Source organism: Corynebacterium durum, from assembly GCF_030408675.1.
In the GTDB taxonomy this organism is placed as follows: domain Bacteria; phylum Actinomycetota; class Actinomycetes; order Mycobacteriales; family Mycobacteriaceae; genus Corynebacterium; species Corynebacterium durum.
The window spans coordinates 2,248,165-2,305,835 of the sequence record NZ_CP047200.1; the positions used below are offsets into that span (position 1 = coordinate 2,248,165).

The following is a 57,671-nucleotide window of genomic DNA, read 5'->3' on the forward strand; positions in this document are numbered from 1 at the left end:
TGAACTTTGTCGGATTCAGCCCAGCCTTCTTTCGAAAACGTCTTTGGCGCAGTGTAATCGGCCCCGATAATTCCATCCTGGTCATCGGGACCAGGCAAACGAACAAGCCGTGACACGCCATCGATCTTGAAAGGGATTTCTTTGGATTTCTGGGCTTTGGCAACCTGCACCTGCACCTCGAACATCCCATGGACATTATCTTTGTGCGAGAACTTATCATTAAAAGTACAGGTGACAATTCTAGTGTCGCTATCGGCATTACACGTTCCACCAACAACGCCGTCCGCGTCTCTTAGCTCAATACCTTGATCCGAGCCCAGTTGCAATACGTCCGGAAATTCCACAGAAAACTGCTGCCCGTTGCTCACGTTACCCGCATACCAGTCCCACCGAACGTGAACATAGCTCAAATTCTTAATGGGAGTGTTTTCGGACTCCACACTAACATTCTCTATCCTCACACCCCCAGTGGCCTGTGCCACTGGCTGATAAGTCAGCAGACTGGTGAGCACCAGAAGCAGTGAACTTACGATCGCGTAGATTTTTCGGCTCACCGAATAGCCCACAGCCTTCTCCTTTCTCTTGATACATGCAAAAACCAGATGAGACCTACGGGCAGCTGACCTGACGAATTTCACAATCCCGACCAACACCATAAGTCACATAGTTCTTTAAGGATTTTATCAGTTTATTGTGTCATGTCAACTAGGACACCGTCCAGAATTTAGACGTATTCGCAGGCCAAATAGCTTTACATGCAAACATTTTAGCTCATCAAAAGCTTAATATATACTCAGATATGCCACGTGACGCACTGCGGCACCTTTCCTTTAGTTCCGCCTCGCCTAATCGAGGTCTGCCCCCTCCCCCAAAAAGTGACCGCCTCACGAGCGGCAATTTCAGAAACAGCAATGCAAAAGCCCGGCCCCTCCCCACCGAAATGTGAGGACAGGCCGGGCTAAAGCGCCACAGAACGTTAAAGAAGCGCCACTAGAACTCCCCGGTTACACGAAGGACTCCATCAACCAGGCGCGCCCCGGAATCAAGCAGCGCGGCAGCTTCTCGCTCCTTGGCAGCATCACCGGTGCCACCAAGGTTGCGGTCCACGGGCCGTTCGTACAGTGCGGCACCGCCGTGCATGGCGTCGAGAATGCGCCGCAGACCAGCATTTTCGCGGGTGGTGGCAGCATCTTCCCATTCGGCGACACCGGTGGCACCGCGTTCTTCGCGCACGGCCTCCACAAAAGCGGCCGGGTGGACAATAGCCACTAGCGCCGAGACGTGCCCGAAACCAAGGGAGGTGACAATGCCTGCCTTCGGCGCGAAGCCTTCACCCGCAGCCCCCAGGTCCAGGGGTTTGCGCAGCCACACCAGGCGCTGATGCTTGTTCAGCACCGGGTCCACGCAGTCCAGGGAGCGGTTGGCGGGCAGCAGCCCGGACCGCAGCACCTGGGTGAGCCCGATGATCTGGAATGCGGCGGCACCGCCCTTGGCATGCCCGGTCAGGGACTTCTGGGACACCACAAACAACGGGTTGCCCTCGCCGCGCCCCATAGCGGTGGCGAGGCGTTCGTGCAGGTCGGACTCGTTGGGGTCGTTGGCGGTAGTGGAGGTGTCGTGCTTGGAGATCACGCTCACCTCATCCGCATTCACACCCAGAGCGTACAGCGCCTTGGCCAGGCGGGAAACTTCCCCACCCTGTGCGGCACCCAGGGCACCCAAGCCCGGCGCGGGGATGGAAGTGTGCGCGCCGTCGGCAAAGGATTCTGCGAATCCCACCACACCGAGGACGGGAAGTCCGAGGTCGGCGGCGATGGAGCCGCGGGTGAGCAGGATGGTGCCGCCACCTGCGGATTCGATGAATCCGGCGCGGCGTCGATCGTTGGCGCGTGAGAAGTAGCGCTCGTCGATGCCTTTGCCTTCGAGTTCGGCGGACGGCGCGGTGGCCGCCATGTCACCGAAGCCGGTGATGCCTTCGATGGACAGGTCGTCGAAGCCACCTGCGACCACGAAGTCGGCTTTGCCGAGCCTGATTTTGTCCATGCCTTCTTCCACGGAGACGGCGGCGGTGGCGCAGGCCGCAACGGGGTGCACCATTTGGCCGTAGCCGCCAATGTAGGACTGCATGACGTGCGCGGCGGTGACGTTGGGCAGGGCTTCCTGCAGGATGTCGTTGGCGCGGGGTTCGGCAAGCAGGCCGTCAACGTAGAGGGAGCGCAGGGATTCCATGCCACCCATGCCGGTTCCTTGTGAGGAGGAGACGCGGGTGGGGTGGATGGAGCGCATGAGCTCGGCGGGGCTGAATCCGCTGGACAGGAACGCCTCGACGGTGCAGACGATGTTCCACAGGGCAACGCGGTCGAGGTTGTCCACCATGTCTGCGGGGATGCCGTAGACGCTGGGGTCAAATCCTTCGGGGATTTGTCCACCGACGAAGCGGCTCATGGCCATGCGCCGGGGCACACGGATGGCGGAGCCCGCATGGCGGGTGACTATCCATTCGCCGGTTTCTTCGCTGTAGGCGGCGCTGGTGTTGTCGGGTTCGGAGTCGACGAAGGTGCGGGCCGCTTCCTTGTCGCTGACGGTGAAGCTCAGGTCACGGTCCAGGTAGACGGTGGTGAGTTCGGGGGCTAGGTTGCTGACCATGCCGAAATCGTCATGGTAGCGGCGTACACCGACGCGGCCTAGCACTTCGTCGTGGTAACGGTCGTAGATGTCTTCTTCGGCAATCTCGGAACCGTCGGCATCGACCCAGCTGCCGTCTTCCCAGCTGATGAGTCCCATAGTCCAGGCGAGTTCGGTGACGCCGGCGGCGGAGAGGTCGCCGGTGAGTTCGGCGTCGAAACGCGTGCGGGCGGAGCCGTAGGGCCCGAGTTCGCCGGCACCGACGATGACGATCATGTCGTCGAGTTTCTGGCTAACCTGCCCGGTGAAGTCTGGGGTGGTGGCCTGGAAGCGTCGGTATGGGGTGGGCAGGGCGCGCACGGTGCGGGGTTCTTCGTCCTCGCTTGTCGATGCCGCGTTTGCCGCAGCATTCCGGGCCAGTTCCGCGAGGTTCACATCGGCATCGCCGAGGCCGCCGGTGTAGTCCACCGTCACGGGTTCGGTGGCGGCCTTATCGCGCACGTCCTGGGAAATGTTAGAGACCAGCAGCTTGGCGATGTCTTCGGTGGAGAATGTGGTCACGCCTGCGGCTTCGACGGCCTCGACAAGCGGATCGTTGCCGCCCATCAGGCCGGTGCCGCGCACCCATCCGATCAGGGCGTGCACCAGGGAGGTGTTCTCGCCCCACACGGGTTCCGCATGCCAGCGGTTGACCAGTGCATCCAGGGCTGCCTTGGATTCGCCGTAGGCACCGTCGCCGCCGAAACGGCCGCGGTTCGGGGAGCCCGGAATCACCACATGCAGGCGGCGTCCAACCTCCGTGTTCACGCCGATAGCGGACAGCCCGGCAATGAGGCGTTCCACGCTCCATAGCAGCAGGCGCATTTCCGTTTCGGCGCGCGGGCCAGCATCCGCCAGGGAGCCGGACACGCGGGGCGCGGCGAAGGGGAACAGCAGAGTGGGTACCAGGGCTGGCTTGAGCACTTTCTTCGCACCGTTGACGGTGGCGGTCTGCTCCGAGCCGACCCACTCGATCACGGAATCCAGGTCAGCGAAGGAACTCAAGTTCGCGGGTACGATCCACAGGGCAGCCTGGCCGCGGGCGTGGGTGCGGTACAGTTCCTTGTAGAAGGTCAGGCGCTCGTGGTTCAGGTTGGAGGTGGTGGCCACCACCGTGGCACCGCCGCCCAGCAGCTCGCCTGTGACGGCAGCGGCAATGGAGTTCGGGGAGGCACCCGTGACCACGGCAACATCCTTGGCGTACGGCAGTGCGCTGGTATCCAGCGCCTGGGCCGCCAACTCATCCAGGCCCCAGTGCTTGGCCTGGCGGGCAACGGCCTCGCCGGCGCCGGTGACGTCCACGTCCTTGGCGTCCAGAACGCCGACGGCCACGCGGGCGATATCCTCGCGGGCGGACGCCCAGCGGTCATCTAGCAGCACGGCCTTGTTGGCGTCGAATGCGGTGGCAACGAGGCGCGGCCAATCCGAGCCGAGTTCCTGAGCCACCACGTCGAAGATGGCGGCGTCGGCATCCTTATCGTCCAGGTTGACGGTGCGGTGCGGCTCCAGGCCCAGCTGCTGCAGGATCGTGCGGGCGGTTTCCGCCAGCACACCGGCCTTGCCGGTCACCTGCTCGGCGTACTCGCCCAGCGCGGCGGAATCCACCACGCCACCAGAGCCGCCAGCACCGCCGGACGGCAACGCGACGGACACGCCGTGGTTCGCGGCGACCTGAGCCACCGCGGCGTCGATAAGTGCATCAAGCTCGCTGGCGCTGGAGGGTGCGATGGGGCTGAGTGTGGCCAGGTCGCCACCGCGCAGCGACGCGCCCTCGCGGGCACCAATGACCACGGCGGCGGTAACGTGATCCGCCCAGCCTTGGCCCAGTTGCCAGGTGCCGGTGACGCGCTCGGCAATGTAGGCGGGGCGCTTGCCGGTGGGACCGGTGATGCGGCGCAGGGCGTCGGCGGAAGCATCGGACAGGACCGGGCCGAAGGCCGTGTAGCCCTTGGCCATGCGGCTGACCGTAGCTTTCAGGTCGTTCAGTTCCGCGTCGGCGGCACCGTCAATGGCACCCAGGCCGAATTCCACGCCCAAATCCAGGAGCAACTGGTTGCGGCGCGAGGACACGCCCTCCACCAGGGTTTCGATGGAATCCGTGGCGGCCATCTGGTCGGGGCGGACCTTCGTCCACACTGCGACCAGCATCTCTGTGGCATCTGCGGGGGTGAACGGAATGTCCTCCGGACGGGGGCCACCGGTGGCCGGGGCTGCGGTGAAGGCACCATCTTCCGTCGGAGCGGATGCTGCGGAGGTCACCGAGGCCGGTTCAGGCGCGGCGGGGGCGCTTTCGGCGGGAGCTGCGTCATCGGCTTCATCAGCGTCGGTGGCCACCTCGCGTACCACCTCATCGGTGGCAAATACCACGCCGCGCTCACGCTCGACGTTCAACACTTCAATGTCCACATCCGCGTACTGCGGGAGGGTGAGGGTCTGGCCCATCATGTTCGCAATAGTCGGTGCGGAACCCACGCCGACCTCCACGAAACGGTCCACACCCAGGGTTGTCAGCGCCAAGTCCTGGGTTTCAATCCAGCGGACCGGGGAGGCAAATTGCCAGGCCAAAAGCTCAATCAGGATCGTGCGTGCAAGCTTCTGCTCGTTCTTGGCGGCCGCGTCGAAATCAGCCAGAATCTCATCCAGCAGCGGCGAGGACACGACCTCCTCCATGGACTCCACGAATTCCCGGGTCAGCTCGAAGGGGCGGGCGACCAGGTTCGGAATGTAGCGGCCCACCAGCACATCCAGATCCACGGTGTCCGGCAGCAGCGAATCCAGGTGGGCGCGGAAATCGGCCACACCATCGCGCAACACCGACGAGTGGAACGGCACATCAATGCCCGGGATCATGATGAAGGAACGCTGGCCGGGGGCCATCTCCTCCGCAGCCTCACGCAGCGCCTTCAGCCCGGCGCGTGTACCGGCCACCGCGTACTGAAGTCCGGCGAGGTTGTAGTTCACAATCTCCAGGAATTCGCCCGATTCCTTGGAAATATTCGCCACGAAGTCAAACACGTTGTCCGCGGTCAGCCCCATCTTGTTGGGGCGCAGGGCAGCCAGACCGTAGTTGGAGTTGCCTTCGGCATCGCGATCCACCAGGCGGTGCATGGTCAGCCCGCGGCGGTACACGATCTCCACCACGGATTCCAGGGACAGCACACCGGCGTAGGCGGCCAGTGCGTTGTATTCACCCACGGAATGCCCGGCGAAGAAGGCGCGCTGGTTCAGGGCACCCGCTTCCCGCATTTCCGCGACCTGCGCCACACCCAGGGTGGCCATGGCCACCTGCGTGAACTGCGTGAGGAACAGCACACCCTTCGGGTGGTGGAACTTCTCCCCCTTAACCACTACCTCGGTGGGGTTGTTCTTCACGATCTCCAACACGGAGAATCCCAGCTTGGCGCGGGTGTGTCGATCCGCCCGGTCCCACACTTCCTTGGCGGCCTTGGAGTTCTTGCGGGCTTCCATGCCCATGCCTTGGGACTGGATGCCCTGGCCGGGGAAGGCGTAGAACGTCACGGGTGCCGCCATCACTGCGGTGGCCTTAAGCACCAGGTTTCCGTCAACGGTGGCGGTGATTTCCCGCACCTCGCCGCATCCGGGGCGATTATCGACGCCCGCGCGCTCAACCAGGAAGTCGATGCTTGCGCCCGGCATGATCGGGGCCAGCATGGTGGCTGTGTATTCCACGACGCGGTTCGGTGCGGTCGTGGTGGTGTCGTCGCTGTACCCGGCGGCGGCGATGAGTTCCGCGAGTGCGGAGGTCCACATGCCGTGCACAATCACGTTGGGAAGGCCAGCAAGGTGCGCGGCCGTCTCGGAGACGTGGATGGGGTTGCGGTCGCCGGAAACCAGCGCGAAAGACAGCATGCTTTCCGGTGCGGTGACCGTGGCGAAAGCGCGGAACGACCGTGGGGTGTCAATCACGCTCGGCAACGCCGAGGAATTGGTGCGGGCGGTGCTGGTGCCCCGGCGGCCACGAATGGCAAAACGCTCCGACAGGGTGGCCAGGCGCGTGCCGTCCGCATCAATTTCGGCGCGAACCAGGATGAGGCGACCAATGTTGGTGTCCTTCACCTCGTCGGTGTGCGCCGTGATGGTCAGCTCTGCGGTGCCTTCGGGGAGGGTGTCCGCGAGTTTGATGTGATGCTCCACATGCACCAGGCTCAGCATGCCCTCCACCACGGAATCCCCGTCGGTGCCGGGAATCACGGCATTCCGCACAGCCGCGAAAATGGCGGGCCAGGCGTGTCCAACCAGCACGTCCGGGGCGGTGCCGCTTGCAGTCAAGCTGGTCGGCAGGAACGCGGCGGTGACGTTGTTGTAGTCGGCGGTCTGGGCGGCGTCGATACGCGTGGTCCAGGTGGCCGTGCCGTCCTTCACCTCGGCGAGCGTGCCACCGGCGGCGATGCGGGTAAGTTCCGCCATCGCGGCCTCCGCATCAGCCTGGGTGACCTGCGGGACAGCGCCATCAGTGTCAGTGAGGTTGAAACGAATAGTCAGGTCGGCGGTGGTGCCAAAAGCCGTGGAACCCGCCAGCGGCACGGTCAGCACGGCGTGGTTCTCGTCCTCGGTAACAAGCTGCGCGCCCGTCGGAGCGTGCGACGCTTCAGAGGCATCCTCGGTGAGCGTCCACGCATGTGTATCGCCCAAGCGCTCGATCACGGAGGCAGTGTTGCGGCCAGCCCAGTAGGTGCCCGCAGCGTTAATCACGCGCTCCACCGGAGTGTTGGTCACGTCTTCCGCAGAAACGCCCAGCTCTTCGAGGCGCTTGACCGACGCGGTATTGAAACGACCCAGCAGCTCAGCCACCGGCTCGTCCACCTTCGTGATGCCCGCAACAGCGGCGGGGCCAGGAATGATGCACACGGCATCGGCGTCATAGCGGGCGTCCTGCGCCTGCCACAGGGAATCCGAACGCCACCAGCGGCGCACGTCCTTATCGATCACCGGCACGAAATTCACCGGCTTACCCGGGGTGCGGGCCAGCTTCAGGAACCACGCCACATCCGCCGGGTGCAGCACATCCGTGGCGGCCTGCGGGTACTCCTCCACGAGGCGAGCCACGGCCTTCTCAGCGGGCTCATCCTGGGCGAGCGTAATCAGCGGGGTGAACTCCCCATGGTCCTGATCCGTCAGGCGGGCTTCCACGCGCTCCAGCATCTGAGTAAAGCGGTTAAACCAGGAAACGTCGGTCCAACCCTTGTCGGTGGTCTCAGTGCTGGCGGTCTCAGTGTTGGCGGTCGGCCCGGACAGCTCCAGGTAACGCTTCAGCCACTGCTCATAGGTCATGGCCTCCACATCGCCGAAATACGGCTTGCAGGTCTTAGCCATCGCCGCAATGATCTCCTCGCGGCGGGCCTGCACGGCCTCTTCATCGCCCGCAACCTCATCCAACAAACGGCCAGCCTGAGCAGCGGAATTATCAATCTCATGAATATCCGCACCCAACTGCGAACGGCCCGACGCCATGCCGTTAACGGCGGAACCGGCCCCCACCCAGGAATCCACGCCCTTGGTGTCCGCCAGAAGCTTCTTGACCTGCGGAGACGTCTTCGCCTCCTTGGTGGCCATCGCTGCGGTACCCACCAAAACGCCGTCCACCGGCATCTTCGGCAGATCGTAGGACAATGCCCACTCACCGCTGATGTAATCTGCGGCGCGCTCCGGGGTGCCAATGCCGCCGCCCACCACCAACACCGCGTTCGGTTGCTGACGAATCTCGTCATACGTGGCAATCAGCAGGTCATCCAGATCCTCCCACGAATGGTGACCACCCGCCTTACCACCCTCAACCTGGATGATCACCGGAATATCCGGCACCTGACGCGCCACGTCGAGCACTTTCTTGATGTGCTTGACCGCGCCGGGCTTGAAACACACCCACGGGAAGCCATTATCGCGCAGCTCCTTGATCAGAGCGACGGCGTCGTCGCGATCCGGCATGCCGGCGGTAACCACCACGCCATCAATCGGCGCGCCGTTCTCGCGGGCGCGCTGGACTAGGCGCTTGCCGCCGATCTGCATCTTCCACAAGTACGGGTCCAGGAACATGGAGTTGAACTGCGCGTTCACGCCCGGGTTGAGCAACCCCGTCAGCTTCTCAATATTCGACTCCAGGATCTCCGGGGTGACCTGTCCCCCACCGGCCATCTCTGCCCAGTGGCCCGCGTTCGCCGCCGCGGCCACGATCTCCGGGTCCACCGTCGTCGGTGTCATGCCCGCCAGCATCATCGGCGAACGGCCCGTCAGGCGGGTGAACTTGGTTTCTACTTTGGTGCCTGTCTTGCTTGTGACTAGTTTCGGCGCGAATTCCGTCCACTTCTTCGGCAGAGTCGGCCCCATGCCCGGATCGAACAACAGCGCCTGACCGTCGTTGTCACACACCGCGAACGACAACGCTCCCCGCCCCTGGGCCACAGCATTCGTCAGCTTAACGACGCCCCCGTCAGGCCCCACGTCCAGCAGCCACCGCACTCCCGCATCAATGGCCTTGTTTACCTGCTCAACCCAGTCCTCGGGGTTAACCAGCACGTCCTTGGCGCATTGCTCGGCCAGTTCCTCGTTCAGGTCACAGGCTTTCGCCCACTCCACCACCTGATCCACCGCAGGCTGCATTGCCGGGTGGTGGAATGCAATCTGTACGTCCAGTGGGTTAAACACCGGGGCGAACGGTTTACCGCCGCGCTCCTTATTCGCAATAGCCTTCGCATCCTTAGCGGCACGCGCCTGCAGGAAGGACTGTACCCGCTGCACATCATCCGGGCGACCGACCACCACAAACGAATCCCGGGTGTTGCGCAGACCGATGATGGGGCGGGTTGCATCGTCAGCGGAGTCGGCTGTTGTGGCGGCGATGGCCTCCTCCAGCTGCTCCTGAGTAACCCCCTGCACCGAGACCATCGGACTCAGCTCGCCATTACGGATCAACCCGTTTACCCGAGCAGTATGCACACCAGCGGCACCGATCAACTCAGCGATGGCTAGGATCTCCGCAGCCTGCGTCAAGTCCTTCAGCAGATGCACGCCCAGCGCACCCTGGGAATGACCGATGGTGACGGTGCTTTTCTCCAGGCTCAGACGCTGCGCCTCCAGGGTATCCAGCGTGGCCAACTGCGAGACGAAAATACCCGGCACGCTCAGCACAGCCTGCGAGATATCAAACGCCGGGTCGTCGTCGTTTGACGCCCAATCCACCGGGTCAAAACCGAAGGGGCGGGCGGCAATCAGCTCGTCCGCCACCGGCTCGGTTAACGACGCCGCGCGCTCCACAATGCTGTTCACATTGAAGCCAGCACCAGCAGCGACCGCCTCCCGCAACGTCTTCAACCAGTTAAACCCCTGGCCCGAAAATACCAAGGAAAAAGGTTGCTCACCAAATTTCTGCACCAGACGATCCCGGCTAAAAGTGTGCTGATGATCAGACACGTAACACTCGCTCCCTGTAGTCGTTGGTAGTCGTGCGCGGCACAGACGTCCGCTAGTTTTGCATAACAAATGTGCCACAAAATCATGAGGAAAGCGTCATCTTTACGTAACAAGGCGGCTGTGGATGATATGCATTATCCCAGGTGGTGGTTCGTTTCGTTAGGAAAAACGTGCTGCTCAGAGCGTTTTATGAAAACCCTAAGAAATATCTCGATCGTGTCTCGAAGACCACCCATATGGGGGTGAATTTGAACGTGCGTGAATGAGGCGGCATGTCGCGGGCTGACGGCGCGGAAGGCGGGGCGTCGACAAGCGGCGTTGAGCTACAGTGTGCCGGCCAGCTACAGCGTGGCAGCGAGGGCGGCGCGGGCACGTTCCAGACGCGACAACGGATCCGTCGTGGACACATCGACGCCCGGCGACGGCAGGAACTGGTGACACGACGACAGGCCCTCCACATCCACCTCCGCCGACGGCGTAATCCCCTCCACAGCGCAATACTCATCCAGATGACGCGAAATACTCATATATATAGGGTGCCATGCGACGGTGGGTTCAGCGGCGTTGGGGTGAGGTGGAGTGGGTTGCATGGTTGCTGTGGGTGCTGTGGGTGGCCGGTTCCCAAGGTTCGTTGGATCCGAAGTCCAATCTTGAGCTCATCGGCCGATATTAGTAAAACTCTGCACCCGATGCGACCTTCAAAAAGTGCCTCGGCTGGGCCATGTTGGTTTGTTGCAAAGATAGGCTTACTGAACTATTCTTGGAACCTGTTAGTCGGCAAATATTTGACTGACGTAAATAGTTGCGATATCGAGGCGTTATGCCAGCAGCATTGTGGCCACGTTTCAGCGTGTTTTGAAAACCAACAATTCTCATATCAATGGCGATACGGTGGTTAACGGTTTTGCACCCGCAACTGTGGCATCAGAATTTGGCATTTACGGAAATGTCAACCTGGATTGACCATAGTATTACGTGATAGCACACCGGAGGAAGCGGTCAATCACTATACCGATAGTCGTGTCGTGGCACGGGAATCTGAATATCCGCGCGTGCAGATGGCGTCACATATTACTGCGGTGCGCAATGAGGAGATTGTAGATTTTGAGTCGGTTGTTGTGTTTGATTTATATATAAAACCTGAGGGATTAGATGTGTTGGTTCAACGTACTGTGGTAGCCCCACGCAATAGCGATACACCATCGCCGAGGTTTAACTAAGCCCGACCACAATAGCACTAAGGAGCTATAGTGAAAAGAAAAAATCCAGGCTTTGCCGTCATCAGTTTTATATTTATAGTTACGGGTACTTTTATTTCTGCAGTAACTTTTTTATTTAATATATTTGTAACTTCTTTCTATTATCCAATATTTGCAGAAATTAGTCTTGTTTGGATGGGGGTAGTAATTTTAGATTTGAGAACCCACTACAACATTATTAGATGGAGAAAAGCTCATGCTCAGATCTTGTTTGCGGGAGATGTAGCTATAATTCACTCGTCCCGTTGGGCTAACGTAGTGCGAGGTTCCGGTCCTTTTTCCTTCTTCTTATCGCTTGGTTTAGCGCCGTGGCTATCTCCGCACATCTTTCTTCATGAAGATGCATTTCCTCCTTTCTGGCATCTAATTTCTATTTGCGTCATCTTTCCACTCGCTGGCTATTTTCTCCATTTTTTTACGGTTTCCCAAACCCTTACTGTAGGGAGAAAATATTTCAAGCGTGAACTTCACGGCTTTGGGTGGCACTCTGAACTGGAATCAAAAGACCCCAGACTTGAATTTGATTTGAACAACTATAATAATTTTATTGTATTTTTAGTGGCTAATGTGAATTATTATCGGACATCTATTTTTGGATCTAAAGCTGACCATTTCGACGAAAAGCAAGTTCCGATACCAGACGCAAGAAATATTCCTCTCGATAAATTTTTGATGTGGCTATTTCCAGAGCAGGAAGACATATGGCGTTTGATGATTGATCTAATTTGTGAGCCGCAGTATGAGGCATGGGTTCCAACAAGGCGAATGCAAAATATATATGGCGAAATTGTAAAAAAGAAGGAAGAATTTCGGAACAATACAGAACATAAATAGGTTGATGGTGTGACCGCCTGCAAGTTCAAGTTGCGGACAGTTGGTTAAGGGGCGTCGAGAGCAATAATTTTCTTGGCCGATAAGGATTGCTGATGATATTTTGGAAATCAACCGAACGTCTCACATCCAATGCCGAGTGAAAACGCCGCCGATTGTAGATGCCTTCAAAACGAACGGTCGGCTGAATTAAATAACGATTCTGACCACTTCTTCCCAGTACTGTGGGGTGTAATTCCTACGTTGCTGATTGACTATGAACATCCTCTACCACGAACACAAAATCTGTACAAATAAGGTATCAATTATTAAAGATTAACCTCAGAAAAGTAACGCCCCAACTGCTAGGTTAGCCATTCAACCAAAACCCAAACAGAACAAGGGTCTTTTCCCGACGCGGGTCTACCACGGTTATTTCGATATCTCAATCCACGTCACTGAAACGATCTACTGCTGGCTTAGTATCTACCGTCTATGGCTACCTGCATAAGGCACTTGATGTGTTCGCACAACATGCCCCTAGTCTCCAGCAAGTGCTGGCTGATCAGGAAAGCAGGTGAGCTGATCTTGGGCCTGAATGGTACGCTCGTTGACACCAACAGTGTCACCACAGGCAGCAAAGACACAGACGACGATGGTCCTGTATATAAGACCATTGACTGATTCGCCGGCAAACACTGCTGTTTCGGCGGACCAACCTACAAGTCGTATCCGATCGAGATGATAGGCCGTTGTATGTCACCCCGGTCGAACCTGGAGCAAGGCACGGTAACCGCTACAAAGAAGTATATTGTCGATGCTCTGCGGGTAACCAGATTGTGGTTTTTCGATGACAAAGGCCACCAGCGGGCAAACATCAGGGCGAAACCCCACCTAAAGGAAGCCGGTTGAACCCTGATAATAGAAACCATCAGGGAGGTTACCACCGACGTCAGGACATCCATCAAGGGTGGAAAGATATCATCAAAGCACTATAAGGCTCTCAAACACATAATCCTATGCCCGACGACGATGACAAGGACCGCCTGAATTGCAGTGGCGTTGATATCACTGCACTACAGCCTTAGTTGGCAATCCTTATTAGAAAGTCCCTAAATCCTTAGCTGAAATCATCTCGCATCATGACCTTGATATTTTCTCCAAGAACAAATAGATCAGAAGATACTAGTTCTTTTAGAGTTTTGGGAGGTTCAGCGAAGTAACCAAGATCTATTCCAGATTTACCCTCAATATCAACGACGTGAAATCCACTGGAAATAACTTCGGCCGTTGTATCTATCGGCTCATGTACTCTATACGAATAAACGTTTGATATTAAAATATCAACCGTACCCCAAGATTCTTTACTTCCGTCCAAATATGCCGTATATACTGAAATTTTACAATCTTTCTTTCCATCTCCTACATATTCAATAGTTATAGACTTTAGCAAGGAATCTTGGAAATTAATGAATTTACGTTGGATGTCATCGTTGCTGAGATGAAACATGCGCCATCCTTAGTGCCCTATTGGAGTCTGTGGCTTAACCCCAGGTGGCAAAGCATCCCATCCAGAGGGTAGAGATTTATTTGGGATATGAGGACTATTCGGACCGTGACCAGAAGCTGGCTGCCCTGGCTGTGGAAATACATATCCATGCCCCGACGTACTGCGAGGATTTAAAGGATCTGCTCCCCTATTGTGTTTTCTGAAATCGACGCAACCCACTACATCGCCATCCTTATTATAGATTGTATTTTGCAACGCGTTTCCCATAGTCTCATCAATATGTGCAGACCGAATTTGGTTTCGCGCCACGCACTCTAGGCTTTTCATTTGACCAATTATGAGAACTTGGTCTTTCATATGTACGGTCTGTGGTAGGTTTCCCAGTCCTATTATCAACCCACTGACCACTTTCCTCATCGTATGAAAGCGCTTTATCATCCTTGGGATATGATTCTAATCCCAGTGTGTCAATCCATGTCAAGGGATTATGCACATACCCCTGTGGGTACCCACATTCGGCCCCACACCCAATGGGTCCTGCGAACCATACACACCACCAGCAGGATCATAAAACCTAAACCGGTTATACACCCACCCAGACTCAGCATCCTCATACTGCCCAGCAAACAACACCGGAGAAACCACACCCAACCATTGACGCCTACCAAACAACGACTGGGTCACACGACCCGCCACACTCCCCCGCTCAGTGTCAATCAACTCCTGCGACGCACCCGCAAGATCGACCACCAAGGCATAGAACACCGCATCCACCTGCGCCTGCGACCACCCAGCCAAGTCGCCCGTACCCACATCCGTCCCACAGCACCAGATCTGGCATCACCCATGGTGTCGTACTCAGGTACCAGATCAATTGTCAGCATAGGCAAACACCTGAGGCGACACTACTTTATTCGTGTTGGTATTCAGGAACAATCTCCTCTAACTGCCCATAATTAGCACTTGCTACCGCACTGAGCTTCCCACTTGCTGATGAAAGAAACACTCGTGAAAGTGACAGCCTCTCTACTGTAGATGCGGGCTGATAACCTTTGCACTAGTCTGCTGAATCTACTCCTTGCCGGGGACGCGCAGTCTTTTGCAATGAAAGCTTTTGAGCAGGATATCTCTATAGTTTTGTGAGGCAGAATAGTGCGAAAATTTAACTAGTTTTCTACACTACAACATCCAGCATGGCGTGAGGCTAAAAATTTTACTTTTTGAACTAAAAAGTAGCCTGAGCAGCATTCCAGAGCCCAACCAACCCCTCACGATCCTCACCACTAACAGCTACATGATCACAAACTTTTTTAATCCAGTCAAGATGTTCCTGATACAACGACCAGCATAATTCAAATAGAGGAAGTCCAGGATTGCATTCCACTACACCATCAAGTATATGCCACACAACTCTTTCCGACGGAAAAGTCCAATCATATTTTTCATATACCTTCAGTATCGCATCTAAAGCACTCTGAATGTGAGGCACCTTTTCTTGATCCGCGACCTCATTAAGGAGTTTTGGAATGACGGATTCCTGTATTACAACCCACAGCGCCGGGTCACTCAATTTGAGTCTATCACCCTCAAATTTTAGATATTCAATTGCTATATCTTGCTTCTTCATAAGCTTCAACAGACTTGAATGACGAGTCCAAGGTTTAATATTTTCGAGAGAAAATGCGACCAATGGTGAATCACATTTTAGCAGGATATACCAAAGTTTCTGAAATACATCAAACTGCCATTCTTCCAAATTGCGATTTCCACCATTGAGACCAGAGATCAAAGATGGAAGATTCACACTAAAAATATAAGCTTGAACTAAATCCATAGCATCAAAGGCTTCAGCAAAATCTGCCTGTATTTTCTCCTCTTCCTCAGATGACATCTTTGATATAGCATCAACATCAAAAATTACAGCCATTCTTGAGATAATTACATCGCGCAACTCATCTCGACAAGCAGACGCAAGTACGGCTGGATCCCAGGTTCCAACTTCTTCAATAAGAGATGTTAAAGTAATCAACCCAAAAGCTCCCCTCAAACATAGATTCACATATAAAATCTCTTTAGCGTTGGACAAACATAAAGCGCATAAAGCCAAAAGCCCAAGTGTTAAAAATTACACCGCTTTAAGATTCTTAGCACTTGACAGGGATTGGGATAAAAGCTGAAAAATCAAAATTCTTAGACAAAAAATCAATGAACTCTTCAGAAAAACATTCCGAAACCTTTGGCTCAGCAGGATTTCCATCTTTCCTCAACCTACACATAGAAGCCCCCTCTATTTCGTCGCAAAAGTTGAATGATCGGAAAGCAATATACTCACCGAGTTGAGTCTCTACTGTAGATACAGCATAGTCGGTACCAGTCCTGCTCAGCTCGTCTTCAATAATTTTTTCCTTGCCAGCTTCCACATACAAAGCATCATAGTACAATCCTATACCATATTGCTTCAAAGCGCTGCCATCATCGTCAACCCTATCCTCAAAAGCTTCACGCGTAAGACCTTCAAAGTTAGCCTTTTTGACCGCTCTCTCATAGGTCAAATTACTTTCATCCTGAAAATACATACCGCAAGCATCACGCGGTACTACTATGGTGTAAAATTTCATGTTGCATCCTGTCCGAAGTTGACGTTGACTCATCGAGCTTGATTCAGGCTAGTAACTTTCAAATGCACCAGCCTTTGCACTTGTATTGTTCAATCCAATCCTTGCTGAGGTGAGCATAGGTTTTTGCGATGAAAAATCTTGAGCGAGATATATCGTCGAGCTTTGCGAAATTATTAATATTCTTGATCATTGGTCTTAAATTTCATAGCAAAATTTCAAAAGCAACGTGTTGAGTGTTAGGTTTTGTGAACACCAGGTGATAGAAAAGTTGTTACGCTGCTTCCACCAGATCGTGCTATTTTTTACTCCGTCTCCACCTCAAGTTTTTTTTGGGGGGGGGATGATAGCTCGGCCGGGAGCACAGACGATGCATATTAAACCATTTCACATGCTACGTTATAGTCGCCACCTCCACACCAAACCCATCCCAGGGTAAAGATGAACTTCTGCTTTGTACAGCGAGTTGAATCCCCCCCCCCCGGCAAAATGTTGCCGGGGGGGGCATTCCCACCTTCCATCGACGCGACGCGTGTCCTGTAAACCCAACATATCCCAAACTGTATGGCTATGTAATCAGCGCAGGTTATTGCCAAAATTACAAGCACAATGCTAGCAGCCACCTCGTTACAATTACTCCCTTGGTTGAGGATCCTCACGGGAAAACGCATCTGCATTAGAGATATCAAAAATAGAGGTGGAAGGGAGGGGCTGGTTTGCAAACAATCCAAGAAGTCCCTCGCCTGGCACAATATCTCCCAGCCACGCACTTACTGGAGAGATCTCTGAGTCAATAGCTTTCACCTCATTACCGTCATCATAAATATAGTAACGAAGAGAAGGGGAGGCGTTAGACTCCTCATTTTCCTGCAGTTCATCAGCAACCATGCACAATGTAAAGTGCACGATCATACGAGCAAAAGCGCTGTCGTCTCTCCCTTCAAAATCTTCCATATCAGGAAATCTGTGCTTAACTTTTTCAAGCCAAACTATGCTGTCATCATAAACTTTGGCATAGAATTTACCAACAGTATCAATTATCAAACCTTCACTCATAAATTCTTCATACTGTCGAAAGTTCCACTCCAAGGAATTTTCGTTGGCGATGCCACGCCTTGCCCTTTATAGAAACCAATTCCATGGTCAGCCATACGTTGCGCTTGCTTTTCGGCGGGGCGCGGCGCTTGCTTCTCGGCAGGCTGCGCCGCAGACTTATGAACATCATGTGGCTCAGATTGCGGCCTTTGAACCTGCAGCCACGGCGGCAGATTATGGGATTGCTCAGGCCCTGAAACCATGAATTCCTCCAATAAACCAAACAGTTTGGCACACGGTACAATTTTCTAACATAGCAGCCACCAAGTGTCGCACGCTTGCTACCATTTCTAAACGGTAAAGAATTTATATAAGGACTGAGACCTAGTGCCTTTACGCAAACCCTCTATCCTTCGCACATTGCAATGGAATAACCGCTTTGCGCACGCCCAGCGAACCCCACCGCATGCGACAGATAACGCGACAATAGTCGCCGTGGCATCCATGGATGACCGACTACTCACCAGCCCAGCAGCTGCCCTTATTTCATTGGTTATTAATGCTGAGGCCGAAGTACCCGTCGTGGCCATAGATGCCGACGGCCTCAACCAGCCCCTCCGAGGGCCACTGCGCGCCGGGAACGGCGGCGACCTCGTCGGACTTTCCGACCACCCCAAGGAATCCCTTGACCGCAGCGAAATAGAACTTTTTGTCGACCAAGAGGGAGCGATGCCGCTTCTCGCCTGCTGGAAAGAAGGCCCAGGGCTCATCCCTCCAGAAGTTCTCGAATCGGCGGTACGGCGCGTGCAACACCGATGGCCGACCGTGGTCATGAACCTCCCCTACACCTGCCCACCGGAAACAATCTCCTCTGGCGTGGCCATGGCCAACCATGTGTTCCTCATTGCCGACAGGCACCACGCCGGGCATGAGTGGCTCTACCAGCCTGGACACCAGCTCAGCACCCTCGCCCGCGACAATCGAGTGACAGTTCTGACACTCGGCGGTCAAAGCAAAATCACCACACCAGACACCATCCACCTCCCCCACACCGGGCAGGGTTCCGACGGCCGCGATCCCATTGACATCCCCACCGACCCGGAATCACTCACCATCTTCCACCGCATACTCAGCAGGGTGTACAAAAGCTGAGGGCTTGCGGAGTTGAGCGATGTTCAGACAAGATAAGCCCACCGCTGAACTCGAAAAAAAGGGGTGTTTTTGTACCTGCGGATAGACCTATCCGACAAGTGGCTTGAAGGGGGCTTGCGGTGCGGTTTATCACAACGTCAGTTTTCCCTGGTTGCGATGACGCGGTGTACTTATGATCCAGCTGTAAAATCTGCTTACGCCCAAGCTCGAAAACACCTCATTTTCCGGCTTGGAGATAAGCAAACTTCTATGCAAACGTTTGCACTAACACCGTTCAAGACTCTACCCAGCGCCATAATCTACCAAACTGCCATCTTTCCCGGTCTTTTACAGCATCATGAACAGCCCCCTGCAAGATGGGTCCATCGCCAGGCTCAAAAACACCCCTTTTTCGAGCTCAGCGGTGGACTTATCTTACCTAAACATCGTTCAACCCCCCTCGCAGAAGAAAGATCGGCAGGAATGCCACGACGAACGTGAGCCCTCCGCATCGCGGGCTGCGTCCAAGCCAGGCAACCCGCCCCAGCTTCCCCACCACCTACTGCAAATCGCTTCCCCCACGATACTGTTTCAGGGCGAAGCGCTCGATGTCTTTGCAGAGCTGTTCTTCGGTGTAGAGCACGCTGATGAGCATGCTGATGGCGGCGGCGACGCGGCGGTCGATGATCGGGTCGTCGAAAAGCACATGTGCGGCCTGCGCAACGTTGTGGATTGCCTGGATTGCCACGAGGTCAGGCCCGAGTCGGGCGCTGGATTTTTCCAGCAGATATGCGTATTTGATGGCGAGTTCTTCGCTGCGCGGGTAGGTGTCGCCATTTTGTACGTCTTTGTAGCTAATGAGTGAAATGAATTCTCGTAGGTCTGATGCTGTGTAGGGGGTGTCGTCGATGATGTGGACGCAGGTGTCTTTGAAAAAAGGCAGCGCTTCTCCATCGGCGATGAGCCTGTTTATGAGCTCGTTCGCTTTATCGCCAAGCTTATCGATGCGCACAGCCACGTTGTTTCCTTAGGGCTAGGGTTTGTGTCTGTTTTTGTCTGGAAAGTGCCTGCTTATCTACCGCCAGCTTACAGGTTTTTGCACGTTCGGGTATGGCCAGCTGTTGCTTTGTGTGGGTTCATGTGACCTTGAGGTGTTCCTGTACTGCGACATGTGTTTTTTCGTGTGGTTTCTCACACCAGACTGCCCGTCCCCACACGTTCCAACAGTCGTTTTTCTACGTCGCTTATGCTGCCGCCCCTCCCATACCCGGCCGCATCCAACCCCTCGCGATCATCGCTGGTTCTCATCCCCTGGGCGTAGGCGCGAAGATGAATTCTAGGTCACAATGTTCCGCCCGTCGGGTGATTCTTTTAGGCCTCCGAGCAGCGATGATGGTTATCAGACAGTTGTTGTTCTCTACGCAAGGAGGAGTTATGAGTCGCGTTGTTAAGGCCAAGGATGCCGTGGTCGCGCGGGACCTACGGAAGACATACGGTGCTGGGGAATCACAGGTGACAGCGCTCAACAATGCAAGCATTCGTGTGGGTGTGAGCAAGTTTTTGGCGATCATGGGACCGTCAGGTTCGGGCAAATCCACACTGATGCAATGTTTGGCCGGACTTGACAGCATTGATTCGGGCAATATCAAAATTGGTGGGATTGACATCACAAGTCTGAATGATCGTGATTTAACACGCCTTCGGCGTGAACATGTTGGTTTTATTTTTCAGCATTTCAATTTGGTGTCCACCCTGACCGCAGAGCAGAACATTATGCTGCCCATGAAATTAGCCAAGCGTCAGGTGGATCAAGAATTGTTCAACAATGTGGTCGAGCGACTGGGCATTAAGTCACGCTTGTCGCATAAGCCGCATGAAATGTCGGGCGGACAGCAACAGCGTGTCGCTATTGCCCGCGCGCTTGTTGCTCAGCCGACGGTGATTTTCGCTGACGAGCCGACGGGGAATTTGGATTCCGTATCCAGTTCGGAGGTGCTGCGCTTTTTGCGCGACAGCGTTGATGTGTTTGGCCAGACCGTGATTATGGTGACGCACGATCCCATTGCCGCGACCTACGCGGATGAGACGATTCTGCTTGCCGATGGCCGCATCACCGCCACCCTCGTCTCCCCCACCGTGGAACAGGTTGTGGCTGCATTGCAGGAGGTTGAGTAATGAACTTCCTCGTAGCATCTAGTTTGAGAAACAATCTGCGTAGGCTCATCGCCACCGCCACCGCAGTGGCGCTATCGGTGGCGTTTATGGTGGCCACGCTGCTGATTATGGGCACCTACAACACTGCCCTGTCGAACAGTGTGACGGAGCAGATGAAGAACTCCGATGTCTGGGTGGGCTATGACAGCTCATTACCAGACAATGCAGATGAAGTGCTGGCCGAAACCGCTGACCGCATCCGCGAGCGTCCCGACGTGCAGGCCGCCGATGTGCAGCGCAGCGCATCCGGTGAGGTACGGCACGATTCCCGCAGGGCAAACGCACAGATCCAGGCGATGCCGAGTGAGACTCTTCGCTGGGCCACGCTGGCGGAGGGTGCGTGGCCGCAGTCACCGGACGAAGCCGTGCTGAACAAGTCCGCAGCGGATTCTTTGCAGGTATCTGTGGGTGATTCGGTGCGCTTAGATGATAAGAACTCCGTTCGCGTCGCGGGCATTACCTCTCAAGAAGATCAGATGATGTCCATGGGTTTCGCCGAGATTAGTGTGATGCCGGAGCTGCTGGATCGTCTTGAAGCCCAGAAATACGCTACGAGTATTCTGGTTCGCAGCACTGCCCATGACGGCACAAGCAACACCACTCCGGATCAGCTGGCACAACAGATAAAAGACCAGACTCAGGGCACTCCCGACATCACGGTGCGCACTCGCGACGAGCAGGCGCAGCATCAGATCGCGGACCTTTCCGGCAATACCGCGACGCTGACCGCCATGCTGGGTGTGTTTGTGGCTATTTCGATGATTGTGGCGGGCTACGTCATCGCAAATACCTTCCAGGTTCTCGTCGCGCAGCGGACAAAAGAACTGGCGTTGCTGCGCTGCATTGGTGCGGATAAGCGGCAGGTGCATGGCCTGATTCTGGGCGAAGCCGGTATCACGGCATCGGTGGCCGCGCTAGTGGGCTGCCTACTGGGTGTCGTTGCCACGGTGATCTTTGCCCAGTTCATGTCAATGATGAGTGCGTTGACCATCAGTCCGCTGGCGTTGATCGCTGGTTTTGTGGTGGGCGTTGTGGTGACGGTTGCGTGTGCTCTCGGGGCGTCGAAACGCGCGACCCGCGTGCATCCGGTGGAGGCACTTCGCCCGCTTGAGGCAGTGGCTTCGGACAAGCTGCCACTGGGGCGCACGATCGTGGGTTCCGCTCTGACCCTGCTGGGCGCGGCGGGCCTGATTTACGGCGCGACGAGCGGTATGGCTGTGGCTATTGCTGGCGGGTTTATCTGCGGCATGGGCGTGCTACTGGCCGCCACGACGTTGCTACCAAGGCTGGTGTCGCTGGTGGGTCGGGCACTGTCGCGAGTGTCGCTGCCGGTGGAGTTGGCCGCCGCCAATTCAATGAAGAACCCGCTGCGCACAGCAGCGACAGGTATTTCCATGCTGATCGGCGTGGCTGTGCTGGTGTTGATGGCCACGGGCATTCACTCGGTGCAGGAGTCCATTGTTTCTCAGATCAATCGGGAACGCCCCTTTGACCTCATGGTCACCACGAGCAACCCGGCTGGTTTCTCGCCGCAGGAGCTTGAGCAGATTAAGAACAATCCCAAGGTCACGTCCAGCGCTGAATCCCAATCCGCACAGGTGACAGTGACCACCTCTGATGGTCAGGAACATTCAGTGAAGGCCGAAAGTGCGGATAGCTCGCAGCTCAGCGAAGTGTTCTATGCCAAGGGTGATACATTGTTCCCGCAGTCCGGCGTGGGCATGGTAGCCCCGATCACTCAGAATTCGTCACCCATCACCATTCAGGGCGACGCGGGCAGCCTGGTCGTTTCAGCAGATGTGAGCGACAAGGGCGAGGCGGATCATGTGATGATGTCGAAGGATGACTTTTCCAAGGTGGCGCGGAACACCGTCACTGACACCGTGTACCTTCGGCTCACCCCGGGCCTGTCAGGAGACGAGGTTCAGCAGGTCACCAGCGATCTGAGTGCCCTGAATGACAGCTACAACACCGGCGGCGGTGCCCAGGAACGCGCCTACTACACCAAAATATTGAACATCATGCTCATGGTGGTGCTGGCGCTGCTGGCCATTACCCTGATCATCGCCTTCGTAGGCATCGGTAACACCACAGCGTTGTCGGTGCTGGAGCGCCGTCGCGAATCCGCGCTGCTACGGGCGGTTGGTTTGGAGCGCCGCCAACTGGTCACCACCATCGTCGTGGAGGCCATGCTCACCGCCGTTGTCGCCGCCGTGTGTGGCTGCGCGCTGGGGATCTTCGCCAGCTGGTCCGGCTTGAACGCGCTGGAACACACCGCCGACAAGCTTGAGCTGGACCTGTACATCCCGTGGTTGCAGGTCGCCCTGATTATCGCAGGTGCAGGCACCGCCGGTGTGCTCGCCGCCCTGCTTCCCGCCATGGGTGCTTCTCGACGCCCACCGGTGCAGGACCTCGCGGCAGAGTAACTGCCCCAGTGTGCCTGATGTATCGTGCCTGGCGTAGCCGCTACCGAAGCGTGCTACGTCAGGCACGCGGCGTTCACAACGCCAACCATCACCAGCGACACGGAGGCCACAATGGCACCGGCGCGGAGCTTCTTATCTTCCACAATGTCCCGGAACCTTCCCGGAATGGCCAATTCCATGGCCACCAACGCCGCGGCCTGGAGCGCTATTCCCAGAAGGCCAAACACCCCGGCCTCAATAAGCCCCTTGCCTAAGCCCAATTCGGAGACGGAACTATGCACGGCGGTGGCCACCACAATTCCTGTGGCTATCTGCTGCGCCGCCGCTATGAAACCAGCATTGGGCAGGTGGTCCACAAACACCAGGCGATGTAGTTTCCCGGGGGTAAGCAGGTCAAGAACCACAAACCCCAGCACCAGCATCACGCCGGCGAGGGCGAAATAGGCCAGCGTACTCACGACCTCTGCAAATACGTCCATTTTCTCTCCTTTTATTTCACACCGGATCCCGACGATCCACCGCTACTGCTGCCACCATTACTTCCCGAGCCAGACGACCCGCCAGAGGAATCACGCGGCGAGGACGGACTGAACCCAGGCCCCAGGAAAATCAAACTGCCATTGTTGTAGCGGTGCAGGTCCTCCACCTCAATCTGGCATTTCCCGTTATTGTTGGACACCACAATAAGTCTCTTGTCGTAGCGCAAGTATTCTGACCCCGACGCGGAGTCAAACTGCCTGGCCATCGGCTTAACCTTATTCGCAATATCCGAAGCCGTCTTCTGCACGCTATCGCCAGACTTGCACTCGTAGGTATTGCCGCTCTTTCTGGTGTAGTTCTTTGACACATAGCTTTCGGGATTACTCGCGCTAGCGAATCCCGCAGCAGCCGTCACAAAAGTCAGGCCCACGGATGCTGCGCTCACAAGAACCAGCACAATGCCAAGAAGCCTCCAGCGGCCACTATTCATGACGGAAAACCTGCCTTTACTATTGTCGGGAGCGTTGTTGTCGGGGCGTCGAAAAGCATATTAAACCGAGTAATCAGGCGCTGGAGGCGCGGGGTAAATGATCAGCTCGCCAGGGAGAATCACCCGCCCCGTAGACACCTCCCAGGAATCGTCATTGGACCAGCCCTCAAACCCCAGGCGGAGCTGCTCGGACGCGTCGGCGTAATCGATGTAGGCAAGCTCGCCCTCCGGCGGCAACCCGGTTGTTCCGTGCGACACATAGCGCGCGTGACCGCGCTCCTGCTCCACGTAGTGAACGCCCTCAAACTCCAGAACGCTCTGCGGGGTGAGACCCGTCGCCTTCCGCGAGGTCCACCACACCAGCTCAAGCTCGCCGTCGTCGATTTCCACGGCCAGGAAGCTGCTACCGTCACCGCCGTCCAGCAGGTGTTCGTACCAGGTGAACTGCCCCTGGGTCACCACCAGCGTGCCGCGCACCAGGTAATCCGTCGCCCCATACGTAACGACGGCCCCCGGACCCAAGCGATCCGGTCCGAAATCAGCGGCATCCGGGACCTCGGCAAACAAATTACGTGCTGGCTGCTGCTCGTCATCAACCTGACGCGCCTTGCTGAAGCAATATAGCGCTCCTATACCACTCACACCCGCAATAGCGAAGAAAAACAATGACAGAAGTAGCACTACAGTATCCTCAGTCTCAGCTTATTTTTATCCAGCATACAAGCATAGCCCTGGGGAAGCATGTCACAATGGGCCTATGAAGAAGCGAGCATGGATCGGTTATGCGTCCGCTTTTCTCTCCTGGGCGCTTGTTATAGGGGCGCTCATCGCGTTTTTTATGGGGCATTCCGCACTGGCACTCTTTCTGTGCCTGCCGGGAATATTATTGGTCTGGTGCAGTGGCAGCATGTTTGGCGACACCAAGAAACTCCCCAAGGGTGCCCCCATCCCCGATGCGAAACGCGTCAAACGCTACCGACAAGAAAACCCCGGCGCCACCATTGTTGACGCCATCAACGCGATCAACAGGCAGGACGGGGTGTACTAGTTACTTCGGGTTGGTGATGCGCGGCGCATTTCCCGAGCCATCCCAACCCTCAGCCGACGCGCTCGCATTCCCCACAGTCGCCGAGACCTTAATCAGCTTATCACCAGCGGCAACGCCCTTAGCCGTGTACACGGCACGCGAATATTCCTTCATCCGGCCGCTATCGGTGTCCTGGCCGTGCTGACGATCCTGATCCCCAGCGAACGCAATACTGACATTCACATTCTCTTCCAAGCCCCAGTGACGGCCCTCTTTAACCAAAATCGCACAATTCTGGTTATCCTTCGATGAAAAATACACCTCAATCGTTGCGAAACGCTCCCCCGACGCGTCCTTCACTGGCACACGACCATCCTTCACCATGCGGTAACTTGTGCCACACGTGTTCGCCGCCGCCGCCTCGGGAGCATTCAACACGGAGACAGCGCCCAGACCACCACATGCCAAAGAAAAGGCCATGAACAGCTGAAACACACTCTTACGAGTGATCATCATCTACCTCCAATGGATACTCACCAGGACACTTAGCAGGTTGCGATATCTGCTAATCCTACGCTCAGCACATGTAATATTTTTCCGACGCGCCGCGATAGGGGTAACGCAACGCTAACTTTTTGCGATACTTTTTGGCAAATTCTCATACGCGTTAGGATTCATGCAGGTAGAAGCTTTTCGACGCCGCCGTGGCTACGGTTGGCAGATAAGATGCGGGTGAGTTGGGGGTGGGTATAAGGGTTAGCGCAGTGGGGTGATTTTATTCAGAAGGAAGGTCTGTGTCTTGGGTGTCGGCGTAGCGGGCTTGTGAGGTTGTGGGCAGTGAGTCGGGTGTAGTTGTGAGCGTGAGCTGGGTGTGGGCCGTGCGCGGTTGCGTGAGTGAACTGAACCCGGGCCGTGTGCGGTTGTGTGCGTGAGCCGAGCGCGGGCTGGTACTTTGACGAATCCGCAAGCCACTGTAAGATAACCCCCTGAAGCGCCTGTGGCGGAATTGGCAGACGCGCTGGATTTAGGTTCCAGTGCCTTAGGGCGTGGGAGTTCAAGTCTCCCCAGGCGCACCACGATTCCCTTACTTAAACACGCATTATCATGCACACCGCACTTAAGTAAGGAGGCAGTCTATGAGCTGGGATCTCAGTGCTTTCCGGACAAAAAGACCGGTGACATCAATTGATGACCTCACCGAAGACGATCTTCTCCCGCTGCAGCGCCAACAGATAGTGACTGAACTTTCCTTGATCGCCACGGCATGTGACGCGCAGCTCGACACTAACGACCCAACGTGGCTGATTATGCAAACAGATGCATGGATAGTCGAGTTCGGCTTGGGAAAGCGCGAACCGCTCATAACCATGGGACTTCACGTCAGGGGTGACAAAGAGCCGAAAGAGGTGTTTGCCTACCTTGTTCATGAATGCGGGATGCGGCTGCTGGAGTGGAGTACAGGGGAATTTCTTGACCTATCGAAGCAAAGCAGCTTTCGAGAGTGGCAACAATGGTGCGAACGGGCACTTCCCAAAGATTAGGCCGACTGGGGCAGCAGTGATGATTGCCAAAAAGTCAGCTATAGCGATAGCCGTATAGTCGTTGGACGTGCTAGTATCGGCGGCACAAAATTATATTCGCACATTAACTACATGAGACAATTTTGGCTTCCACGCTGACAACTGACACTGCGGGCTATCAAGAAAGCCGCGATTAAAGCTTCCGGCAGAACACAATAAGAAGGTGATTATTAAACATCTAACCGACAATCCAAGCAAACCGACCCCGACAAGGAAGAGGCCATGGACAAGACACTGCTCACCATAGTTTTCGCGTCCGTACCTGGCATTATTGTTATTGGTTTCATTTCTCACATAATCTACCTGATGGTGCGTGATAATCGAGAAGTTTCACAAGGAATACGCCGTTCGCGATCATTTCTAGTAGACCAAATAATTTTTGAATCCGGCGTCGTTATGATGGCCGCTTTTATAGGGTCAACGTCATTCGAAATGGCATCCCACATCATTCAGAATGAAAATTTCTTTGGACTCATAAGTCTTGCTATATTTTTAGCAGTTCCGACTTTAGTAACCATTGTCGTTACATTCATCATAACCGGCCTCACGCTACGGTACGTGGAGGTGAACTCTACGGGATTTACGTTTCGAAATAAACTTGGGCGGACGCGCAATTTTTCCTTCAACGATGTCGGCGGGTATCACTTTCGGCCTTTTGTCCTAGGCAAATATGGCCCACCCCCTGGGGGGCATCTTCAGTTTGTCGACACGACAGGTCGACAACTTTTTGAGGTGCAGATTCGCTCTACATCCAGGCCCGACCAGGTAGGCCAATATGCTATGTTTTGGACGCTACAGGGCCGGTGGCCCCAGCACGGCAACCACATGGATGAGCAGGTTTTAGCAAGCTATACATCGGACGCCATGATTTCCTTTTTCAAGCCTTATTCGAGCTACACCCCATCCCAAAACCCCCATCCCATCTGAATCCTTCTGCACTACAATAGGTATTTCAAGGGATGAGGGAGCAGAAGTAGATGATTCGTTGGTTTAAAGACGTCGGCAGTGACCACCTCGCGCTCGTGGGCGGCAAGGGCGCTAATCTCGGGGAATGTGCCGCAGCGGGGTTTCCCGTGCCGCCGGGGTTCATTATTGATACCAGCGCTTATACAACCGCAACCGAGAGTATCCAGGCTGAGTTGATCGCGGCCGTCGATAAGCAGGACATTGAACAGGCGCAACAGCTGGTCAGAAGCGTCACCATACCGGCAGACCTGCGGGTGGAGGTTGAGCAGGCGTATGCGGCGCTGGGTGATGGGGCGCGGGTGGCGGTGCGGTCGTCGGCAACTGCGGAAGACCTTGCCGAGGCCAGCTTTGCCGGGCAACAGGACTCCTACCTGGGCATAACCGGGGTGGACGCGTTGTGGGATGCGGTGTGCAGCTGCTGGGCGTCGCTATGGAACGAACGGGCGGTGTCCTACCGGCGCAAACACGGCGTGCCCAGCGAGGGGCTGGCGCTGGCGGTGGTGGTGCAAACAATGATTAGTTCCGACGTCTCCGGCGTGCTGTTTACCCGCAACCCCATGGCCGATAACACCGACATGATGATCAGCGCCGCCTACGGGCTTGGTGAGAGCGTGGTCGCGGCGTTGGTCACGCCAGATACGTTTACGGTGACGCGGGAGCCGGTCACGGTTGCCTCACGCACCATCGGCAGCAAGGAAACCCGGATCGATATGGCCGATGGGGCCGCGACCGTAACCACGCCAGTACCACTAGAAGACCAGGCACTCCCCTGCCTTGATGAACAGGCGATCCAACAGCTGGTGGCATTGGGCCACCTGGTCGAGGAGCATTACGACGCCCCGCAGGATATTGAATGGGCCTTCGCTGACGGCGAGCTCTACCTGCTGCAGGCCCGGCCAATCACCACGGTGGCGAGCACGGACGCGACGAGCGTGGAGGGGCATTCACCTGCGCGGAGTCGGGTTGAGCGCACGCTTCGGGATGACCTGATGGAGCATTATCCGGCGCCGTATCCGCTGGATCTGGTAGCGGTACATGCGTTGCAGGAGTCGATACAGGATTCTATGCGGATGATTGGCCTGAACGCGCCGTCAGCCCACGAGATTATTGTCGGCGATGATGACGGCGTGATTCGTATTCATGCACAGGCACCGCGGCCTGATGTGGCTGTGGTGTCGCGGTTGCCTCGGACTTTTGTCAAGGGCATGCGCCACGATCCGACCCGCTGGCCTGTGGAGGAAAAAGAAGTGCAGGAGGATCTGGCTCGGCTTGCGCATCGCGCCGCTGCCTGCGGGGATGCGTCTGATACCGAGGTGGTGGTGTTGCTGGAGCAGATTCTGGCCCAGGCAGCGCGGCTGATGTCTGATCGTTTCCTCTATTACCTGGCACCGATGACGGTGTTGCGGTCCAAGGCTAAGGCGTTGATTCGGCTGGCTCGGCAATCGGATCACGTGAGCACGGAGGACTTGTACGAGGATCTGGATTACGTCACCGCAAACGTGTTGGCTGGGATTCGGGATTTGACCGCCACCGCGCAAGAGTCTGGCTTGGCGGATGTGTTCACTAAAACCCCGCCGGAGCAGATCGAGCAGGCGCTGCAGTCTGCGCCGGACAGCGCGCGGTTCCTGGCTGAGGTGGACGCGTTCTTGCAGCGTCACGGCGCGCGGACGGCCTGCATGTATGTGCCGTTTTCGCATACCTCATGGCGGGAGACCCCACAGAGTTTGTACGAACTCATTGCGGTGTCGCTGCGGGGCCAACAGGCTTCGGGTTCGGCGGTGACTGGCTCGGCAGTGGCGACCGTCGAGAAGCATCTGCCCAGGTTGCTGCATGGCAGCTGGCGCACGACCGTGGAAAAGTTGCGGGCGCTGCATGTTGGTCGCGAAGGCACGCTGTATGTGATTGAAGAGGTGCTGGTGCTCGCCCGGACCGCCATGCGCGAGCTTGCCCGGCGGTTGGTTGATCGCGGCGTCCTGGAGACTGCCGATGATATTCGCTACCTGTATTTTCACGAGGTCACCGACGCTTTGCGCGATGGGGTGTCGCGTGGTGAGGTGGTTGAGCGTCGTCGGCGGCAGCGCGGCACGGCGGAGGCGGTGTGGTGGGATCGCGGCGAGTCCACCAGCGATGCTGATGCGATCACCGGTGTTCCCGGGAGTCCTGGTCAGGTGGTGGGTACCGCTCGGATTATCCGCACGCCCGCCGATTTTGGACGCCTGCAGCCCGGAGATATTCTGGTCTGTCCCTTCACCGACCCCACGTGGACACCGCTTTTCGACGTCGCGTCTGCCGTGGTCGCCGACATCGGCGGCCCGCTCTCGCACGCCGCGATTGTTGCTCGGGAATACGGGATTCCGGCTGTTCTTGGGACGGGTGATGCGACCTTGCGGATTAAGGATGGCGAGAAAATCATGGTGGACGGGCGGAAAGGGAGCGTTGTGGGGGTGGGGTAGTTCTGGGAATGCTGGCTGTTAGAAGAAAACAGCTATTCCCAGCGACGTGCTACCTCTTTTTGATGTTAGGGTGGCGTCCATGAAAGACACTGAAGAAGAAAACGAAAGTGACATATATGCGACTCTCGGTATCACCTTTGGGGTCATAGGTTTTGCTGCTAATGGGATGGGCGTGCTAGGGCTCGTGTTTAGCATCCTGTCGCTCAACAAGGATGATGATCGCAAACTACCGATTATAGCGTTTATTATCAGTACAATCACTACCGCACTTCCTTTTTTAATTTAGTAAGCGCTAGCAATACGGCGAATATCTAACTAATGTTCTTATGGATTAGTGCCGTATGCCATGTATCACTGAGCCCCCTGGTGAGTTTCCGCATCGATGATGAGCAGTTCAGCTGCGAGTATGTCGCGAGTATTATGCATTGCAGGGTCCAGCGGAACCGAGCCGTCGAAGCGGCTATGGATTATTAGGGTCGGGCAAGTAATAGCCTGCGGATTGCGTGTTCGTGTTTCTCGGTGAAGTTCTTTGATGAAGCCTTGTTGTGATCGTAGAGCAGTAAAGAAATGCACATACTTCTGCCTCTAGTCTTCTGATATTCCCTGCATGACTTTTTAGCTGGCAATGTAGTGAGGAGTGCGATCAGCTGCGTCAAGCTTGCTTCTGGGTAGCGGCGCAGTAGCCCTCGTGTTAGTGGCCTTGTGGCTTGTTTGACCAGTGGATTGAATAGAATGTGCACTGCAATATGCGTTGGCATACTGGGCCATGAAGCTAAGCTGACTAAGCTGACCAGCAACAATGTATTGACGCGCTCGGGATAGAGTTCTACAAATCTCGTGGCTGCGCGACCACCAGCGGAGATTACAACGACTGTCGCCGAGGCTATTTTTAGGCCATTCAGCAGTTAGTTCATCCAGCAGTCGGCACAGAGCTGCCTCAGAATCCCCGTTGTGCCCTACTAACGCACTGCATGTTCGACCATACCCTGGTCGCAATACCATGATGACTGTCCAGTCATGCTCTATAAACCCACTGATCGCACGCCGGCGATAGTGCACTCGTGTGCCCACCATTCAGGAATAACGCCGCAGGACCATTGCCTGGTTGGATGTGGTATTCAAGATGGTACTCGCCGACGTTGAGCACTAGGGTCATGGTTGTAGACTATTGCGTCAACTCAAGCGGAATAGACTTGTTTGTTGTGTGTCACATGTAGGTCTTCATACCTCCTCACCAGTTGGAACCTGCTCTGTTAGACTGAGTACTTATGAGCGGCATAACATCAGCAAAGCCGGACTACACCCTTCCCTATGAGCAAACAGTCTTGTCAATTCTGCGAGATTTCGGGATCGTTCGAGCCCAACTTTTTGGAAGCGCAGCACGTGGCGAACTGACACCCGCTAGCGATATTGACCTACTCGTAAAACCAGATGGCCCTGTTGACTATGGTCAACTATTCTTACTTCAGGAAGCACTCGAAGCGGCCACCGGCAGAAGCTTTGACATTCTTACATCAATCAAGGAACCTTTCCGTCCTTACATTGAGCCAGAACTTATTGAGCTACCACTATGAAATCACCAGTGCCATACATTGAAATGGCAGTTGAAGCAGGAAAGCGAGTTCTACAGTACACACCCGAAACTGAAGATGAGTTTCAACGATCCCTAATCATGCAGGATGCAATATGCATGCGGCTACAGGAAATGGGTGAAAATCTCTCCAAAATTCGTCAGCAGTTTCCAGACTTCTACCAAGCACACCACAGCGACGATTGGCATCGCCTCATCGGAATGCGCAACGCCATCTCCCATGGGTACGGCGAAATTGATATGCATATAGTCTGGCGCATTGTATCTACAGAACTGCAGCAAGTCGTGGATGCGCTTGCAAGGCTGAACCACTCCGAACATGCCTGACTTAGCCAATGGGCGTGTGGCGTGAATTATCTCGATGTCTTGGCCAGTGATTTCAAAACATCCAGCAAACGATCGAGACTACTAAGAGGGCAAGCCGGCCTATGTAAAATCGCTCATACCGGTCCGACTATTCACAATGGTTACGCTCAGCCTGAAGTAGCCCCTTCGGGGTAGATAAATGGGCGGCATACTAGTCAACAAGCTTCAAGCACCTGTGGGGCGAAATGTTTCGAGATGGTGATTTTATAATTTTGATGCCCCGCATCCAACATATGAAGCGCAGGCAATCAGTGCGCTGTTACATGCTGATGGTCAAGCCACCTCAGGATCGCTGAATGCAGATTAGTGCCAGATAATGATGTCCGCGAAGAAAAATTATGGTTCCTGGCCGGTGCTGGGATGTCGCATCTAATTGAGTAGAGCCGTTGGAATCGGTACGCCATGGCAGGAGCACCAAAATGCCCCAACCCGAAATTCTTAAAATCTTCTTCATGTGATTTAATTCACTTTTGCAAGCGTTTATGATGCTTAAAATTTGCACCCGACAGAGCATGGTATACCATCAGAAATATGCAAAAACTCGATGCGGATTTGTTGCACTACTTTATTCACGCATTCCGCATCATGCAGAAAATTGCGTACACCTACGGGTGGCAAAATCTGATCGACGACGTTGACGAGATTGATGATGAGACTTTCGCAAAAATGGTCACACTACTCGGTGTCATGATGGGGGTTTCCAGCGCATCAACCAGCATCAAAGCTTTTACGACAGGTGCCACCAAAGCGGTTCAGAAGCAAGTCACAAACGCAGCGCTTACCAAAACCGCGTGGTACGGCCCGATGAAAAAGGTGCTTAGGGTTGTTGGCATCAAGATCACCAAAGACACCGTGGGGAAAGGTATTTCCAAAGCTGTTCCTGTACTGGGCGGCATCATTTCCGGCGGCATGACATTTGCCACCTTAACCACAGAATCCAATCGGTTGAAGAAGCATCTTCGTGAACTTCCTCCGCCGGGCGTTGATGGGGCGGAGTTCAAGAAGATGGGGAGCAGGCTGGGCAAGAATCACCCGACAAAGTTTGCATAAAAGTTTGCCTATCGCCAGGTCGCAAAACGGGCCGATGTGCAGCTTGGACATAAGCAAATTTCGCACCCCTGCTCCGCCCCTACCCAAGCCTGTCAAATCGGTCCACCGCCAGGCTCGAAATCATCGAATTTCGTACCCAGCGATGGACTTATCTTCATGCAAACCTTTGCACTAACGCTGTTCAAGGGCCCAGTTCGCACCGAATCCCAGCGCACAAGCAAAGTTTGTATACGCTCAAGCCCGAAAACGCCGATTTTTGTGCCTGACGGTATACAAACTTGATACTCCCCCATTCTGCTGGCCTCAGGATCCAAATTTCCTTGCCAGTCAGGCGTTCTTAGATGGAGCGGAACGCGATATGTCCTCTCTCTGGAAGGTAACACCTGTTCACAGCTTATCGACGCCGTGCAACTACCGTTAGCGCTCACGCGCCGGCGCTGCATAGTGGGCTGATATTCTGTTGTATTGTGAGCGGACCAAAGCAGAGTGCACCTCGACGCAAGCGGCGTCGTATAGTGCCGGTGATTTTTTTGACTATCGCCGTGCTGGCCACGTTCGCATTGGCATGGTGGCAGTGGACACGGTTCCGCTCAGGCAGCGGCACGTTTCAGAATCTTGGATACGCATTGCAGTGGCCGCTGTTCGGGGCGTTTTTTGTGTACGCGTACCGCAAGTTCAACGAGTATGAGGACGAGGTTAAACAGACTGGAATATCCCCCGTGGAGCGTGAACAGGAGACGGCGCGGAGTCGCGGCGTCGTTACGGAAATCACGGAGGATTTTCTGCCGGAGCGTCCGTCGATGGACGTCGATACCTTTAACCGGCTGAATGCCCCCACCCGCAAACGTAGGCGCAACGACAGTGCGCAGACTAATTCCGACCATGATGAGGATCAACAATGACCACTCCTTCTGTCAACCCTGACCGCGCCCGCCGAGTTGCGCAGGCGTTGAGGTTTTTCTCCATTGCCGCGTGGGTGACGGGCGTGTGGCTTTTGATTTTGTGCACGCGCATGGTGCTGGAGTACATCGTGGGGATCGATATGCCCACGTGGACGCGCATTATTGGGCAGCTGCACGGCCTGTTTTACATGGTGTACCTGATCACCACGTTGAATCTAGGTGTGAAAGCGCGTTGGGAACCGGTTAAGTGGATCACTACCGCACTTGCGGGTACTATCCCCTTCTTATCTTTTGTGATCGAAGCTAAGCGCCGCAAGGAAGTCACAGCGGCTTTTAACCTCTGACCTGCATAGCTAAGGGAAACCTTTTTGCAAAACCCGCCGATCACGGCGGATTTTTTTATGCTTCTTACTTGCAACATATCGTTAGTCGATATAGCCTATCGTCTATCGATGCATCGACGTTACGCTCCCCCATCCCCAACAGAGTAAGGAGTCGCAATGAGTAGCCTCGACAACATAAGAAAGGAGCGCAGGGACCTTGCGGCGCTGATCATCGCCTTCGGGTTTGTGATTGGATGCGTCCTCTACGACCTAGCAACCAGCCTCATCTACAAGGGAATTAATCACCCTGTCGCTGTCGCCCTCGGACACGATGTCGCCCCCAACGGGCGAATCCACTTTCGCGGCACCAGCCCCTTAGGCTTTAGCCTCCTCTCGGGCGGGTTCGTTATCAGATCCATTGCCCTCATTGCTGGAGCCATCTTTCTCATCCAGATCGGACGACGCGCACTGCGGAACGAATTTTTTAGCCTAAAAGTTCTCTGCCTCTTTCGCCGATCGTGCATTGCAGTTGCAGCAACGTTTCTTGGATACGGGCTTCAACTTTTAGGCGCAGACGTTATATCACACCAGCACCACCTCAATCGGGAATGGTCCCACCAGTTTACCTTCCCCAACTACATGTTCACTGTCAGCTATTTCTTCTTGATCACCCTCATCATCATGACAATCATAGTCAAACGTGGCATACAGATGCAGGAGGACCAGGAGGGGTTGATTTAACGCATGAAGCACAAAGCAACCATCTACCTCAACCGCAAGATGAACAAGGAACTATCGTGGACACACCGCAAAACCATAAAAAAGAAAGTACAGCACTGCTCATGTTCGTCCTAGCGGACGGAATCACGCTTATGACCATACTGACCGAAAATGCCAGCATATTCTCAACCATCGCCACCATGTGGGGTGCAACTACCGGGGAACGTACAGAACATATGCGCAGCGTACAAGCCATATCGCACTAATACCGAGCTCAACCATAAGGCAGAAAAGAGACCGTTATGCCCACAGGCTATACCCACAGTATGGAAAGCACACAAAGAGTCATACAAAGAGTGCTCTAGCTCAATTATATTCAGTACAGCTTTGTTGCTATTTTGTGGCGGCAACTAGACCGTATCCGCACAAAAGGACGCGTAAGCACACTGGCATAACACAGACCGCACTTCTCAATACCGCTATATTGCAGCCTATTTTTCAACTCAGCCTTCACTATAATAGTTATTACTATTCAGCGTGGTGCCTGTAGTGCGTCTATGGTGTCGCCGTGAAAGAAAACGAGGAGGGCGTGGGTTAGATGAGTAAAGTCTACTGCCACCTTGACAAGCTTCTTGAGGAACGTGGGATCACGCTCTCAGCACTCGCCCAAAAAGTGGGCGTGACTGCCGTCAACCTTTCAGTCCTTAAAAACAATCGCGCTAAAGCTGTCCGTTTTTCCACGTTGGCGGCACTATGCGAAGCACTGGAGTGCCAACCCGGAGACCTCTTTTCAGTTAGGAGTTCACCATGAACAAGACCCTCGTTTCCATCAGCACCGCCGCTACTGCTGCCGCACTGTGCATCGCGGTTCCCGCCGCAAGTGCCGCGCCGCTGAACAACGCCCAAAGCATCCCCGCTGATCTTTCTTCTCAGCAGACAATACCCAAGGAGCCCGAAAAGCCCAAGGATCCCAACAATCCACAGCAATACGCAACATATGCGCTTGATCTCATCGAGGTTTATGGCATATATGCCGATAAACCCGAGTTTGCGCAGGCACGCAAAGACGCTGAGGTCAAGGTGAAAGATGCCAAGACCGTCAAGGACACATATTCGGTCCTTAACGACGTCGCGCGTGTCGCAGGTGGTAAGCATTCCTCTTTCAGGCCGCCCGAAGACAACATTAGCGGCACGAAGGACAACACTGAATTGCCCAAGGTTACCGCCGCTGATGGCATTGTGACCGCCAAGCTTCCCAGCTTGGCGGGCGGTCCTGTCGGCCAGGAATACGCTGACACCGCAGCAAAAGGTCTGGTAGACAACATGCCGAAATCCTGCGGCGCAATTATTGATCTCCGGGGCAATGACGGCGGCGACATGGGCCCCATGCTCGCAGGCGTGAGTTCGCTGCTTCCCGACGGTACCGTGATGCAATTCAAGAACCGCTACACCACGACAGACGTGAAGATTGACGGTTCCTCTGTCACAGGAGGGGGCACAAACACCACGGCGGCGTCGAAAGGCAAGTTCACCGATAAGCCCGTGGCCATCTTGACCAACAAAGACACTGCCAGCTCGGCCGAGGCGACGGTGCTGAGTTTTAGGGGCCTCAGCAACGCACGAACATTCGGCCAACCAACCGCTGGTTTCACCAGTGCAAACGTGCCTATCGAGATGCCTGACGGCGCGTCACTCGTCATCACCATGGCGAAGGATGTCGCCCGCACCGGCGAGGAATTCGCTGAGGAGCCCATCAACCCCGACGTCACCACCGACAAGCCCGCCGAGGAAGCAGCAGCCTGGCTGAAACAGCAATGCCGCTAGCCTTTTGAGGAATGTAAAGTGCGTATATCTTCTGGCTCGAAATCGCTGGTTTTCGAGCTTGAAGGTATACAAACTTTACATCGCAGTGGGGGTGCGGTGCCCGGCACGGAGGGGGTGTGTGAAATGTGCTTATGTTCAGGCACGAAAAACCCCGTTTTTCCGGCTTGTACGTAAGCAAACTTTGCACACGGGGCGTTGTGGTCTATGACAATGCGGCTCACACCCGCCCAGCGTTGCAGTTTCATAGACCATAACCACCGCAGCCCGCCAAAATAGTGCGGCTAGCTTTAATCAGCCGGCAGTTTGAGTGCGGCGGCGGTGTCGTAAATCTTTTGCGCAAGCGGGTGGGGTGCACCGCTTGTGGCATCAACAACGCCGTCCGCCATCTGGTATTCAACGCAACCAACGCCCGTATCTGTCTCTTCCCAATTGCATAGCTGAACGTAGGAAAACCTAGTATCGCCCATGATTTCTGCAAGTACTGGCGCTGCTGATGCCACCGTGAGTTTTTTGTGGTCGGCGTCCGTCCCGAGCCGAACTTTCACGTGCGGTTTATCGCCACCAGTAGGTTTTTTCAGAGTATTAATTTCAAGGGATGCTACAAATTTTTGCTCTTGCTGTGGGGTTTGAGTAATCCGCTTCACTAGGTCACTGCCATCCCCAGATTCTTCCGACGCTAATGCGGTTTCACTAATCACATACCACTGATGAACATTATAATAGTCGTGGTAATAAGTATCATCAGTGTTGATTCCTTGCAGCGACCTGGAACTGAGACTAGCGGGCACCTCATTTACGGTGTCTCTCTGCACCCAGATACCGTGATCAGACACCTTTATGTCACGAATCTCAGGGCCAACTTCTTCTGCTCCGATATCCACGAGTGCACAATGCTTTTTAACAAGTTCCTCTTCCTGGAGGTTGTTTAACGTCGCGGAGAGCATATTATCAAATTCCATGGAAGTTCCGCTCTGGTAATCCCACGTGAGGTCGATAGTGAAGTCGTCTCCGTATCGCAGGGGGTTTTCTAGGCCAGTCCTCGCCTTCGCCGCAGCTCCCTCCAGCAGGGCACATACATCGTCAGGGCTGGCATCTTTCTTCATGGTCGCCTTGGCTTCAAGACTATATCGGTAACCTTTATCACTGCTCACAGAGGCTTTCTCCACACTCCCCTGCTCTTTCAACCAGCTCTTCATGGCTCTTGTGTTTTTGTCACCAAATATTCCTATGGAATCAAAAACATTGTTTCCCCCAAGCCCCGGACCACCAAGGTAGCGGCCCGCCAGCATTGCCAGCAACACAATAAGCAATAACGTTGCTACTTTGCCGCTGCGCCACCATGATCCCATGAGGGTAATTTTACCGAACGCTATATATTTTTGCCGGTAAAATTGCCGAGCCCCCCATACACAAGCCCCCTACCCCGCCGCCAACTCCCTAAACACAGGAACAAGCCCCGCGAGTGCTTTGCCGCGGTGTGAGAGCGCATCTTTTTCTTCGGGCGCTAGTTCGGCGGAGCTGCGCCCGCCCGCCGCCTCGTCCAGGGGAGCAAAGATCGGGTCGTACCCAAAACCACCTTCCCCAACAACACTCCTCAGCAAAAGCCCGGGCCACACACCTTCGGAGACATATTCCGCACCGTCCGGGGTGACCAGCGCGCACACGGACACAAAGGCGGCTGCTCGACGGTCGTTGGGCACATCCGCCATTTGTGCGAGCAGCAGTGCGTTGTTTGCGGCGTCGTCACCATGCTGGCCTGACCAGCGCGCGGAAAGTACTCCAGGCATGCCGCCGAGTTCATCAACGGTCAGCCCGGAATCGTCTGCCAGCGTGACAAGCCCGGTTGCAGCTGCCCCGGCGCGTGCTTTGATCAGGGCGTTGTCGGTGAAGGAGCGGCCGTTTTCCACGGGTTCTTCGTAGGGTGCAACGTCAGCTGTGGAAACGAGTTCCACCCCGTCGATCCCTGCGGCATCCAACACACGCGCGAGTTCCTGGAGTTTTTTGGGGTTGCGGGAGGCTACATGGATTTTCATGCGCCACCACCCGCAACACCATCCCCCGCAACACCACCCGAGCCACCAAGCTCCCCCTCCAACGCCGCTTTCTGCGCGGCAATGATTTCGCGGCAGCCTTTTTCCGCGGCGTCGAGAAGCTGGTTCAGTTGTTCGCGGGTGAAGGTGGAGTGTTCGCCGGTGCCTTGGATTTCCACGAATTCCCCGGATTCGGTCATGATGACGTTCATGTCCACATCGGCGCGGGAGTCTTCTTCGTAGGGCAGGTCAAGGCAGACGTGGCCGTCGATGAGCCCAACGGAGACGGCTGCAACGGGCGGGAGCAGGGGGTTTCCGGTGACCACGCCGCGTCGTTTCAGTTCGGCGATGGCGTCGGCGAGGGCGACGTACGCGCCAGTGATGGAGGCGGTGCGGGTGCCGCCGTCGGCTTGCAGGACGTCGCAGTCGATGGCAATGGTGTTTTCCCCGAGTTCCCGCAGGTCAATAGCCGCCCGGAGGGACCTGCCAACCAATCGCGAGATTTCGTGGGTGCGGCCTTTGACTTTGCCTTTCATGGATTCGCGGGGCATGCGTTCGTGGGTGGCGGCGGGCAGCATGGAGTATTCGGCGGTGAGCCAGCCTTCCCCGGAGCCGTATTTGAAGCGCGGGATGCGTTCTTCCACGCTGGCGGTGCACATGACGCGGGTGTTGCCGAATTCCACAAGCACGCTGCCTGCGGGGTTGTTGGTGAATCCTCGGGTGATGCGGATGGGTCGCATCTCGTCTTGGGCGCGGCCGTCGGCTCGTTTGAATGAAGTCATGCGTTTTAGCCTACTATCAGTGGAGTGTTGACTGTTTCGCACCTCACCTGCATGGTTCCCGTGTGGAGGGACGTTAACTTCACTGTTTCCCCTGGTTCCCGCCTGCTTATCGACGGCCCCTCCGGTTCCGGTAAGTCCCTTCTCCTCCGCGCCGTCGTGGGTTTGGATCCCAGCGATGGTGAGTGTCGGCTCCACGGCAAAACTCCTGCCGAGTGGGGTGTGCCCCGGTATCGTTCTCGCGTGATGTATGTACCGCAGCGCCCGAGTTTCGCGCCGGGCACGGTTTCGGATGCGATGGCACAGCCGTTTGGGTTTGGGGTGCATCAGCACCGAGCGTGGGATGAAGGCAGGGCGGCGGAATTGTTGGAGGCGTTGGGGAGGGACGCGGCGTTGTTGCGTCAGGACGTCGATACGCTATCGGGTGGTCAGCAGCAGTCGGTGGCGCTGGCGCGGGCGTTGCAGCTGGATCCGCAGGTGTTGTTGTTGGATGAGGTGACGGCGGCTCTGGACCACCAGTTGGCGAGACTCACGGAAGATTATGTGGTGGCGTGGTCCACATCGGGTGAGCGGGCGTTGCTGTGGGTTGGGCATGATGATGAGGCGAAGAAGCGCATCGCCACGGATCAGTATTCATTGGGAGGCGGCAGTGGCTCAACAGATTAGTACCCTGCATCTCGCCATGGCGGCGGGGTTGATGCTGCTCACCTTGGGGCTATCATGGCGGCTTCGCCTGGGCCTGGGTCGAGACATCCTCATCTCCGGCCTGCGCATGACGGCACAGCTGCTGCTGGTCGGCTTGATCCTAAGATGGGTGTTTTCCCTGCACAATCCGGTGGTGGTGCTGGCGATTGGGGTGATAATGGCGTTCCTCGCCTCACAGGCCGCCAGCAAGCGCCCCGAATACCCCTACCCGCGCCTGCTTCTCGACTGTTTCCTTGCCATCATGTGCAGTTCTTTCCTCCTCACCGCCCTGGCGCTGCACATTATTGTGGACGTGCGCCCGTGGTATGACCCGCAGTACTTCATTCCCATGTTGGGCATGGTTCTGGGTAACGGCCTGACCGGCGTCTCCCTGGCTGTGGACCGCTACACCTCGGAACTCCACCACAGTCGCGAACGCATAGACGCACTCCTGGCCATGGGTGCCACGCGTTGGGAGGCCAGCCACAGCGCCTTCACCAGCGCATTACGCACCGCGCTGATCCCCACGCTCAACAGCATGGCGGTGATGGGCGTGGTCAGCCTCCCCGGCATGATGACCGGCCAGATCCTCGGCGGCTCCTCCCCCGATACGGCCGTGCGCTACCAGATAGTCATTATGTTTGTCATTGCTGCCGCCACCACCGCTGCTTGCTTCGCCGTGCTCTACCTCGCCTACCTCAAGCTTTTCGACGCCCACCACCGGCTGCGGGTTTCCGCGCGGGGGTAATTCCTCAGCGCTCTGCCAACCTACACCTCAAACTCCATTCCGCTCGTCCCTACAATCACCTCGCCGGAAAACTCGGAGCGGGCGGCCTTTAAAGCCCCCAAGGGATCGCCCCACGGCGGAATGTGGACCAAAACCAATCTGCCCACGCCTGCTTCGCGGGCGATGCGCCCAGCCTCGGCACCGGAGAGGTGCATGTCGGGTGTTTTTCCTTCGCTGGTTGCGCCCCAGGTGGCTTCGCAGATGAAGATGTCGGCACCGCGGGCGCAGTCGATGAGGTTGTCAGTCCAGCCTGAGTCGCCGGAATAAGCAATCACACCGCCGTTGGCCCCAGATTCTTCGACGCGGAGCGCGTATGATTCGATGGGATGGACGGTGGCATAGGGGGTGATGGTGAGTCGGTCGACCATTTCGCTCACACCATCAGTCCAGGCATTGAATGCGAAGGTGTCAGACATGTCGTCGATGCCGTCGGGCGTGTCGGCGGAGAGTCGACCCAAGCGCACTGGGGTGTCACGCGGCCCGAGGCACATGTGCCGGCGGTCGGTGGTGGCTGAGGGGCTGAATCGCCGCCAGACCATGAGTGAGGGGAAGTCGAGGCAGTGGTCAGGGTGAAGGTGGCTGAAGGCAACGTGGGCATCCTCCGGCTGGTGCACTGTCTGCATTTTTGCCAGTACGCCGGGTCCGATGTCCATGAGGAGCGCGGGCATGCGGTCCACCGTGAGGAGGTAGCCTGAGGCGGGTCCGTCGGGACCGCCAAGGCTTCCGGTGCATCCGAGGATCGTCAACTTCATAAGGGCTACTGTGCCATGCCGCATATGGTTTGGGGAACTTTTTGCCCTTCTCAGACGGCTTCTTGCAAGGAATATTACACAGTTCCCAATTGGCTGACTTGTGTCACATGAGGGCCGAGGAATCGGTCGGCTAGCTGGGCAAACAAAGCTGGATCCCCAGTAGACTCGAAGCTCCGCACCACTGGTTCGGCCCCGTCACCATCACGCTCCGCCAGCATGTCATTCTCACTAAGAATGCGCACAACGTCTTTGGCGGTTTCTTCGGCGCTGGAGACGAGTGTCACGTGCTCACCCATGGCGAGCTGGATAACGCCGGAGAGCAGCGGGTAGTGGGTGCAACCGAGTACCAGCGTGTCCACACCTGCGGCTTGCAGGGGCTCCACATAGGCTTGGGCGATTCCTAGGATTTGCCGCCCGGAGGTGATGCCGCGTTCCACAAAGTCCACAAATCGTGGGCAGGCTTGCGCGTAGGCGGTGACGTGGGGGGACGCTGCGAAGAGGTCTTGGTAGGCACCGGAGTTGACGGTTCCTTGGGTTCCTATCACGCCGATTTTCCCGTTACGGGTGGTGGCCACGGCGCGCCGGACAGCGGGAAGGATGACTTCAACCACGGGGATGTCGTAACGCTCGCGGGCATCTCGGAGGAAGGCTGCGGAGGCGGTGTTGCAGGCGATGACGAGCATTTTGCAGCCGCGGGCGACAAGTTCGTCGGCGATGCGGGTGGCGTGTTCGCGCACGCGGCTGATGGGTTGGGGGCCGTAGGGGCCGTTGGCGGTGTCGCCGATGTAGATGATGGATTCGTCAGGCAGCTGGTCGACAATGGCCCGAGCGACGGTGAGCCCGCCGACGCCGGAGTCGAAGATGCCGATGGGTGCGTTTCGTTCCGCCATGCTCACCAATGCTACTCACCTGCGCTACCTAGTGAGGAATACCTGCGCGTTGTTGCCTCCCGTGCAGGAGACGATTTTCCCACCATTGGTACAGGTCATGCGATAGTTTTTGCCGGTGACGGGGCTGTGAACGTCCAGTTCGACAGTGCTTTCGCCCTGCCCGCGGGCGATGGGTCCGTATTTTTCCAGCACGTTCCGCCCAAATTCGGCGCTGGTGGGGCCGTTGACGTACGCCTTGGTGTAGTCGGCACCTGCCGGCGCTCGCACGCCGTCGACAAGCAAGGCGGTGTTGGGCACGGAGCTGGGGGCGCGTGTCGACGCCTCAGTGGCGCGGGTTCGTGCCGATTGTCCGGTTCCATTGGTTCCCGGTTGCGGCGGGGTGCTGGGGGCAGGGCGGGTGGATAGGACCGCCGTGGATGCGGCGATTCCTGGACTGGTGTTGTGCGAGGCTGAGATGCGGAGGGCGATAGTGACCACGCTGATGAGCACGATGACGACGAGCGCTCCTGCGGCCAACCCCAGCAAGCCTAGTCTTGAATGCACAGCCATCTCCTCCCGCTCGGCAACTCAGGAAAAAACTCGGAAAAATGATTATACCTATTGCCAGCGAGAGGTAACTAACGCTGCCCTACCTCCCGGTGAGCCCCTGAGCACGGCGCTGCTGCGTCTCCGGTGGGTCATCAGAGGTAATAACCATCCCGGCAAGCACTCCCCCAATTCCACCGAACAGGTGGCCCTGCCAGCTGACACCTGTGTCCGTGGGCAGAACGCCCCAAATCAAACCTGAGTAGGAAAACGCCAGGAACAGCCCCATAACAATCTGCCACACGCTGCGGTTAGCAAAACCCCGGATAACCAAGTAGCCCAACCAGCCGTAGATCAGCCCAGAGGCACCAATGTGGTTGGTGCCCACACCGCCGAACAGCCACGTGCCGGCGCCGCCCACAACCAGCGAGAACAGTGTCACTTCCCAAAACGTCCGCTTCCCGGACAGCCCAATCAGGAACACGAAAATCGCGCCGGGCACGGTGTTGGACATGATGTGTTGCAGGTTCAGGTGCAACAGCGGCGCGGTGACCACGTGCCACACTGAGGATAGGTCCAGGGGGTGGATGCCGTAGTAGCTGAGGCTGTTGCCCAGGCCGGTGTTGATAAAGAACACGAGCCAGATGGACACGACGTAACCGATGGCCAAGGTCACACCAGTAAAAAGCCTGGTGTGGCCGTTCTCCTGAACCTGCCGCCATCGTTGCGTTGGTTGCGCGCCAGGGGTGCCTGGAACACCCGGGTTGCCGCCGAGACCGCCGAATCCACTGGCGCTGTTCACGCCAGCGCCACCGAAGGGACTGTAACCATCCCCAGGCTGGCTCGCGTAGGGCTGTTGGTATTGGTAGTTCACCCGGAATACTTCTCCTGTGTTAGTGCTTCCAATAAGGACTCCTGGTTATAAGCGAGCCATTGTACGAGCATTTCCTGATCCTCGCGCGCCGCTACCCCACCATCGATGCCGCTGTGGATCTCTCCCGAGGCGATATACAGGCGAATATCGTTGATGGCGGCGAGCCAGGCATGCACTTGCGTTTCATCCAATACCACCTGCACATTGCCGTCCGGCCCGAGCGCTTCGGTGATTACTTGCAGGTTTTCTAGCTTGTTGCGGCAAATGTCATTTTCGTGGATGGAGCGCAGGAGGGAGTTGTCGCCCTCGTATTCTTCGTCCCCGGCGCGCTCGAAGTCCGGGAGGAGCCGCGCGAGGGAGGGGTCCATGGGGGCTTCTTTGTGGCCGCTGCGAATGCCAGTCAGTTCTTCGAGTTCATCCTTGGGTACGGATTGGCAGCGGTGGATCAGAGCTTCGGCGACGGTGGCGGCAAGTTCCCCCAGGACTTCGCGTTCCATGGGCTCGAAGGTGGTGGTGAATTTGGGTGCCCGCATGAGGGCTTTTTTGCGTTTCCAGGCTTGCACTGTTGTACCTTACTACAATTGACTACCCTGCTTGTTGCATGGTTGCCCAGAGGCCGGCGGTGTGGAGTTTTTTCACATCGCCTTCAACTTTGTCTTTTTCGCCGGTGCTGACCACAGCTTTTCCTTCAGTGTGTACTTGCATCATGAGCTCGTGGGCGCGTTTTTTGTCGTAGCCGAGGATGGTGTGGAAGACGTAAGTGACGTAGCTCATCAGGTTGACTGGGTCGTCCCAGACGATACACATCCAGGGGAGGTTTTCGCTCGTGACTACCTCGACCTGTTGTGATTCAACGGGTACAGCTGCGGGTGAACTCATAGCCCCAACAGTAGTGGTTTGTTGGGTTATGGGGTACCTGGTTGCCTCCCTCTGAGGGGAAAACTCGCTAGACTTTGTGTTTGTGAACACCGAGAATTCCACGACGCACCCCCCGAAGGGCGTTTCGAAAAAAACCACTGATACCACATCTGACGCTTCGCTTATCGACGCCTCGACTGCCGAAAGTCCGCACGTACCGCACCGGTCAAGTGCGTTGTTGACGGATAAGTACGAGTTGACCATGTTGCAGGCGTCGTTGGCGGATGGGACGGCGCATCGCCCGTGTACGTTTGAGGTTTTTGCCCGCCGGTTGCCTAACGAGCGTCGATACGGCGTTGTGGCGGGCACGGCGCGTGTGTTGCGCGCGGTGCAGGACTTCGTGTTTACGGAAGAGCAGCTGGCCAACTTGTCGTTCCTGGATGACACGACGCTGGATTACCTGCGGAATTACCATTTTTCGGGCCATATTGATGGTTACCGCGAGGGGGATTTATATTTTCCGCATTCGCCGATCCTGACGGTGCGCGGCACGTTTGCCGAGTGCGTGATCCTGGAGACAGTGATTTTGTCCATCATGAATTCGGATTCGGCGATAGCCTCGGCGGCTGCCCGTATGGTGACGGCTGCCGATGGCCGCACGTTGATTGAGATGGGGTCGCGTCGCACGCATGAGTATGCGGCGGTGTCGGCGTCGCGGGCGGCGTACCTGGCTGGTTTTGACGCGACGTCGAACCTGGAGGCGGCGCACCGCTACGGCATTCCTGCGGCGGGCACGGCCGCGCATGCATGGACGTTGGTGCACGTCAACGAGGACGGCACCCCGAACGAGGAGACGGCGTTCCGCGCGCAGGTGGAGTCCCTCGGGATTTCTACAACCCTGCTGGTGGATACATATGACATCACCAAGGGCGTGGAGACGGCCATTAAGGTGGCAGGACCCGAGCTTGGGGGCGTGCGCATCGACTCGGGCGATTTGGGCGTGCTGACCAGGCAGGTTCGCAAACAGCTTGATGATTTGGGCGCGCACAACACCAAGATTGTGGTGTCGTCTGATCTGGATGAATTTGCCATCGCCGGTTTGCGTGGCGACCCGGTCGATGTGTTCGGTGTGGGCACGTCACTGGTCACCGGTTCTGGCGCACCGACGGCGGGCATGGTGTATAAGCTGGTGGAGGTGGAAGGCCGCCCAGTGGCTAAGCGCTCCCGCAACAAGGCCAGCTACGGCGGCGCAAAGCGCGCTGTGCGTACCAGCCGCAACACTGGCACCGCCGTGGAAGAGGTCGTATACCCCTTTGCCAACGATATCCCCACCATCGGCACGTTGACGGCCACCGAATTGACGGTGCCGCTCATGCGCAATGGCTCCGTACTGGAGGGCCTGCCCAGCTTGCAGGAATCCCGCGAGTATCTGGCCGCCCAGCTGGTCACCCTGCCTTGGGAAGGACTGGCACTCTCCCGTGACGAGCCTGCACTAGCCACACGCTTTATTGGGTTTTAGGCGGTTATCGCAGCGTTGAGCTCATCCCAATCCACCCGCCCACTCAGTGCACTTCCCACTACCGCCGAGCTCCTGGAAGCCGCCGTCGCAGCCCTCGGCGGCAGCCCCCGCACGGGCCAGCAGCGTATGGCGGAGGCAGTGACCCGCGCCCTGGATGTTCAGCGACACCTGGCCGTGCAGGCCGGAACTGGCACCGGCAAGTCCCTGGCGTACCTGGTCCCCGCTATTCGGCACGCCCAGGCCACCGGCACCACGGTTGTGGTGTCCACCGCCACCATCGCCTTGCAAACCCAGCTGGTGGAACGCGACCTCCCACGGCTTGCCGAGGCCCTGGAACCCCTGCTGGAGCGCGCCCCCACCTTCGCCATTCTCAAAGGCCGGTCCAACTACCTGTGCCTCAACAAACTCGCCCGCGACGAGGACCCCGATGCTCTCATCGAAGAGGAAGACCTCTCCTGGGTAGGCAAACAGGTCGCGCGCCTAGCAGACTGGGCGAATGACACCGACACCGGCGACCGCGATACCCTCAACCCGGGCGTGCCGGATCTCGCGTGGCGGCAGGTCAGCGTCACCTCTCGGGAATGCCTGGGGTCTTCCCGCTGCCCGCAGGGTGAGGATTGCTTCGCTGAACAGGCCCGCCGCAAAGCCCAGAAGGTGGATGTGGTGGTCACCAACCACGCCATGCTCGCCATTGACGCCCTTTCCGAGGTGAGTATCCTCCCGGAGCATGACGTGGTGATCATCGACGAGGCCCACGAACTCGACGGCCGCATCACCGCCGTCGCCACCGCCGACCTGTCCGTCACCGCCCTCACCCTGGCTGCCAAGCGCGCCGGGAAGCTGGGCGGCACCAAGGATCACGACGTGAAGGTGACCGACCTTGCCAAGGAACTCGACGACGCCCTGGGTACCTGCAACGACGGCCGCTGGACAACCCTCCCCGAGCAGGTGCAACCCCCGCTGCGCGCACTTACCGACGCCCTGACGTCCCTGCGGTTCGCCATTGCCACCGCCCCGGATGGCGAGGGAACCAATGATCCCGAGAAGAACGCGGAACGCACTTCCCTCTCGGCACACCTGCAGGAACTGCACGATTCGATTATTCGCATGCTGGAAGTGTTCGCGGAGGATGATCCCGCCAAACAGCGGGATGTCGTGTGGCTGACCCGTGATGACCGTCGCGGGGACTCCCTCAAGGTGGCGCCACTGTCAGTGGCTGGGCTGCTGCACAGCCAACTGTTTCTCGACAACACGGTAGTGTTGGCCAGCGCGACCCTTACCATTGGCGGCAATTTCAACGCCATGGCCGCCAGCTGGGGCTTGCCGAAAGGCAGCTGGGACAGCCTGGATGCGGGCACCCCGTTTGACCCGGCGAAGTCGGGGATTTTGTATTCCACCCGCCACCTTCCCCAGCCGGGGCGGGATGGTCTGTCGGAGGAGTTCTTGGACGAACTGGCCAGCTTGATCACTGCCGCCGGTGGACGCACGCTGGGGTTGTTTTCCTCCCGACGCGCGGCGGTGCAGGCCACGGAGGCGATGCGGGCGCGGTTGCCTTTTGATATTTTCTGCCAGGGTGATGATTCGACTGGGGTGTTGGTGGACAAGTTTGCCAAGGATGAGAATTCCTGTCTGTTTGGCACGTTGTCGCTGTGGCAGGGCGTGGATGTACCGGGGAGTTCGTGTTCCCTTGTGGTGATCGACCGGATTCCTTTTCCGCGCCCTGATGATCCGTTGCTGCAAGCCCGGAAGGAGGCTGCCGACGCGGAGGGCCGGAATGGTTTCATGGAGGTTGCCGCCACACATGCGGCGTTGTTGATGGCGCAGGGCGCAGGGCGTTTGCTGCGGCATGTGACGGATCGTGGTGTGGTGGCTGTGTTGGATAGCCGTTTTGCTACGAAACGTTATGGTGGTTTTTTGCGCAGTTCTATGCCAGCATTGTGGCCAACAAGCGATATCGCTGTTGTGACGGCGGCGTTACGTAGATTGGTTGCTAGCTAAATTGATACCGACCGATATTCTAGCCGCAAGTGAGAAGCTCACGCCCCCTTTTGGGGGTGCCGAAAATGTGGCATAAAACCTTTTTGTACACTAATTTCCCGGTCATTCCCTGGTGATTTATTTATCCCCACCAAGGTCTGTTTTTGCCCGGTTTTCTGTTGTACGGTGAGCCAATGAGTGATTTTTCCTGGCCAATACCGTTCACACCGCTATCCAATGAGAGAGTTGCGCTCCGCGCCTTGCGCATAGAAGACGCAGATGCTGTTTATGAGGCAGCCATAGATCCGCAAATGCAGCGTTTTACTCCCATTCCCCTTGAATACAGCCGTTCCATGGCAGTGGAGTTCATTAACAAGCACAGCAGGCCACAATCAAGCCTGGTCTGGGCGATTGAGCTTGCCGACAACCCAGGCCGTTACGCCGGGAATATTATGCTGAAGCTGCAGTCGGAAAAGAACCGCAACGTGCTTGCCGATTACAACACAGCCCCCTGGGCGCGGCGGCGCGGCACCATGACACAAGCGCTGCAACTTGTGCTGGATCACGCATTTAACAACTATATTCACCGGGTTGAACTTCGCGCCACCCTGGATAACACACCATCGCGCACTGTCGCGGAAAGAAATGGCTTCGTATTTGAAGGCGTGGCCCGTGATAGCGAATATATTCGTGGCGATTTTCACGATGTTGTGGTGTACGCCAAGATCGCCAGTGACCACCAGCTAATGCCACCGAAGGCTTACAATTCCCCGCAATTGAAATCTGCATTCACTCAGGGTTCCCCGGTGCCTGTACGGAATTTCCGTTTTTAATTGTTCAACAATGCCACAATGACGACGGCAAGTGTTGACGCGCCTTCCCACAGGCCCACAACCTTAGGTGTCCATTTTTTGCCGCGATGCGCCACCGACCACGGCATCCACCATGCCCTGACAGCGAGCACCGCGAAGACCACAACGCTCCACCACGACGCGTACCCAACAGCCGATAGGGCTGCAGCAACCGCCGTAACGACGCAGTGGTAGACCACCGAGCCGACAAACCACACATGGTCACCGCGCTCACGAATCAACGTTTTCACGTAGGGAATCGTCCCCACAAAATACAACGCCACCAACGCCGTGATCGTCCACAGGCGCGCATCTAGGGTCGCCCCCACTACGCTGGACACCAGCGGAACCATCACGCAACTCGCCAGCACCGTCGCCTCCCCGGACAGCAGCGACCGTGGCCTGCGCCGATACATCTCCCACACAGCAACCCCCACCAGCGGAGCAAACACCACGCCCCACAGCACCACAGCCGGGTGCATCGCCACGACGATTATCGACGCCGCGGCAGACACACCGCCGTAAGTGGCAAGGGGACGTCGAAAAGCGGCCTTACGCGGACCCCTAGCCTTCACCCACAGCCCCAGGGCGAAGAACGCAAAATAGCCGGTCATCCACGCAACGGCCAGCGGAAGATGAATCCACGACGGGCCAGCCAGACCCACGCCCAGCAGCAGTGGAACCGTCACCATTACCCACGCACCATGCTGGTCGGGAACCCAACCAGTGTTTTTGCGCTTCTTCCGAGGCTTCTTCTGAGTCTTGGGCGCTTCCGTCGTCATTGTCGCTCCTCACATCACATGAAAAACCGGCCAGAGTAGCGTGTTACCCGTAGCCGGTTTCAGTGTAGTCGCAGTAGCGTTAGGGCTGCCTTAGGTCCCCGCCGGAATCACACCCAACGCGATGGGGCGTCGCACACACATCAGGTACGCCACCATCATGATGACTTGGATGACAGGAAAGACCAGTAACAAGGCAAAATAGGTAAAGTTAGCAACACAATACACGACGGCGACGAGCAACCACAGGCCAATGGACTTCCCTGGATTATCCACAAACGCCTGCCAGCCACGAACAAACGCTTCCGCTATCGTGCTGCCAGGCTCAGCTGCTGCGAACGGGACGTACATGAGCAGCACCATAACGATCAGGCCGGGGATCACGAACATCACCAAACCCACGCCAACAATCACAACCACAGACAGCAGAGTGAAAAACGGGGTGAGCAGGCCACGCAGGGCGAAAAACGACCCAATGGTGATCACCTCGCCCTGACACTGTCGGTACGCATTGCGCACGGAATTCAGCCAAAAAACCAGGGCTGCAGCCGCGCTAGCGCACAGCAGGAGGAAAAAGATCCAGGCAAAAGCCGAGCCAAGTATCGTGCCTTCTTGTATGCGGACGTCAAAAAAGTCCTCAGCAGCTACAACACCGAACATTGGAATCAGGGTGATGAAGGGAACCAGCGATAAAAACAGCACCGCTCCCATGGCCGTCGCCCACGGAATCCACTGCTGACCAACATGCCTTACCCCGATACTGATGGCATCAGCGACATTCAGTGTCGACGTTCCCGCTACTGCTGATTCCATGGTTGCCAACCGGTCCCAGGTTGACCTCCACCTTGATCGTTGCCGCCCTGCTGGACACCGTAACCATAGCCCTGGTTCGGGGGCTGCTGTCCGCCTTGCTGCGCGTTTCCACCAGGCTGCGGGTAGCCGGTCTGGCCATATCCTGTTTGACCATAGCCTGCTTGGTTATAACCTGGCTGGCCATACCCAGGCTGGCTGTATCCGCTCTGGGTACCACCAGTTGGGTCGTACCAAGGCTGTGTGCCGGGAGCTTGCATAGTGGGAGCTTGTGAACCAGGAGCGCCCGGGCCATATCCACCTGCGTGTGTGTCCTGACTGCCCACGCCCTGTGGCAAGACGATGGGCATTTGTTTGCACATACGGTAGGCGACTGCAAGGACAATCATCTGAAGAGGTGCAGTCACTAGCGTGCCTAACACCAACGCGCCACCCAAGAGGTTGATGAGGTAACACACAACTACCAGCAGGATCGATTGTCCCATATTGTTCTTAAACGCCCTGAAACCGTCACCAAAAATCTCGCCAATACTGGCGTTAGGGTTGGCAAAGGCAGCAACCATCACGTACATCCACATGATGACCAAGACAATGGCCCCTAATCCGAACGTAAGCAGCGCCACTGGCAGAATGGCAATACCCATCACAATCTGCACGAGGAAGGGTTTGCCCAGACCTGAGATCCTAAAGAAATCGGTGGTTTTGATCACTTCGCCCTGGGTCATGCGGAGGGCATTGCGGTAGGAGTTCAGTGTGAAGATCACGAGCAGCACCATGCCCACGACCATGATGAGCATGAAAGCTATAGAGATCCCACCCAGGGCGAATGGGTTGAAGGCAGGCTCGGTGGTGGTGTTGTTGTAGCTGTTATAGCTGTCGTAGCTGTCATAACGTGAGTATGAAGAGCTGGTTGCGGATTCCTCCATTGAGATGATCCACCCCAACAGTGCGAAGTACATGATGAAAAAAGGAACACCAAAAGCAATAGCAACGATCACCGAGGACAGCACCCACGGCACCCACTGCCTAGTAAAGTGATTCCATGCAATGCTCAGTGCATCCGACATGTTCAGCGTTTCGATGCCCATCTGACCAGACTGCTGCTGGCCAAACGCCTGTTGCCCATAGGGCTGAGGATAAGATTGAGGATTATTCACAGTCATATAACCTTAGACGCTAATTCGCTACGACAAGGTTACGCCCTGTCACCATGAGGTAGCCAACAACCAATGCGATGTTTGCTAGGGGAATCGTCACCAGGTTACCTATGCCCAATACCAGAGAACCTGCAAGGCCAATCAGACCAAGGAGCACAGCAAGGAGAATTGATTGCCCAATGTTGTTTTTGAACGCCGCGAACCCCTCAGAAAATGCCCTACCCACGGTAGAGTTATTGATGACAGCCGCTACAGGAACATACATCAGCGCAAACATGGCGATGATACCAGGGATGACGAATAGCAACATACCTATATAGATAATGATTCCACAGAGAATACTCACAATAAGCGGAGTCGCCAGACCTGAGAACTTGAAGAAATCCCCCACCGCAATGGTCTCGCCTTGGGTTACGCGGAAGGCATTTCGATAGCTATTAATCGAGTAGACAACGGCAACAACCCACATAAGGATGTAGAAGATCGCCATTGCCACAAGGCCCACACCGCTGGGTTCCGTCGTTTGCGTCGTGCTGAATGTCGTGGTCTCGGTCTTTGTCGTAGCCGTTGCCAAAACAATCACCATCATCACGGCGAAAAGCACAAAGATGGACGCCATCAGAGCAAGCATTGACAGCACCCACGGCACCCACTGGCGTGAGAAGTGCCGCCATGCAACACTTATCACATCTGAAGCATTTAGCGTTGGAAAACTTTGAGGGTTCATAAATTTTAACTTATAACACTATGACACTTTTTTACTAAAAATCAGCGATTCCCACAGCGCTCCCCAACCCTCTATTTAGGCAGTTTCAAAGCTAAAACAGCAGGTCAAAAACCGCGCTGCTTATATGACCACACACCGCAATTAATTTGCTGCACAATAGCTATATTTATGGAGTGGGAACAGCAACCACTGTCAACGACCCCGGATCAACCTCTGTATACCCGGCATCACGGACTGGCACAGCGTCAGCACGCGCACACTGCTTGTCAAACTCCTCCGCAGAAATCTCACGAACCTGCAGGTCAAACCCGCGCTCAGCCCACTGCAACACCCACTCGGGCGGCATCGCCGCAGCCAGCAGCATCGCACCATGCCCCACCTGCGCCGCCGCCTTCCCCAGCGTCATACCCAGGTCGCGCTGCGCAAATACTGTAGGTACGTCCAGCCGCAGCGGACCCGGGGCGTCGTCAGGCAGGTCCGTGCCACCGATCTGCAGTCGGGACACCAGCGGATGCGTATCGACGACCGCCGTGGGCACGCATGCACGCGCCTTCGCCGTCCCGCTTTCCACCGTCACCCCCGGCACGTCATGCACATTATCCCAGGCGGTATTGCGGGCACGGCGAGCGATTTTGCGGATCCGCGCACCATACCAGCTTTGTAACGCCTCAGCGTAGGCAGTGTCGCCGCCCGCACGGTCGTCTAAACAGCACGCCACCGTGGCCTTGGCGGCAGCCTCTAGCAGGTCCGTTTTCGCCGGTGGATTCACCTTGGGAATGTTCAGGATGATCGGCATGGACTGCACAGTTGACGGGTCATCCGGGTTTTCCCCGTCACGATCGTCTGCCATGCAGCGTTGCAGGCGCTCGTGGGCTTTCAGCAGCAACGTGGGATCCATCACTGCTCCAGGGGGACGCGGCGGAACGACCCATCGTCCAGGTCCGCCTCGTCAATCTCATCGCGGGAAATACCCAGGATGTATAGCACTTCGTCCAAGAAAGGATGGTTCACCGAGGCGTCCGCGACCTCCTGAAGCGCAGGCTTGGCGTTAAACGCGATACCCAGCCCCGCCGCAGAAAGCATGTCAATGTCATTGGCACCATCGCCCACGGCCACGGTCTGATGCAGCTGCATGCCGGAATCCTCAGCAAACTCCGTCAAAAACTCTGCCTTCGCCGCGCGGTCCACCACCTTGCCGATCACCCGGCCAGTGAGTTTCCCGTCCACAATTTCCAGCGTGTTGGCGCGAGTGTAATCCAATTCCAGCTCCTGCGACAATCCCTCTAGGACCTGGATAAAACCCCCAGATACCACTGCCGTCTTATACCCCATACGCTTCAACGTACGGATGGTGGTGCGTGCGCCGGGAGTCAGCTGAATGGCATTAGCAACCTGGTCAATCACGGACACGTCCAAGCCTTTCAGTGTGGCCACACGCTCCCGCAACGACTGCTCAAAATCCAGTTCGCCACGCATAGCACGTTCGGTCACCGCAGCCACCTCGGCTTCTTTGCCCGCGTAGGAGGCGAGCATTTCAATCACTTCACCAGTGATCAACGTGGAATCGCAGTCAAAGCAGATCAGGCGCTTTGAGCGGCGCACCAGCCCCGCGCGCTCAATCGCAATATCCACCCCAATCTCACGGGTGAGTTCCGCCAATGCTTTACGCAGCGCCACACCACCGCCCGGTTTGGGGTCAGCAACGGTAACTTTCAGTTCCAGGCCGGTCACTGGATAGTCGGCAATACCACGGATGGTGTCAATGTTGGCACCGTAGTCGGCCAGTGTTTGACCGATACGGGAGATGTGTGAGGCAGTGACTGGGGCACCGAGAACAACCACCGCGTGCGTCGATAAGGGGCGTGCAAAGTGCAGGTCACCTTTAAGTTCCACAGTGACTTTCTGACCGTATGCTTTGAGGGTTTCGGTCAGCCCTTCGGTGAGGGTGTCAGCGCGGTCGGCATTGATGCCCACCAGGGCCGCAAGATTGAGTCGCCCCCTAAACAGTGACTGTTCCACGTCCAAAAGCTGGACGCGGTACGCGGATAACACGCGGAAGAATGCGCCGGAGACGCCTGGGCGGTCCGCACCCGCCACTGTGATCACCGCTGGGCTAAGGCCCGGGGTGAGGTTTACCGTAATGTCGTGCATGGTGTCGGTCGTTTCGGTCACGAGCGTCATTGTCTCACGATCATCACGGCAGATACGACATCACCCCCGGTCGGACCAACCAACCGGGGGTGATGTGTGCGTAGCAAGAGCAGGCAAACCCTTGTGGGCGAACCTAGTGCCTGCCGACGTGCGCCTCAGCGCGCATGCGCTCCACCATGTGCGGATAGTGCAGCTCGAAGGCGGGGCGCTCGGAACGGATACGCGGCAGCGACACGAAGTTGTGGCGCGGCGGCGGGCAGGATGTTGCCCATTCCAAGGAGTTGCCGTAGCCCCACGGATCGTCCACAGTGACGACCTCGCCGTAGCGCCAAGACTTGAAGATATTCCAGATGAACGGGATCACAGACGCGCCCAGAATGAAGGCGGCGATAGTGGAAATCTGGTTGAACAGGGTGAACCCATCGGATTCAAGGTAGTCGGCATAACGACGCGGCATACCCATGTTACCCAGCCAGTGCTGGATCAGGAAGGTGCCGTGGAAGCCCAGGAAGGTCATCCAGAAGTGGATCTTGCCCAGGCGCTCGTCCAGCATACGGCCCGTCATCTTCGGGAACCAGAAGTACACGCCACCGTAGGAGGCGAACACGATGGTGCCAAACAGGGTGTAGTGGAAGTGAGCAACAATGAAGTAGGTGTCAGAGATGTGGAAGTCCAGCGGCGGGGAGGCCATCATGACGCCGGTCAGGCCACCGAACAGGAAGGACACCATGAAACCGAAGGCGAAAATCATGGGGGTTTCCCATGTGAGGTGTCCGCGCCACATCGTGCCCAGCCAGTTGAAGAACTTCACGCCGGTGGGAACCGAAATCAGGAACGTCATGAAGGAGAAGAACGGCAGCAGGATAGCGCCGGTGACGAACATGTGGTGCGCCCACACTGCCATCGACAGCGTAGCGATGGACAGCGTTGCAAACACCAGGCCCGCGTAGCCGAACATCGGCTTACGGGAGAACACGGGGACGATCTCAGACACAATGCCGAAGAACGGCAGAGCCAGGACATACACCTCGGGGTGCCCAAAGAACCAGAACAGGTGCTGCCACAGGACGGCACCACCGTTGGCGGGGTCGTAAATGTGGCCGCCCAGCTTGCGGTCGTACAGCACTCCCAAAGCGGCGGCGGTGAGCATCGGGAAGATCAGCAGCGCCAAGATAGAGGTAACAAAGATGTTCCAGGTGAAGATCGGCAGGCGGAACATGGTCATGCCCGGCGCGCGCAGGCACAGGATGGTCGTGATCATGTTGATGGCGGAGACGATGGTACCGATACCACCGACACCCACGCCGAGAATCCACATGTCAGAGCCAACGCCTGGGGAGTGGATGGAGTCCGAGAGCGGCGAGTACATGGTCCAGCCGAAGTCGGCGGCACCACCAGGGGTGAAGAAGCCCGACAGCATCAAAATGCCGCCCACGGCGGTGAGCCAGAAGCCAAATGCGTTCAGCCGGGGGAAGGCAACGTCGGGTGCGCCGATCTGCAACGGCATGACGTAGTTAGCAAAGCCCCATACCACGGGAGTGCCGTACAGCAGCAGCATCACGGTGCCGTGCATGGTAAATAGCTGGTTGAACTGCTCGTTGGACAGGTACTGCAAGCCGGGGCTGAACAGTTCGGCGCGGATGAGTAGGGCCATGAAGCCACCAAGGAAGAAGAAGCAGAAGGCCATAATGATGTACATCAGGCCCAGCATCTTATGGTCAGTTGTGGTGAGCATTTTCCAGGCCAGGCTACCCTTGCGGCCTGACCCGGTAGGTGCAGGCCGTGCAGGTGCGACCTCGTGGTCGCCCTTAGGCACTACAGCTGTCATAGGTTCCTCCTGACTACGCGATAACGCTGCACATGCACAGACACTGTGTGCGCAGAGTTACCCAAGTTTTATGCTGTATTGATGTTAGTGGAACCGTACTGCGTTTTTCCATCTTTACGGCAGGAAAGCCCACCTTCTACATTGTTGTTTTTTCGTAACGAATGCCCGCCACTAGCCGTTCTTGGGGGTGTTGCACACGATTGAGCTTCATATTTCCTCCCTATCTGTGACAGGAAACACTTTCGAGGCTGGCACTGCAGGGGTGAGAAGATGATCATTCCACTAATCCCGCTCCCCCCACACGGGTTAAACCCAAGGTTGACCCCTGCGCACCGTTACTAGCACCCCTCCCCTGAAAAGCGCGAAGCGACAGGGCGCAGGGCACGAGATGTGCGGATGAAGATTCCAGGGTCACCCTAGTTGGCTACGTAAACGTGGCGGCGGTTAAGGTCGTTACGCTCCACAATATCAAGGAGCGCAGTAGCCATATCTGGGGCAGTGATCATCCACCCGCGAGGTACGGGCGCTGAGGCGCTCAGGCGGTACCGATTTTTCGCTTTTCCAGGCCGAACGGGCTGAATTCGAGGTGCCCTTATTGCGGTCCACCTAGCATCACTTTCCCAGAGCACAATATCCATGCGCCGCATGTCGTCATAAGTAGCACCGAGAAAGTGCTGCAGTAGGGGCAGAACAATCCATAGTTTTAACAGCCCTTGGTGCGCCCAGTGTTCAGCCACTTCAGATGAAATGACAACCAGCCGTTCAACACCATGGTGCCCCATTGCTGCAAGAAGATTCTTAGTGCCAGCGGAGTACAGCTGCGTGGGAG

At 56.6% G+C, this 57,671-nt stretch carries 56 protein-coding genes and 1 tRNA gene (2 of these 57 only partly in view); 27 read left to right on the forward strand and 30 right to left on the reverse strand.

The window, feature by feature from the left end; translation table 11 throughout:
* The 3 genes from CDUR_RS10385 to CDUR_RS10395 form a co-directional block, all read right to left on the reverse strand.
* A protein-coding gene (locus CDUR_RS10385; RefSeq protein WP_179418154.1) for a DUF5979 domain-containing protein crosses the window boundary here: on the reverse strand, nucleotides 1-440 show its 5' end (the start). 2,974 nt of this gene lie to the left of the window's left edge; only the first 440 of its 3,414 coding nucleotides appear in the window; its start codon is at nucleotides 438-440; the stop codon falls past the left edge of the window.
* Between the two features lie 550 nt (nucleotides 441-990).
* Nucleotides 991-10,092, reverse strand: a complete 9,102-nt coding sequence (locus CDUR_RS10390) for a type I polyketide synthase (protein WP_179418155.1) — start codon at nucleotides 10,090-10,092, stop codon at nucleotides 991-993.
* A 341-nt stretch (nucleotides 10,093-10,433) separates the two neighbouring features.
* Nucleotides 10,434-10,619 carry a hypothetical protein gene (locus CDUR_RS10395; protein WP_040359597.1) on the reverse strand — a complete coding sequence of 62 codons (186 nt, stop codon included), beginning with the start codon at nucleotides 10,617-10,619 and terminating at the stop codon, nucleotides 10,434-10,436.
* Between the two features lie 14 nt (nucleotides 10,620-10,633).
* Between CDUR_RS10395 and CDUR_RS10400 the strand changes: the two genes are divergently transcribed.
* From CDUR_RS10400 to CDUR_RS10410, 3 genes are all read left to right on the forward strand, one after another.
* Nucleotides 10,634-10,765, forward strand: a complete 132-nt coding sequence (locus tag CDUR_RS10400; RefSeq protein ID WP_267903394.1) for a hypothetical protein — start codon at nucleotides 10,634-10,636, stop codon at nucleotides 10,763-10,765.
* 577 nt (nucleotides 10,766-11,342) lie between these two features.
* Nucleotides 11,343-12,185, forward strand: a complete 843-nt coding sequence (locus tag CDUR_RS10405) for a hypothetical protein (RefSeq protein ID WP_179418156.1) — start codon at nucleotides 11,343-11,345, stop codon at nucleotides 12,183-12,185.
* A gap of 510 nt (nucleotides 12,186-12,695) precedes the next feature.
* Entirely contained in the window at nucleotides 12,696-12,845 is a 150-nt protein-coding gene (locus CDUR_RS10410; protein WP_290207514.1) for a hypothetical protein, read from the forward strand.
* A gap of 436 nt (nucleotides 12,846-13,281) precedes the next feature.
* On the opposite strand, the gene CDUR_RS10415 is transcribed toward CDUR_RS10410, so the two are convergent.
* From CDUR_RS10415 to CDUR_RS10435, 5 genes are all read right to left on the reverse strand, one after another.
* Nucleotides 13,282-13,671: a hypothetical protein gene (locus CDUR_RS10415; protein WP_179418158.1), complete on the reverse strand. Its 390-nt coding sequence runs from the start codon at nucleotides 13,669-13,671 to the stop codon at nucleotides 13,282-13,284.
* 477 nt (nucleotides 13,672-14,148) lie between these two features.
* Nucleotides 14,149-14,484 carry an RHS repeat-associated core domain-containing protein gene (locus CDUR_RS10420; RefSeq protein WP_290207517.1) on the reverse strand — a complete coding sequence of 112 codons (336 nt, stop codon included), beginning with the start codon at nucleotides 14,482-14,484 and terminating at the stop codon, nucleotides 14,149-14,151.
* Nucleotides 14,485-14,896: 412 nt separating this feature from the next.
* Nucleotides 14,897-15,778 (reverse strand): hypothetical protein, encoded by an 882-nt coding sequence (locus CDUR_RS10425; RefSeq protein ID WP_290207519.1) that lies wholly within the window; start codon nucleotides 15,776-15,778, stop codon nucleotides 14,897-14,899.
* A 37-nt stretch (nucleotides 15,779-15,815) separates the two neighbouring features.
* Nucleotides 15,816-16,289 (reverse strand): hypothetical protein, encoded by a 474-nt coding sequence (locus CDUR_RS10430; protein WP_179418160.1) that lies wholly within the window; start codon nucleotides 16,287-16,289, stop codon nucleotides 15,816-15,818.
* A 630-nt stretch (nucleotides 16,290-16,919) separates the two neighbouring features.
* Nucleotides 16,920-17,342 carry a hypothetical protein gene (locus CDUR_RS10435; RefSeq protein WP_179418161.1) on the reverse strand — a complete coding sequence of 141 codons (423 nt, stop codon included), beginning with the start codon at nucleotides 17,340-17,342 and terminating at the stop codon, nucleotides 16,920-16,922.
* Nucleotides 17,343-17,391: 49 nt separating this feature from the next.
* On the opposite strand from CDUR_RS10435, the gene CDUR_RS10440 reads away from it, so the two are divergent.
* Entirely contained in the window at nucleotides 17,392-17,586 is a 195-nt protein-coding gene (locus tag CDUR_RS10440) for a hypothetical protein (protein ID WP_179418162.1), read from the forward strand.
* 230 nt (nucleotides 17,587-17,816) lie between these two features.
* Nucleotides 17,817-18,473, forward strand: a complete 657-nt coding sequence (locus tag CDUR_RS10445; RefSeq protein ID WP_290207522.1) for a hypothetical protein — start codon at nucleotides 17,817-17,819, stop codon at nucleotides 18,471-18,473.
* A 538-nt stretch (nucleotides 18,474-19,011) separates the two neighbouring features.
* Here the strand turns inward: CDUR_RS10445 and CDUR_RS10450 are convergent.
* Nucleotides 19,012-19,470 (reverse strand): hypothetical protein, encoded by a 459-nt coding sequence (locus CDUR_RS10450; RefSeq protein WP_179418164.1) that lies wholly within the window; start codon nucleotides 19,468-19,470, stop codon nucleotides 19,012-19,014.
* 416 nt (nucleotides 19,471-19,886) lie between these two features.
* Here CDUR_RS10450 and CDUR_RS10455 point away from each other — a divergent pair, with 416 nt between their 5' ends.
* Nucleotides 19,887-20,627, forward strand: coding sequence for an ABC transporter ATP-binding protein (locus CDUR_RS10455; RefSeq protein ID WP_179418165.1), 741 nt, complete (start codon nucleotides 19,887-19,889; stop codon nucleotides 20,625-20,627).
* Complete coding sequence (locus CDUR_RS10460) at nucleotides 20,627-23,092, forward strand: ABC transporter permease (RefSeq protein WP_179418166.1); 2,466 nt, start codon at nucleotides 20,627-20,629, stop codon at nucleotides 23,090-23,092. The genes CDUR_RS10455 and CDUR_RS10460 overlap by 1 nt, the downstream gene beginning before the upstream one ends.
* A 53-nt stretch (nucleotides 23,093-23,145) precedes the next feature.
* On the opposite strand, the gene CDUR_RS10465 is transcribed toward CDUR_RS10460, so the two are convergent.
* From CDUR_RS10465 to CDUR_RS10475, 3 genes are read right to left on the reverse strand one after another with little or no spacing between them, the layout of a single operon-like run.
* Nucleotides 23,146-23,571, reverse strand: a complete 426-nt coding sequence (locus tag CDUR_RS10465) for a DUF350 domain-containing protein (protein ID WP_179418167.1) — start codon at nucleotides 23,569-23,571, stop codon at nucleotides 23,146-23,148.
* 11 nt (nucleotides 23,572-23,582) lie between these two features.
* The gene (locus tag CDUR_RS10470) at nucleotides 23,583-24,062 is read right to left on the reverse strand and encodes a DUF4247 domain-containing protein (RefSeq protein ID WP_179418168.1); all 480 of its coding nucleotides are present in this window, start codon (nucleotides 24,060-24,062) and stop codon (nucleotides 23,583-23,585) included.
* 60 nt (nucleotides 24,063-24,122) lie between these two features.
* Entirely contained in the window at nucleotides 24,123-24,743 is a 621-nt protein-coding gene (locus tag CDUR_RS10475; protein ID WP_179418169.1) for a DUF4178 domain-containing protein, read from the reverse strand.
* Nucleotides 24,744-24,819: 76 nt separating this feature from the next.
* Here CDUR_RS10475 and CDUR_RS10480 point away from each other — a divergent pair, with 76 nt between their 5' ends.
* Complete coding sequence (locus CDUR_RS10480; protein WP_179418170.1) at nucleotides 24,820-25,110, forward strand: hypothetical protein; 291 nt, start codon at nucleotides 24,820-24,822, stop codon at nucleotides 25,108-25,110.
* Here the strand turns inward: CDUR_RS10480 and CDUR_RS10485 are convergent, their stop codons facing one another.
* Nucleotides 25,111-25,605: a hypothetical protein gene (locus CDUR_RS10485; RefSeq protein ID WP_179418171.1), complete on the reverse strand. Its 495-nt coding sequence runs from the start codon at nucleotides 25,603-25,605 to the stop codon at nucleotides 25,111-25,113.
* Nucleotides 25,606-26,080: 475 nt separating this feature from the next.
* Here CDUR_RS10485 and CDUR_RS10490 point away from each other — a divergent pair.
* The 14 genes from CDUR_RS10490 (at nucleotide 26,081) to CDUR_RS10555 (ending at nucleotide 36,864) form a co-directional block, all read left to right on the forward strand.
* Nucleotides 26,081-26,165, forward strand: a tRNA-Leu gene (locus CDUR_RS10490).
* A gap of 60 nt (nucleotides 26,166-26,225) precedes the next feature.
* Nucleotides 26,226-26,630: a hypothetical protein gene (locus CDUR_RS10495; RefSeq protein ID WP_179418172.1), complete on the forward strand. Its 405-nt coding sequence runs from the start codon at nucleotides 26,226-26,228 to the stop codon at nucleotides 26,628-26,630.
* 261 nt (nucleotides 26,631-26,891) lie between these two features.
* On the forward strand, nucleotides 26,892-27,596 hold the full coding sequence (locus CDUR_RS10500; RefSeq protein WP_179418173.1) for a DUF6560 family protein: 705 nt from the start codon (nucleotides 26,892-26,894) through the stop codon (nucleotides 27,594-27,596).
* 50 nt (nucleotides 27,597-27,646) lie between these two features.
* Nucleotides 27,647-30,088, forward strand: a complete 2,442-nt coding sequence (locus CDUR_RS10505) for a PEP/pyruvate-binding domain-containing protein (protein ID WP_179418174.1) — start codon at nucleotides 27,647-27,649, stop codon at nucleotides 30,086-30,088.
* Nucleotides 30,089-30,167: 79 nt separating this feature from the next.
* Nucleotides 30,168-30,374: a hypothetical protein gene (locus CDUR_RS10510; protein WP_179418175.1), complete on the forward strand. Its 207-nt coding sequence runs from the start codon at nucleotides 30,168-30,170 to the stop codon at nucleotides 30,372-30,374.
* 982 nt (nucleotides 30,375-31,356) lie between these two features.
* Nucleotides 31,357-31,662, forward strand: a complete 306-nt coding sequence (locus tag CDUR_RS10515; RefSeq protein ID WP_179418176.1) for a nucleotidyltransferase family protein — start codon at nucleotides 31,357-31,359, stop codon at nucleotides 31,660-31,662.
* Nucleotides 31,659-32,006, forward strand: coding sequence for a HepT-like ribonuclease domain-containing protein (locus tag CDUR_RS10520; protein ID WP_179418177.1), 348 nt, complete (start codon nucleotides 31,659-31,661; stop codon nucleotides 32,004-32,006). The genes CDUR_RS10515 and CDUR_RS10520 overlap by 4 nt, the downstream gene beginning before the upstream one ends.
* A 570-nt stretch (nucleotides 32,007-32,576) precedes the next feature.
* Entirely contained in the window at nucleotides 32,577-33,095 is a 519-nt protein-coding gene (locus CDUR_RS10525) for a hypothetical protein (RefSeq protein ID WP_179418178.1), read from the forward strand.
* A gap of 512 nt (nucleotides 33,096-33,607) precedes the next feature.
* Nucleotides 33,608-33,997: a hypothetical protein gene (locus CDUR_RS10530; protein ID WP_375379425.1), complete on the forward strand. Its 390-nt coding sequence runs from the start codon at nucleotides 33,608-33,610 to the stop codon at nucleotides 33,995-33,997.
* On the forward strand, nucleotides 33,994-34,341 hold the full coding sequence (locus CDUR_RS10535; protein ID WP_179418179.1) for a DUF3817 domain-containing protein: 348 nt from the start codon (nucleotides 33,994-33,996) through the stop codon (nucleotides 34,339-34,341). The genes CDUR_RS10530 and CDUR_RS10535 overlap by 4 nt, the downstream gene beginning before the upstream one ends.
* 156 nt (nucleotides 34,342-34,497) lie before the next feature.
* The gene (locus tag CDUR_RS10540) at nucleotides 34,498-35,061 is read left to right on the forward strand and encodes a hypothetical protein (RefSeq protein WP_179418180.1); all 564 of its coding nucleotides are present in this window, start codon (nucleotides 34,498-34,500) and stop codon (nucleotides 35,059-35,061) included.
* 56 nt (nucleotides 35,062-35,117) lie between these two features.
* Nucleotides 35,118-35,306, forward strand: a complete 189-nt coding sequence (locus tag CDUR_RS10545) for a hypothetical protein (RefSeq protein WP_040359572.1) — start codon at nucleotides 35,118-35,120, stop codon at nucleotides 35,304-35,306.
* Between the two features lie 332 nt (nucleotides 35,307-35,638).
* The gene (locus CDUR_RS10550) at nucleotides 35,639-35,851 is read left to right on the forward strand and encodes a helix-turn-helix domain-containing protein (protein WP_081598648.1); all 213 of its coding nucleotides are present in this window, start codon (nucleotides 35,639-35,641) and stop codon (nucleotides 35,849-35,851) included.
* Nucleotides 35,848-36,864, forward strand: coding sequence for a S41 family peptidase (locus tag CDUR_RS10555; protein ID WP_179418181.1), 1,017 nt, complete (start codon nucleotides 35,848-35,850; stop codon nucleotides 36,862-36,864). The genes CDUR_RS10550 and CDUR_RS10555 overlap by 4 nt, the downstream gene beginning before the upstream one ends.
* 287 nt (nucleotides 36,865-37,151) lie before the next feature.
* Here CDUR_RS10555 and CDUR_RS10560 read toward each other — a convergent pair whose 3' ends face one another.
* From CDUR_RS10560 to rph, 3 genes are all read right to left on the reverse strand, one after another.
* Entirely contained in the window at nucleotides 37,152-38,213 is a 1,062-nt protein-coding gene (locus tag CDUR_RS10560) for a hypothetical protein (protein WP_179418182.1), read from the reverse strand.
* A 69-nt stretch (nucleotides 38,214-38,282) separates the two neighbouring features.
* Nucleotides 38,283-38,897, reverse strand: coding sequence for a non-canonical purine NTP pyrophosphatase (locus tag CDUR_RS10565; protein ID WP_179418183.1), 615 nt, complete (start codon nucleotides 38,895-38,897; stop codon nucleotides 38,283-38,285).
* On the reverse strand, nucleotides 38,894-39,676 hold the full coding sequence (gene rph, locus CDUR_RS10570; protein ID WP_179418184.1) for a ribonuclease PH: 783 nt from the start codon (nucleotides 39,674-39,676) through the stop codon (nucleotides 38,894-38,896). The genes CDUR_RS10565 and rph overlap by 4 nt, the downstream gene beginning before the upstream one ends.
* A gap of 27 nt (nucleotides 39,677-39,703) precedes the next feature.
* Here rph and CDUR_RS10575 point away from each other — a divergent pair, with 27 nt between their 5' ends.
* A complete protein-coding gene (locus CDUR_RS10575) occupies nucleotides 39,704-40,339 on the forward strand; it encodes an ABC transporter ATP-binding protein (RefSeq protein WP_233453063.1) in 636 nt (211 codons plus the stop codon).
* Nucleotides 40,323-41,105, forward strand: a complete 783-nt coding sequence (locus tag CDUR_RS10580) for an ABC transporter permease (protein WP_290207544.1) — start codon at nucleotides 40,323-40,325, stop codon at nucleotides 41,103-41,105. The genes CDUR_RS10575 and CDUR_RS10580 overlap by 17 nt, the downstream gene beginning before the upstream one ends.
* A gap of 20 nt (nucleotides 41,106-41,125) precedes the next feature.
* Here CDUR_RS10580 and CDUR_RS10585 read toward each other — a convergent pair whose 3' ends face one another.
* The 6 genes from CDUR_RS10585 to clpS form a co-directional block, all read right to left on the reverse strand.
* The gene (locus CDUR_RS10585; RefSeq protein WP_179418186.1) at nucleotides 41,126-41,896 is read right to left on the reverse strand and encodes an MBL fold metallo-hydrolase; all 771 of its coding nucleotides are present in this window, start codon (nucleotides 41,894-41,896) and stop codon (nucleotides 41,126-41,128) included.
* Nucleotides 41,897-41,970: 74 nt separating this feature from the next.
* Entirely contained in the window at nucleotides 41,971-42,786 is an 816-nt protein-coding gene (gene murI / locus CDUR_RS10590; RefSeq protein WP_006063017.1) for a glutamate racemase, read from the reverse strand.
* 24 nt (nucleotides 42,787-42,810) lie between these two features.
* Nucleotides 42,811-43,329: a hypothetical protein gene (locus CDUR_RS10595; RefSeq protein ID WP_179418187.1), complete on the reverse strand. Its 519-nt coding sequence runs from the start codon at nucleotides 43,327-43,329 to the stop codon at nucleotides 42,811-42,813.
* A gap of 85 nt (nucleotides 43,330-43,414) precedes the next feature.
* Nucleotides 43,415-44,185: a rhomboid family intramembrane serine protease gene (locus CDUR_RS10600; RefSeq protein WP_179418188.1), complete on the reverse strand. Its 771-nt coding sequence runs from the start codon at nucleotides 44,183-44,185 to the stop codon at nucleotides 43,415-43,417.
* Entirely contained in the window at nucleotides 44,182-44,748 is a 567-nt protein-coding gene (locus CDUR_RS10605) for a DUF2017 domain-containing protein (RefSeq protein ID WP_179418189.1), read from the reverse strand. The genes CDUR_RS10600 and CDUR_RS10605 overlap by 4 nt, the downstream gene beginning before the upstream one ends.
* Nucleotides 44,749-44,770: 22 nt before the next feature.
* Nucleotides 44,771-45,064: an ATP-dependent Clp protease adapter ClpS gene (gene clpS, locus CDUR_RS10610; RefSeq protein ID WP_040359555.1), complete on the reverse strand. Its 294-nt coding sequence runs from the start codon at nucleotides 45,062-45,064 to the stop codon at nucleotides 44,771-44,773.
* A gap of 163 nt (nucleotides 45,065-45,227) precedes the next feature.
* Between clpS and CDUR_RS10615 the strand changes: the two genes are divergently transcribed.
* The 3 genes from CDUR_RS10615 to CDUR_RS10625 all read left to right on the forward strand — a co-directional run bounded on the left by CDUR_RS10615 (nucleotide 45,228) and on the right by CDUR_RS10625 (nucleotide 49,372).
* Nucleotides 45,228-46,562 carry a nicotinate phosphoribosyltransferase gene (locus tag CDUR_RS10615; RefSeq protein WP_179419117.1) on the forward strand — a complete coding sequence of 445 codons (1,335 nt, stop codon included), beginning with the start codon at nucleotides 45,228-45,230 and terminating at the stop codon, nucleotides 46,560-46,562.
* A 15-nt stretch (nucleotides 46,563-46,577) separates the two neighbouring features.
* Nucleotides 46,578-48,560 carry an ATP-dependent DNA helicase gene (locus tag CDUR_RS10620; protein WP_179418190.1) on the forward strand — a complete coding sequence of 661 codons (1,983 nt, stop codon included), beginning with the start codon at nucleotides 46,578-46,580 and terminating at the stop codon, nucleotides 48,558-48,560.
* A 173-nt stretch (nucleotides 48,561-48,733) separates the two neighbouring features.
* Entirely contained in the window at nucleotides 48,734-49,372 is a 639-nt protein-coding gene (locus CDUR_RS10625; protein ID WP_179418191.1) for a GNAT family N-acetyltransferase, read from the forward strand.
* Here the strand turns inward: CDUR_RS10625 and CDUR_RS10630 are convergent.
* From CDUR_RS10630 to CDUR_RS10665, 8 genes are all read right to left on the reverse strand, one after another.
* Nucleotides 49,369-50,172 carry a YwiC-like family protein gene (locus CDUR_RS10630; RefSeq protein WP_179418192.1) on the reverse strand — a complete coding sequence of 268 codons (804 nt, stop codon included), beginning with the start codon at nucleotides 50,170-50,172 and terminating at the stop codon, nucleotides 49,369-49,371. The genes CDUR_RS10625 and CDUR_RS10630 overlap by 4 nt on opposite strands.
* Nucleotides 50,173-50,262: 90 nt before the next feature.
* Entirely contained in the window at nucleotides 50,263-50,982 is a 720-nt protein-coding gene (locus CDUR_RS10635; RefSeq protein WP_179418193.1) for a hypothetical protein, read from the reverse strand.
* On the reverse strand, nucleotides 50,967-52,136 hold the full coding sequence (locus CDUR_RS10640; RefSeq protein ID WP_179417162.1) for a hypothetical protein: 1,170 nt from the start codon (nucleotides 52,134-52,136) through the stop codon (nucleotides 50,967-50,969). Before CDUR_RS10640 ends, CDUR_RS10635 begins: the two co-directional genes overlap by 16 nt.
* Nucleotides 52,137-52,155: 19 nt before the next feature.
* Entirely contained in the window at nucleotides 52,156-52,755 is a 600-nt protein-coding gene (locus CDUR_RS10645) for a hypothetical protein (protein ID WP_290207553.1), read from the reverse strand.
* 274 nt (nucleotides 52,756-53,029) lie between these two features.
* Entirely contained in the window at nucleotides 53,030-53,761 is a 732-nt protein-coding gene (locus tag CDUR_RS10650) for an aminoacyl-tRNA hydrolase (protein ID WP_179418195.1), read from the reverse strand.
* Complete coding sequence (serB, locus tag CDUR_RS10655; protein WP_179418196.1) at nucleotides 53,761-55,044, reverse strand: phosphoserine phosphatase SerB; 1,284 nt, start codon at nucleotides 55,042-55,044, stop codon at nucleotides 53,761-53,763. The genes CDUR_RS10650 and serB overlap by 1 nt, the downstream gene beginning before the upstream one ends.
* A gap of 103 nt (nucleotides 55,045-55,147) precedes the next feature.
* Nucleotides 55,148-56,842 (reverse strand): aa3-type cytochrome oxidase subunit I, encoded by a 1,695-nt coding sequence (gene ctaD / locus CDUR_RS10660; RefSeq protein ID WP_006063003.1) that lies wholly within the window; start codon nucleotides 56,840-56,842, stop codon nucleotides 55,148-55,150.
* A gap of 416 nt (nucleotides 56,843-57,258) precedes the next feature.
* A protein-coding gene (locus CDUR_RS10665) for an NAD(P)-dependent oxidoreductase (RefSeq protein WP_179418197.1) crosses the window boundary here: on the reverse strand, nucleotides 57,259-57,671 show its 3' portion. Its footprint extends 232 nt past the window's final position; only the last 413 of its 645 coding nucleotides appear in the window; its start codon lies off the right edge, out of view; it ends in the stop codon at nucleotides 57,259-57,261.

Coding starts and splice junctions, on each gene's coding strand:
- CDUR_RS10440 (WP_179418162.1), top strand. CDS start 17,392: ATGCCACGCCTTGCCCTTTATAGAAACCAATTCCATGGTCAGCCATAC.
- CDUR_RS10650 (WP_179418195.1), bottom strand. CDS start 53,761: ATGGATCCCACGTTGCTGCTGAAAGCCCACGAGCGCCTGCAACGCTGC.
- CDUR_RS10535 (WP_179418179.1), top strand. CDS start 33,994: ATGACCACTCCTTCTGTCAACCCTGACCGCGCCCGCCGAGTTGCGCAG.
- CDUR_RS10395 (WP_040359597.1), bottom strand. CDS start 10,619: ATGAGTATTTCGCGTCATCTGGATGAGTATTGCGCTGTGGAGGGGATT.
- CDUR_RS10415 (WP_179418158.1), bottom strand. CDS start 13,671: ATGTTTCATCTCAGCAACGATGACATCCAACGTAAATTCATTAATTTC.
- CDUR_RS10550 (WP_081598648.1), top strand. CDS start 35,639: ATGAGTAAAGTCTACTGCCACCTTGACAAGCTTCTTGAGGAACGTGGG.
- CDUR_RS10485 (WP_179418171.1), bottom strand. CDS start 25,605: ATGATGATCACTCGTAAGAGTGTGTTTCAGCTGTTCATGGCCTTTTCT.
- CDUR_RS10585 (WP_179418186.1), bottom strand. CDS start 41,896: ATGAAGTTGACGATCCTCGGATGCACCGGAAGCCTTGGCGGTCCCGAC.
- CDUR_RS10625 (WP_179418191.1), top strand. CDS start 48,734: ATGAGTGATTTTTCCTGGCCAATACCGTTCACACCGCTATCCAATGAG.
- CDUR_RS10540 (WP_179418180.1), top strand. CDS start 34,498: ATGAGTAGCCTCGACAACATAAGAAAGGAGCGCAGGGACCTTGCGGCG.
- CDUR_RS10525 (WP_179418178.1), top strand. CDS start 32,577: ATGCAAAAACTCGATGCGGATTTGTTGCACTACTTTATTCACGCATTC.
- CDUR_RS10630 (WP_179418192.1), bottom strand. CDS start 50,172: ATGACGACGGAAGCGCCCAAGACTCAGAAGAAGCCTCGGAAGAAGCGC.
- CDUR_RS10560 (WP_179418182.1), bottom strand. CDS start 38,213: ATGGGATCATGGTGGCGCAGCGGCAAAGTAGCAACGTTATTGCTTATT.
- CDUR_RS10410 (WP_290207514.1), top strand. CDS start 12,696: ATGCCCCTAGTCTCCAGCAAGTGCTGGCTGATCAGGAAAGCAGGTGAG.
- CDUR_RS10515 (WP_179418176.1), top strand. CDS start 31,357: ATGAGCGGCATAACATCAGCAAAGCCGGACTACACCCTTCCCTATGAG.
- CDUR_RS10470 (WP_179418168.1), bottom strand. CDS start 24,062: ATGAATAGTGGCCGCTGGAGGCTTCTTGGCATTGTGCTGGTTCTTGTG.
- ctaD (WP_006063003.1), bottom strand. CDS start 56,842: ATGACAGCTGTAGTGCCTAAGGGCGACCACGAGGTCGCACCTGCACGG.
- serB (WP_179418196.1), bottom strand. CDS start 55,044: ATGACGCTCGTGACCGAAACGACCGACACCATGCACGACATTACGGTA.
- CDUR_RS10635 (WP_179418193.1), bottom strand. CDS start 50,982: ATGGAATCAGCAGTAGCGGGAACGTCGACACTGAATGTCGCTGATGCC.
- CDUR_RS10435 (WP_179418161.1), bottom strand. CDS start 17,342: ATGAGTGAAGGTTTGATAATTGATACTGTTGGTAAATTCTATGCCAAA.
- CDUR_RS10400 (WP_267903394.1), top strand. CDS start 10,634: ATGCGACGGTGGGTTCAGCGGCGTTGGGGTGAGGTGGAGTGGGTTGCA.
- clpS (WP_040359555.1), bottom strand. CDS start 45,064: ATGAGTTCACCCGCAGCTGTACCCGTTGAATCACAACAGGTCGAGGTA.
- CDUR_RS10500 (WP_179418173.1), top strand. CDS start 26,892: ATGGACAAGACACTGCTCACCATAGTTTTCGCGTCCGTACCTGGCATT.
- CDUR_RS10520 (WP_179418177.1), top strand. CDS start 31,659: ATGAAATCACCAGTGCCATACATTGAAATGGCAGTTGAAGCAGGAAAG.
- CDUR_RS10465 (WP_179418167.1), bottom strand. CDS start 23,571: ATGGACGTATTTGCAGAGGTCGTGAGTACGCTGGCCTATTTCGCCCTC.
- CDUR_RS10460 (WP_179418166.1), top strand. CDS start 20,627: ATGAACTTCCTCGTAGCATCTAGTTTGAGAAACAATCTGCGTAGGCTC.
- CDUR_RS10455 (WP_179418165.1), top strand. CDS start 19,887: ATGAGTCGCGTTGTTAAGGCCAAGGATGCCGTGGTCGCGCGGGACCTA.
- CDUR_RS10645 (WP_290207553.1), bottom strand. CDS start 52,755: ATGGCGTCCATCTTTGTGCTTTTCGCCGTGATGATGGTGATTGTTTTG.
- CDUR_RS10480 (WP_179418170.1), top strand. CDS start 24,820: ATGAAGAAGCGAGCATGGATCGGTTATGCGTCCGCTTTTCTCTCCTGG.
- murI (WP_006063017.1), bottom strand. CDS start 42,786: ATGGCGGAACGAAACGCACCCATCGGCATCTTCGACTCCGGCGTCGGC.
- CDUR_RS10505 (WP_179418174.1), top strand. CDS start 27,647: ATGATTCGTTGGTTTAAAGACGTCGGCAGTGACCACCTCGCGCTCGTG.
- rph (WP_179418184.1), bottom strand. CDS start 39,676: ATGACTTCATTCAAACGAGCCGACGGCCGCGCCCAAGACGAGATGCGA.
- CDUR_RS10495 (WP_179418172.1), top strand. CDS start 26,226: ATGAGCTGGGATCTCAGTGCTTTCCGGACAAAAAGACCGGTGACATCA.
- CDUR_RS10430 (WP_179418160.1), bottom strand. CDS start 16,289: ATGAAATTTTACACCATAGTAGTACCGCGTGATGCTTGCGGTATGTAT.
- CDUR_RS10555 (WP_179418181.1), top strand. CDS start 35,848: ATGAACAAGACCCTCGTTTCCATCAGCACCGCCGCTACTGCTGCCGCA.
- CDUR_RS10565 (WP_179418183.1), bottom strand. CDS start 38,897: ATGAAAATCCATGTAGCCTCCCGCAACCCCAAAAAACTCCAGGAACTC.
- CDUR_RS10510 (WP_179418175.1), top strand. CDS start 30,168: ATGAAAGACACTGAAGAAGAAAACGAAAGTGACATATATGCGACTCTC.